This window comes from Chryseobacterium arachidis (assembly GCF_900129245.1).
Taxonomy (GTDB): domain Bacteria; phylum Bacteroidota; class Bacteroidia; order Flavobacteriales; family Weeksellaceae; genus Chryseobacterium; species Chryseobacterium arachidis.
This window is the reverse complement of record NZ_FQUT01000003.1, coordinates 460,807-518,477: the sequence shown is the minus strand read 5'-3', so window position 1 is coordinate 518,477 and position 57,671 is coordinate 460,807. Positions and strand designations below refer to the sequence as shown.

Sequence of the window (57,671 nt, the reverse complement as noted above, 5' to 3'; positions counted from 1 at the left end):
GGTTCATTCACAACACAAAGGAGGGTTATTTTCCGCTTTTCACCGAAATCAACTGAAGTTTCCTCTAAAGTTTTATTGCTGGCAAAAAATAACGAAATTCAGGCTCCTGCGATACTTTGTCAAAGTAAAAGAAAAATTGTATAAAATACACCTTAGAATCTTAAATAAGAAAGGTACACATTATTGTGTACCTTTTCTTATGAATGAGTGAATTTTAGTTAGATGATAAACATAAAAAAAGCATCCTATTTCAGATGCTTGTGTTTTATAGAAAATTATTTTAAACTTCGTCGTCAGAATCGATCGTGTAAGATCTGCTCTTGAAGTCTTTATCATGCTTTTCTGATATTACATCCTCACCCTTTTCGTTAATGATGAAATCTGTGGATTCATTAAACATCTCCTGAAAACTCTTAAAATCTTCTTTGTAAAGATAGATTTTGTGCTTCTCAAATGTAGCTTCTCCATTCTCTCCGAAGTTCTTTTTACTTTCGGTAATCGTAAGATAATAATCTCCTGCTTTCGTCTCACGCACATCAAAGAAATAAGTTCTTCTCCCTGCTTTTAACACCTTCGTGAAAATTTCATTTTCATGGCGTTCCTTGTATTCACTCATTGTTAGATATTTTTTAATCTTGTTAAGAACAAATATAAAAGTTTTCTTTTAATCACAAAATTTTTTTTATGATTTATTTAACATTTGTGAACGAATCTGCTATGCGGTTACGGAATTGTTAATTTCAGTCAGGTTAAGAATTTTATCGGCTCTCTGAGCGCTAGACTCTCTGTGTGTGATAATTATGGATGTCGCGTTATGAATCTTTCTGTCGATATTTTCAAGAATATTCTGCTCAGTTTCGGTATCTAAAGCGGATAAAGAATCATCAAAAATAATAATATTAGGAGCTTTAATTAAGGCTCTGGCAATACATATCCTTTGTTTCTGTCCCCCCGAAAGCATCACTCCACGTTCTCCAACCATGGTTTTGTATTGTTCTTTAAATTCAACAATATTTTTATCCACATCGGCAATTTTAGCATATTCTACCACTTTTTCGTGGGTAGGTTTATCGATGGCGAAACCAATATTATTTTCAATGGAATCTGAGAAAAGGTAGCTTTCCTGAGGGATGTATCCGATATAATTTCTGTAATTTTCTAAATTATGGTCTTTAAGATTTTTACCGTCAACTAAAATTTCTCCCTCCGTAGGGTCAATCAAACGGCATAATAACAGAGCAACCGTAGATTTTCCGCTTCCGGTTTTACCCATAATGGCTAAAGATTCTCCGGCATTCAGTTTAAAACTGAGATTTTCTAAGGCCTTAATTCCTGTATTCGGATAGACGTAAGAAACATTTCTGAATTCTATGTTTCCTGTAATTTCGTAAGTATCAAAATTTTTATTAACAATCTCAGATTTTTTATCCATGAACTCATTAATTCTCTGCATGGAAGCTTCCGCTCTCTGATTAACCGAAGTTACCCAGCCAACCATGGAGAAAGGGAAAATTAAGGTATTAATATACATGAAGAAATCGGCAATTTTACCGATGCTTAATTCTCCGGCAATATATTTTTGCCCGCCAATCCAGATGATGGCAACATTTAACAGACCGATTACGAATAAGATAATCGTAAAGAAATATGCTTCCGTTTTTGCTAAATCTAATGCTTTGTTCTGATAATCGGTAACTTTTGTCCCGTAATTTTTCTTGATATAATTTTCTCTTGCAAAGAATTTCACCACACGAATCCCCGAAAAGCTGTCCTGCACAAAAGTGGAAATTGCAGACTGGCTTTTCTGCATGATCTTTGACTTTTGATTGATAATCGAACTTACTTTATAAATAGCAAACGACAGAATAGGAAGGGGAAGTAAAGTCCAAAGTGTCATTGAAACATCTGTAGTCAACATATAAATCGCTGTGATAACTACCAAAACAATCAAATTGGCAACATACATCACTCCGGGACCGAGATACATTCTTACCGCAACAACATCTTCACTTAATCTGTTCATTAAGTCTCCTATGGTGGTTTGCTTATAATCTGTTAAAGATAAATCCTGATAATGTCTGTAGATTTTATTTTTCAGCTCGTATTCAATTCTTCTGGATGCTACAATGATGGTCTGCCGCATCATAAAGGTAAAAAATCCGGTGAGTAAAGAACAGCCGACAATAATAGCAACATAGATCAAGACCTGTCTGTTGAAACCTAAATTTCCGTTCTTTGTAAGCTCATCTACTGATTTTCCTACAAACTGAACTTTATATATGTTGAAAAAATTACTTGCAATGATGAATAATACTCCCCAAAACAACAATATTTTGTGCTTCCAGAAATAGGGGTTTAATGTTTTTAGCGCTTTCATAAAGTTTCACAAAATTACAAAAATGTCATCAGACTACGAATTTCATAAATTTTAAATTTTGTATCTTTGCACCCATAAAAAAGCTCTTTGAATGTTAGGAAGACGACAAATCCGTGAAAAAGTGGTACAGACTGTGTATTCATACTACCAGAATCCTGTAAAATTTGATGTTTTAGAGAAAAACATGTTTGCCGGAATAGAGAAAATCTATCACCTCTATATCTATCAGCTTAATTTTTTGGTTTCTCTGAAAGAATTGGCAGAAAATCAGATCGAGATCGGTAAAAATAAGTACATCAAGACTGATGCTGACATTAATCCTAACCAAAAATTCATCAACAATCAAGTTTTAATTAAATTGGAAGAAAATCCTGAGAGATTATTTTTCACAGGACAGCACAAGCAATTGAAATGGGATCTGCATGATGATTTGTTGGTAAAAACTTTCCAGAGGATTACTGCAGGAAAGCGTTATCAGGATTTCATGAAAGAAGAAGGATATTCTTTTGAAGAAGATCAGAAATTCATCGGTAAGTTATTTTTAAGATATATTGCTGAAAATGATGATTTCCATGATTATCTTGGTGATAAAGAACTTTCCTGGTACGACGATATCCACATCGCGAATTCTATGGTTCAAAAAACAATCGGTTTCCTGAAAGAAGAGGAAGAAAGCCGCACTTTAATTAAAATGATTAAAGATGAGGAGGACAAAACTTTCGCCATGAAACTTCTGAGAAATACATTGGACAGCTGGGAAGCCAACGAAAAGAAACTGGAAGAAAGACTGGAAAACTGGGATCTGGAAAGAGTTTCTCTAATGGATAAAGTCATTTTATCAACGGCGATGGCGGAGCTTGACAATTTTCCTTTTACACCTTCAAGAGTTATTATCAACGAATATATTGAGATTGCAAAAGTATTTGCTACGGACCGTTCAAATATCTTTATCAACGGAATCTTGGATAAATATTGTAAAGATTTAAACAGAATATAAATTGTAAATATGAAAAAGACGTTATCAATTATCGCTTTATCTATCATAGGTTTTGGTTTGGTTTCTTGTAAAAAAGAAAACAAAGAGGCTGCTGTGGAAGCAGAAGTTGCCAGTACTGCAGATTCAACTGCGGGAGTAACAAATCTGGCTCCGAGCACTACCGAAGTAACTCCTTCAGACACTACGGCTCCGGCTTCTAAAGAGCCATTAACTACCATTGCTCTTGCTGAAAGCAACTTCGATTTCGGAAAAATCAAAAAAGGAGATAAAGTAGAGCACGTTTATGAGGTAACCAATACGGGAACTAATCCATTGGTAATTTCTGCCGTTACTCCGGGATGTGGATGTACAGCAGGTGATTTCACGAAAGAGCCAATCTTACCTGGAAAAAAAGGGTCAATCACTCTACATTTTGATTCTACCAACTTCGACGGAAATGTAAACAAATATGCTGATGTTTTTGCCAACGTAGAAAAGGCGCCTATTAAATTAACTTTCACAGCGAACATTCAACCATAATATTATGAATTTACTATCAATATTTTTACAGGCACCGGCTGCAGGAGGAAATTCTTCCATGATGCTGATCATGATGGGGGTAATGTTTGTAGGGTTTTATTTTTTAATGATAAGACCTCAGCAGAAAAAAGCTAAACAAGAGAAAAATTTTCAGGAAACATTAAAAGTAGGAACCAGAGTTGTGCTTACTTCAGGTCTTCACGGGAGAATTGCTCAGGTTCAGGATGATGGGTTCGTCATTGAAACATTATCAGGAAAACTAAAGTTTGAAAAGGCTGCTGTTTCAAGAGAATTTACAGAAGCGCGTTTCGGAGATAAATCAAAAACTGCTGATAAATCTTCTGACAAAAAAGAAATTGAAACTGAGAATAAATAATTTTTAGTTTTTAAAATATTTCGTTTCGGCGGGGTGAGCTTTGCTCACCCCGCCGAAACTTTTTTATTCCATTAAGAAATATGCACAAAGTTTACATCCGGATATTGGGTTTCAACTTCGCTCAGCCTGAAAAAGGTTAATACTATCTGTAACAATCCGGTTCCCGCTGTCTTTCTGAACGGAGCAAAGCGGAGTGAAGAATCTATCTTGACTAAAATCTTAATAATTAAAAAATAGATTTCACCTTCGTAGAAATGACATTATAACCAAACAATAACAATATCTGTGTTCATTTGTGAAAACATTAGTGAAATTTGTGTTTAAAAAAAATATCTTTGTCTCATGAATCAAAACACAAACAAAACCGTTCTCATTTTAGGTGCCAATTCGGATGTTGCAAAACAGGCGATCAGGCAATACATTCAAAAAGGCTTTTCAGTTATTGCTGCTTCCCGAAATACACAATCTTTAGAAGAATTTATTCAGAAAAATAGTCTTCATTCAAAAGTTACGGTTTTATCTTTCGACGCTGTTGATTTTGATTCTCATCAGAAATTTTATAATGAACTTTCTGTAAAACCTCATATTGTAGTTTATGCCGCAGGTTTTTTAGTGGATAATGAAAAAGCATTAAGTGATTTTAAAGGAACTCAGCAAATGATGTTAGTCAATTATATGGGAGCGGTGTCCATTTTAAATATTATTGCCACAGATGAAAGCAATAAAAATTTGGAAAGAATTATCGGTTTATCTTCGCTTTCAGGCGTCCGTGGAAGAAAAAGTAATTTCGTATATGGAAGCACAAAGGCTGCTTTTACAACGTATTTAGCCGGTTTACGACAGGAATTGACTTCAAGAAACATCCAGGTCAACGCTTTGGTGATTGGTTATATCCGTACAAAAATCAATGAGGGGTTACAATTGAATGAATCTTTGATTATGGAACCGGATTATGTGGCAAAATTCATTGTAAATGCAGGCAATTCTTTTACCATTGTGCCGAATTTCAAATGGAAAATGATTTATTTTATTTTGAAAATGTTACCGGAAAGTTTGGTGGCGAAATTGCCTTAAATAGGAGCTTTTGTAAATATTTGTTCAAATATTCACACAAATATTTGTACGTTTATCCAAAATAATATAATTTTAACCTAAGAAAAGTAATAAAAAAACCACCTGCTCCGGCAGATGGTTCTTTAGAAATTACTTTACTTCTACCCAAAAGGCATAGACTCCATTACTTTTACAGATTCTTGTACCATTTCTAGTTATACATTTTCTGTAAATTTTGATATAAGTCTTACCATTGATTTTTTTTAATTCATCCATGAGTATGTAGGATTAAAAAAAGGTTAGTCTTAAATAATTCTCGAGTTACCGCTCGAGAATTTTCGTAATCAATCTGAGAGATTAACTCCTCAACTTATTCCGGAGCATAAGCCTCTTACAAATCTAATTGTTTAAAGCATTGCCTTAACAATTAGTGTAAAATTAGTGAATCAGAAATGTAAATTCAAGCTTATATGTAAAAACACATCAGGAAAATACGAAAAAGTTATCCACATTTGCAGGGAACTCCCTTAGAATGGGGAGTTCAAGAGATTTGGAATGAAAATTAACATGATTTTTAATAAATAATTAAACAAATGTTATAGATCTTTTTGTTTATAGTTGATTTGAGTTAAACAAATTTATTTTAACAACTTCAACCCCTTCATCATATCAATTCCCTTTCCCAAAACAGGTTTAAACAAATCTCCTTTTTCCTTAATTCTGTCTAAAGCATTATGAATATTAAAATCAGTTGGTTTTAAGCCGGGTTTCAATTCATTCCATTCCAAAGGCATGGAAACTGAAGCGCCCTGTTTTGGTCTTAGGCTGTAAGCGCTTGCTAAAGTCTGTCCGGTTCTGTTTTGAAGATAATCAAGGTAGATTTTTTTATCGTCGCGTTTCTGTAGGCTTCTTTCTAAAGTGGTGATTTTAGGAAGCTGTTCATGAACCTGCTTCATCAGAATATGGGCAAAATCTTTCACCTGGTCAAAATCATATTTTCCACCCATCGGAATATACACATGAATTCCCGTGCTTCCTGAAGTTTTGCAGTAACCTTCAATTTTAATCGATTTCAACACTTCATTTACCTGCAAAGCGGTTTCAATAACCTCATCAAACGTATTTTTCTTAGAAGGATCGAGATCTAAAACAAGGAAATCGGGGTGATCAAGATCGGGAAGTGAAGAATTCCACGGATTCATGTCGATACAGCCCAAATTGTTGAGATAAGCCAATGTTGCTTTGTCGTTACAGTAAATATAATCGATGTCTTTATCATTCGATTCCGAATACACCTGTGTCGTTTTTACCCAATCCGGAATATTGTCACTGGCGTCTTTCTGATAAAAATTCTGCTCCTCAATTCCGTTTGGAAAGCGGTTCAGAGAGAGCGGACGATTTTTAAGGTGGGGCAAAATATAACTGGCAACCGACTGATAATATTCAATCACATCACCTTTGGTAATATTATCTTTCGGAAAATAAATTTTGTCCTGATTGGTCAGCTTTACCGTATGTTTATTCAGGGTGATTTCTTTCTCATTTTCAGAAGATTTTGTCTTTCTGGTTGCAGGAGTTTTCATATTTTTTGATTTTGATGTATTAATGATTTCGTTCGATGAATTTCTGACTTCTTCAGGTTCTTTGTCTTCACGGATGGCAACAAAAACAGGATGTCTGAAAATTCCGTCTTTGGTAATTTCGGAATATTTTATTTCGCAGACCAACTCCGGTTTTGTCCATGTTACGGGCATGTTTGTTTTTGGCTTATATTCAAAAGGTGAACTTTTAATGATGATTTTTTGTAATCTTTCAAGAACTTCCCGAATTAATTCCTGATTAAATCCTGTTCCGGTATGTCCGCTGTAGGTAAGCTTTCCGTCGATATATTTTCCTAAAATCAATGCGCCGAAACCTTCCCTTGAACCTCGCGGCTCCGTAAATCCACAAATGATGGCTTCTTCGGTATTGGTAAATTTTACTTTCAGCCAATCGGAAGTCCGGTGGTTTTCTACGTAAGGACTGTCTGCTTTTTTGGCGATCATGCCTTCAAGCTTCATTTTTTTCATCTGATTGAAGAAGTCGATTCCTTTTTCAGTAATATGATCGCAGTACTTGATAACGTCGGTTTCAACTAGAGCATCTTTTAACAGTTCTTTCCGTTGAATTAAAGGCAGTTCTTCCGTAGAATGACCATTCAGCCATAAAATATCAAAAACCTGATAAACTAAGGCTAAATCGGGATTATCTCCAATCTGCTGTAATAATTGAAAATTGGGTCTTCCTGTTTCGTCATACGCTACAATTTCACCGTCCAGAATCATTGTATGGATCTGATTGTCGAAATCACGCGAAACTTTTTCAAATTTTGATAAAAAAGAAATCCCGTTTCTGGAATAGAAGAGAGGCTGTTTTTTGCTGAGATCGGCTACGGCGCGGTAACCGTCCCATTTTATTTCGAAAACCCAGTCCGGATCATCGAATGCTTCACCGGATAACTTGGCAAGCATCGGTTTAATGTAATTCTCGATTTTTTTCTCGTCAACCAAAGAATTAAAACGCTGAAATCTTGGCTTTATTTCTGAGGTTATGACTTTTTTTTGCTGCTTTTTAGGTTTTTTTTTTCCTCTAAAAATTTTGTAACCTGAGAATTTTTTGCAGTATTTTCTTCTGCATCATAATTATTTTCGACGAAATCATCTTTATGTTTAATCAGAAGCCATGAATTTTCTTCGGTATTTTTCATTTTAACCAAAGCAAATTCACCTTTCAGCTTTTTGCCGTGTAAGATAAACTTTAAAGAGCCTGCATGAAGCTCTTTTAATAATTCTTTTTCGTCCGAAAGCTTTGAATCTTTGTCCAACGGTTCATACGTTCCGCTGTCCCAGATTTCAACCTGTCCGGCTCCGTAATTTCCTTCAGGAATATTTCCTTCAAAATCTTTATAATCGTAAGGGTGATCTTCCACCATCATCGCAAGACGTTTGTCTTTGGGATCCAATGACGGACCTTTCGGAACCGCCCAACTTTTAAGAACACCATCCATTTCGAGACGGAAATCATAATGCAATCTCGAAGCCGCATGTCTTTGAATCACAAAAATCAGCTTGTCCTTACTTTTTTTAGATTTACCCTTCGGTTCGCTTGTTTCGTCGAATTTTCGCTTTTCGTTGTAATCTTTAAGAGCCATTATGATGCGTTTTTAGATTTGGTATTCTGTAGACTGGCTTTCAGCTGCGCCATCAGATCAATTACTTTACCTTCTTTTGCAGGTTCTGCTTTTTTAGCTTTTATATTTTTACCTTTTGCTTTTTGCTTAATGATCTTCATTAAAGCTTCAGAATAGGTGTCTTTGTACATTTCAGGATCGAATTCCTGTGAAAGCTGTTCAATAAGATTAATGGCCATTTTCAGTTCTGCAGGTTTAGGAGCCTTTGCAGCCGGAATTTTCAGATCGCCGTAATCTCTTATTTCCTGGGCAAATCTTAACCGGTTTAAGACCAAAACTTCGTCATTGTAAGGACGAATCATTCCGATGGCTTCACTTTCGCGCAGGACAAAAGTTCCGACACCGACCATTTCTGTTTTAGCCAAAGCCTTCAGCAACAGCCGATAGGCATTTTCCCCATTTTTCTGAGGTTCGAGGTAATATGGATTTTCGAAGTAAACGGAATCTACTTCGCTTTCCTTAACAAACTGATCAATAGAAAGTATTTTGGATTTTTCAGGACTTGCCGCTTCATAATCTTCTTCATCAAGAATGATGTATTTGTCGTCCATGAGATAACCTTTCACAATATTTTCCCATTTCACTTCTTTGCCTGTATTTTCGTTAACTCTTTTAAACCGAATATTCGAAAAATCGGACTTGTCGAGCATATCCAAATCCAGTTTTGTGGTTTCGGTAGCGGAATAAATTTTTACAGGAATATTGACTAAACCAAAGCCAATGGCGCCGTTCCAGATTGCTTTCATTGTACTTTTATTTTCTGTAAAATGTACAATGATTGTGCCGTTAAAATTTTATTTGTTAAATATGCTATTTCTATTAATAGTATCAGGTTATTTATCTTAAAGTATCATTAATAGATCTAATTAAATTGTTTTTGTCGAAAAAATTATAACCTAAATCTAGAGTTTTAATTGTCTTATCTCTTAATTGAATATTAAAAATTTGTCCGTTTGTATAAATATGTCTTTCATATAAATGCATCTTGTCATACTCATAATCTTCAGGAAGATCAATTAAATATTTACCTGAGAATGCAAGCTTTTCCAGATTTTTATTTATTATTTTAGCTTTTAATAGTTCATTGAATAAGTAAAAACGTTCAGATTCTTTTTCCAAAGAGACTCGTTTTGTTTTTGATGTGAAGTTATAAATTAATGAGGGGTCTTTTACACTTATCGGTTGTAAAGGAATAGTTTGATATAAATAACTAATGTTTCTGATTAATCTTTTTAATTCAAAAGGTGACTCTCCTCCGTAATCATAAATTGTTTTGATGATTTTTCCCTTTGATATAAATGTAATGGTTGAAGAAGGTAAATCAGTTGCAGAAACAGAGTATTCAGGCTTTAGAGATTTTATATCAATGTTTTTTATCTCATTGAATATTCCTTGAGTTATGTTGCTTGAAACTTCGGACTTAAAAAATCCGTTTTTCAGATTGTATCTTTCACCATAAAACAAAAAATCTCCGTTTACGTCTATGATTGTAGAATTGATTGGGCATGAACCGTAGCAGGCAGATTTTGAAACAACAATTTTGTCAATTGGAGTGTTTTTATATTGCTTACTTTTTGTAGAGATTAATGTTATTAAGGATTTATCTTTTAATTCTAAAACAATCTTACTCTTAGTGATTTGCAGAATTTTATTTGATTCGAATTTATTTTCTATCAGATTAAAAATAAGTAAAGAATCATCTTTTATTTTATATTGAGTTTTTTCTCCAAGATAAAGTGTTTTGTTTTCATCCCATTTTGCATTTTCAATACGTTTAAAATAACCATTCTTGTTTATATATGTTCCGTCTTGATTAAAAATGAAAATTTGAGGATCACGTGCAAACGGCATTGGAGGTTCATCTGTCTCTTGGTCTTTTTTTTCTTCAAGAATCCATTCACCAACTATATTTTGTTTTTTGGATGAATTACAAGAAACCGTAAATAAAATAAGCAGAAGCAATAGATTTAGTTTTTTCATAATAAAAAAGCGGAGAAAAATTTCCCCGCTTCTAATTTATGCTTTTAAATTCAATTTCAGTTCCAGTTCATCGAGCTGTTCATCAGCAATCAAAGAAGGTGCATCGATCATCACATCACGTCCTGAATTATTTTTAGGGAATGCAATATAATCTCTGATCACTTCATTTCCGTCAAGAATTGCCACCAAACGGTCAAATCCGAAAGCCAAACCACCATGAGGCGGAGCTCCGTATTTGAAGGCGTTCATTAAGAAACCAAACTGTGCTTCTGCTTCTTCTTTTGAGAATCCTAACAAATCAAACATTTTAGATTGAAGATCTTTATCAAAAATTCTGATAGAACCTCCGCCGATTTCGTTTCCGTTCAACACCATGTCATAAGCGTTGGCTCTTGCTTTTCCGGGATCTGTTTCCAATAAATGAATATCTTCAGGTTTTGGAGACGTGAAAGGGTGGTGCATCGCATGATAACGTCCGCTTTCTTCATCAAATTCCAAAAGAGGGAAATCAACTACCCAAAGTGGCGCGAATACGTCTCCTTTTCTTAATCCTAAACGGTTTCCAAGCTCCATTCTCAAAGCGGAAAGCTGAGTTCTTACTTTATGCTCATTTCCGGAAAGAATTAACATTAAATCGCCTTCTTTTGCACCGAATTTTTCGATGATTTTTGCTAAATCTTCCTCGTTATAGAATTTATTCACAGAAGAAGTTTTCACACCGTCATTCTGGAATTTAACCCATACCATTCCTGACGCTCCGATTTGTGGTCTTTTCACCCAATCAACAAGCTCGTCGATTTGTTTTCTTGTATAGTCTGCACATCCTTCCACATTGATTCCGACAACCAGTTCTGCATCATCAAATATTTTGAAATCTTTTCCTTTTACTAAATCGTTCAGTTCCACGAATTCCATTCCGAAACGGATATCCGGTTTGTCGTTTCCGTATTTCTGCATGGCATCTGCAAAAGTCATTCTTGGGAAATCTCCGAATTCCTGACCAGTGATGTCTTTTAATAAAGTTTTCGTCATCCCTTCAAAAACATTCATCACGTCTTCCTGTTCCACGAAAGCCATTTCGCAATCGATCTGTGTGAATTCCGGCTGTCTGTCGGCTCTCAAATCCTCATCACGGAAACATTTCACGATCTGGAAATATTTATCCATTCCACCCACCATTAATAATTGCTTGAAAGTTTGCGGAGATTGTGGCAATGCGTAAAACTGTCCCGGATTCATTCTGCTTGGAACCACGAAATCTCTCGCTCCTTCCGGTGTAGATTTGATCAAAACAGGAGTTTCAACCTCAATAAATCCATTGTCTGAAAGATAATTTCTTACTTTCTGCGCCATTTTGTGACGGAAGATCAATTTATCTTTCACCGGATTTCTTCTGATATCAAGGTAACGGTATTTCATTCTTAATTCTTCACCTCCGTCTGTTTCGTCTTCAATCGTGAAAGGCGGAAGCTGAGATTCATTAAGAACCGTTAATTTCTCCACTAAAATTTCAATTTCTCCTGTTGGAATGTTTGGGTTTTTGCTTACCCTTTCGATTACTTTTCCTGTAACCTGAATAACAAATTCACGTCCCAATTTTTTTGCATTTTCCATCAGTTCCGCTGTAGAACGGTCCTGGTCGAAAACCAACTGAGTAATTCCGTAACGATCTCGAAGATCTATCCAAATCATAAACCCTTTATCACGGATAGTTTGTACCCATCCTGAAAGTGTAACTTCTTCATTAAGATTTTTTAGAGATAATTCTCCGTTTGTGTGCGATCGAAACATTATTATTTAAAGTTTAAAGTTTATGGTTCAAGGTTTTGAACCGTTGATAATTTCCGTTGGCAAAGATAAGATTTTTGAAGGTTTTAGAAACAAAAAAACTCCCCGAAGGAAGTTTTAAATATTTATTTTTTCAAAAGGATTATTTCTTGATAAATTTAGAAGAGAATCTTCCGTCTTTATTATCTATCGTAAGAATATAATTTCCTTTGATAAGTGATGAAACATTTACTCCTTTGCTTCCATCTACATTGTCTTTGGATATTACTAATCTTCCTTCAGACGAATAGATATTCATCTTACCGGTTATATTGAAATTAATAATATCATCGGCAGGATTTGGATAACAAACTATATTTTTTGTTAGTTTAACTTCATTTGTTCCTAAAAGAGAGGTTTCAATATAAACAACATTTTTAAAAGCTGGTCCCCAAACTCCTTGGTTATCTTTTACTCTTACATTAAAGATATGGAAACCCATTGGCTGTGCAATTGGGATGTTGTTTTGTAAAATGTTTTCAATAGTACTATCAAAGTTACCATCTGCGGCTGTTAATGCAGTTCCATTTCCTTCTCCTGGATCTGTATCCCAAAAATATTCTGCGTTGGTAAGATTAATTGCTCCCGTTGCAGGAACGGTTCCTGTGTGAACTATATTTTTAAAAACCGGTCCCCAAACTCCCTGACTGTCTTTTACTCTTACGTTAAGAACATGAAAGCCTGCAGATGCTGGAATCGCAATGTTATTTTGCAAGATATCTTCAATAGCATTATCAAAATTACCATCTGAAGCCGGTAGTGCAGTAGCATTTCCTTCTCCAGGATCTGTATCCCAGAAATATTCTGCACTATTTACTTTTACCTGTGCCTGAATTAAAAATACAAATAATGAAAAGACACCGATAAATATTTTTTTGTTTATTGTTTTCATATTTTATTATTTGGATATTCCTGTTGCTTCAGCCTGTATAGTAGTAGTACCTAAGTAGACTCTTCTTGGTGTGTTTAGGAATGTCACTCTAGGTTTATTTCCTGAGTTGCTTGGCCAGTAATTCATCCATGAGTTTGAACCTCCTAAAGGACCTATATCGTTTCTGGTAAGATCTAAATCCTGATACTCTTCATCCTGTAATCCAGCATTAATAACAGCACCTGTTGCTATTCCTGTGCTTAAATTTATTGAATAAACATTGTCATAGAAGTTGTTATTTGAAATATCTACTCCGTTAGAATTAAATGGATTTGCAGGACACAAGTTATTGTTTGCAATAACAGTTGGGGTAGGAGAGGCATTAATCTCGTAATAATTATGGTTCGGGCTTCTGATAATATTGTTAGAGATATTAATAATGCCTGTTGATGATGCCGATATATTTATTGTATGACGAGCATAGTTTGGGTCATTATGATTCGAAGAAAAACGATTGTTAAAGATAAGATTTGTTGATCCAGTTTTAATAGAGCTTATTTCAAGAACTGGTAAGATTGTAGTATAATTCAAATAGTAAATAGTACAATCATTGTTGTATATTTTTAATGGATAGCTAGTAGTAGCAATAGCTATGGAGTTTAAAGATGCTCCATTATAATATAAAGAATTTGCAATAATTTGGACATCGGTTGTAGCTAAAGGTGCCGCATCGTCAGTTAATTTAACAGTTTCTATTGTATTTGCTGTAATTTTTCCATGTACAAAATATAAATTTGCACAACTGCTTTGGGATACATTGGCGGTGACATTTTTAGAATTGTCTAAATCAATGTTCTCATCTACAGTACAATTAATTATATTTACAGTAGCTCTTCCCCCAGATAAGGTTACACTTGATGTAGCAATTGAACTTTGTAAAGCATACATGTTGTTGATCGTAACTATTCTGTTTACCGCAGGAACGATAGCAATAGTCCCCTGAACATAATACTTATTAAAATTAATTTCAGATGCAAAAGTAAGTGATTTATTAATAGTAAGATTCTCTAAATAAGGAACATTTCCAGTTTTAGGTCTGATAATAATGCGGTCACCGTCATTAGCAGCAGTGATAGCATCAGAGATTGTTGCATAAGCTCCTCCGGCTCCTAAATCACGTACATATAGGTCGGCTGCTTTAATTGTTCCAAGACTCATCATGCATATCAATGCACAAAAAAGGTACTTTGTTTTCATGGTTATTGTTTATTTTTTAAATTTAGGTGGCAAAACTACATAAATATTTTTCATTTCGGAAATTAATTTATTTTAACTCTACTAATTAGAACGGAATTTCTGATGTCAGTAATAGGATTTATTGTTTTGATATTTAGTTGTTTAGTTATTTTTTTAATTGGCAAATGATTTTAATTGATGAGTTTTTAATAATTGGCTTTTAATCCAATTCACTGCTTTTTCAAAACTTCGTATTTGTTATTTTAATACTCCTCTTGAAGGGTTTAAAAACAAAAAAACTCCCCGAAGGAAGTTTTAAATATTTATTTTTTCAAAAATTATAAAATCATAGCAATTGCAGTCTGTTTATTTTCTGCAGCATAATTTTTTGCTGTTTTGCCTTTGCTGTCTTTTAGATCTTTATTCGCTCCGAATTTAAGTAAGCCTTTTGCTGCATTCATATTTCCGGTTGATGCTGCCTGCATTAACGGAGTGACACCGTTACAAGCCTGGTTTACATCAGTTTTGCTTGCCAGATAGTTAAATATGTTTTTCTTATCATTCTTTACACTCAGAGAAAGCAAAGTGTAAGATTTTCCTTTTACCTGAAAACATTTTGTAAAATCATTTTCATTAAAGGTCTTTTGAAAGTTTTCCAGATTATCGGATTGGAAAATATTCAGTTGCCCGGCAGATAATTCCTGCGCAAATAATCCGTTTGCTAAAATAGAAAACAAAAATAGCAGAGTACTTGTAATTATTTTTTTCATAAATCTTAGTTTAATTTAAAGAATATACAAAGCTAAATAATTTTTTTTGATAGATGTTGCTAATTTTTAATCCAATTCACTGCTTTTTCCAAAACTTCATCTTTTCCATTTTTAATTCCGTCTATTGTAGGTTTTACTTCCACGTCTGGAATAATGCCTATTCTCTGGGTTTCTGATTCATCCGGATTGTACACCCCAACTCCGGTAATCGTTGTTGGGATTTTCCCTGGAAACATAAAGTAAGAAACATCTCCGTCGGCACCGGCAGTCTGAGAGCCGAAAACTTTTGCTTTGGGAGCTTTTCTGAAAGCCATGGTATGGTATTCTGCGCTGCTCTGTGAGTATTCATTAACCAAAATTGCAATTTTCCCCTTGTAAAAATCTTTATTATTGCTTCCTACAGACGCACCTTCTCTCATCACATAATTTCCGGGTGATGTTGTATTGGTCGTGGTGAATTTTGCAAACTGTTCAGGTTTCGGCATTAAAAAATTCCCGATATCAAAGACGACAAATTGAGTAGGATAGGTTCGTAAATCTATTACTAAGCCTTTTGTATCTTTTATCTTTTTAAAAATATCAGAAAGCTTTTCCTTATCAATATTATTCATGTACAGATAAGCCGTCTGGTTATCCAGCATTGTAAACATTTCGGGTTGCTTTTGGGTGTATTTTATCTCTGTATTTTTATAGGTTTTGGCAGAAACATTTTTAATAACGTCATTGCTTGAAAATTTAAGGTTGATGTAATCATTGTTGGTTGCCATCAGTTCACGGGCTAAGTTTCTCAGTCTTGCAGAATGGTTGGAGGCTGGTAGATATTTTGATTTTTCCTCAAGAATTTTCTCGATCGTTTTTCCGTCAACTTCCAAAATAATATCTCCTATTTTTACTCCTGTTTCTTTGCCTAGGGTCTCATCAAAATAATTCTTAACAACGGCTTTATTTTCTATGAAAGCAATTTCTAATGGAGAGAATTTCTGTCCGAAATAGTTGCGGACTGTACTGTTACGAACGGATGCGTGCGTATCATTTATTTTTGTGGCAAGCTCCAAACACGCCAGCGGATATTTCGTTTGATCATCAGCCTCAATAAATTTTGGAATAAACTCTTGTAAAACGTTTTTCCAGTCTTCCCCAATAGCATATTTGTAAGGGAAATAATATTGAATAATGTTCCAGTAACGATATAAGCTAAGCAATCTGAAGCCGACATCTGGAGAGCTCATTTCAGCATATGGATTTTCTTTCTCAAAATTGGGATTTCCAACGTTCGGAATCATTGTAACGTAATAATTTGATTCTTCTCGTTTGGCTGTTTTTATTTTTAATAATATCTCCGTAAGATCTTTTGAAAATCCTGAATCGGTGATCCATGCCAGATCAGCCTTCATTTTAATATTTTTTTGTTCCGGATAGTTTATGGTTTTAAAATCTCCCAGGCTCTTAATCCATTCCGTTAAAATCTGGTCTCTTTGCTCTGCTGAAGCGTTGGCAATTTTCGGGTAAATTCTGAAGAGTTCATAGTCCCAGTTAAAGTTTCCTGCGGCAACATTCGGATGATAATATTTTAAATACCCCCAAATCAGTCCAAGGTTTTTAATGTTTTCTATATTATTTTTATCAAGATTGGTGGTTGTAATTTTCGAGCCGCCGTCGAATTCATGATCAAGATCTGCCCGGGTTAATTGTTTCTCAAAAACTTTTGCCTCTTCAATTTCTTTTCCGTCAACAGTTATTGTAAGATTATCCACCCACATTTTTCCTTTTCCGGAAAGTAAGGCTCCTATAACGATCTGTTTGGTATTTTCGGGAGATAAATTCAGCGTTATTTCGTACTTTTTCCAATCATTAGTTCCTTTCAGACCTACTTTTTGCATATTGTCAAAAGCAATTTCAGGATCAATTCTCATCCAAAGTCCTGCAAATCCGTCTGAAATATTTTCAGTTTTGATATAACCGGAAAGTGTGATTTTTTTACCTAAATAATTATCAGGTAACTTATATATTAATCCACTGAAACCCGAAACTTCACTGGATTCTATGGCTACAGAAGATTGGCCTTCCTGCTTTTCCTGATGGTCTGTTGCTATTTTTCCGGAACTGCTTCCGATGGTTTTCCAAACAGCCGGAAAGTTGTTTTCTACAGTTTCAAAGTTGAGGTTTTGTACTTTTTTTTGGCCGAATACTGCCATGCCCCAAAGCATAACGAGGAGAGCGAAATATTTTTTCATGATTGATTAATTTTTTGCCTAAAACTAATGACTAATAATAGTTTGAAATATTATGTGATATAAATTTTAAGGTACTTTATAATGGATGTTAGGTTTTTAACGAATTATTCGGAAGCGAAATCTTAAAAAATCTTAATCTTTCACGTACTCCAAAACGTCTCCCGGCTGGCAATCCAGTGCTTTGCAGATGGCTTCCAGTGTTGAAAGTTTTAAGGCCTTTGCCTTTCCCGTTTTCAGAATAGAGAGATTGGCCTGCGTAATGCCAATTTTCTCGGCAAGTTCCTGTGACTTCATTTTGCGCTTGGCAAGCATCACGTCTACGTTGATGATAATTGGCATAGTTTAAATTGTTAGATCTACCTGTTCCTGAAGCTCCAGTCCTTTTTTGAAAAATTCGACAACAAATAATATCAAACCGCCAAAAAATAAAAATACCACAACAGAATAGGTGACTGCAAATATACTCTTTGTTGCAAAAGGAATGGTAGCTAATGTCGCCACCGTGTAAATAATATTCAACCAGCCGAATCTTTTTAACCAGAGTAAAGCTTTGACATTAAAAACGTTATCTCTGCTGATTTCTCTTAAAAATTTGTAACTAATGTATAAAAATAAGGTCACAAAAATTTGTCCGAAAATATGATTGACGACGCTCACAAGATTAAACATTCCTGTTAAAAGATTTTGCTCGGTGAAAGGAACAAAAAATTTGAATTTCATCAGATGATCTGCAGGCTGTGTCCACTGATTTTTAGCCCAGCCAACATCTGTTCCGATGATAAATAAATCTGAAAGTATATTATTTCCTGTTTTAAAATTATAAAAAGAAACAACAAAACCAATTACGGTATAAACAAGCTGAATGGCAAAAAGAACCGCCAGCAATAAAAGCAAATAACTGATGTATTGTGAAAGAGAGTTTTTTCCGATGATTTTCATGGTTATTAATTTTTTATTATTGCAAATATATAATTAATTATTGTTTTGCGATAAATAATTATTGAAATTTATAATTTTTAACATTTTAAAATAGAAGGAACGATTTTTTGCAAAACTTTTCATAAGCCAAGTGATAATTCTTCCCGAATCGATACTTTTGTTGAAAACAAACTGAAAACGATGTCTAAGTATATCAGCTTTCTGAAGAAAGCATTAAGCGGCGAAGAAGTCGACTACACCAAAGCGACGATAAGAAGTGCGGTTCTTTTGCTGGCCATTCCGATGATGCTGGAAATGGCCATGGAATCTGTATTTGCATTGGTGGATCTGTATTTTGTAGGTCATTTAAAAGAAAGTGGCTATGCGATCCAAACCGTTGGTTTGACAGAATCTGTACTTTCTGTCATGTACTCAATAGCCATCGGGATGAGTATGGCGGCAACGGCGATGGTGGCAAGAAGAATCGGAGAGAAAAATCCTGAACAGGCTTCCAGAAGTGCAGCACAGGTGATATTGGTTTCGTTTATAGTGACTTTTATTTTAAGTTTATTTGGAGTGATCTACGCGGAAGAAATTTTAATTCTGATGGGTTCAAAGCCTGATGCAGCAGCTTACGGAAAAGAATTCACAAGAATAATGATGGGTAGCAGTGTTATTATCATGCTTTTATTTTTGATCAACGGGATTTTTCGAGGGGCCGGAAATGCTGCCATTGCCATGAAATCTCTCTGGATTGCCAATATTGCCAATATTATTTTGTGTCCGGTTCTCATTAAAGGTTTCGGACCTATTCCTGCACTTGGGTTAACGGGAGCGGCCTTAGCCACAACTATTGGGAGAAGTATTGGGGTAATATATCAATTGTATCATTTATTGGTTGCGGATACACAGATCAGGATTCTACTGCATTATTTTAAACCTAATTTTAGTGTGATACAATCTGTGGTGAAAATTGCCACTCCCGGAATATTTCAGTTCGTTATTGCTTCATGCAGCTGGATTTTCCTGGCTCAACTGGTTGCAACAACGGGAGGTGAGAATGCATCAGCAGGCTATCAGACGGCGTTACGGTTAATGATGTTTTTCATGCTTCCGGCTTGGGGATTGAGTAATGCAGCATCCACTTTAGTCGGACAAAACATGGGAGCTAATGAAATGTTGAGAGCAGAACAATCTGTTATGAAAACGGTGAAATATAATGTCATTTTTATGGTAGCCGTAAGTTTAATATTTTTTCTGTTGGGAGATTTTCTGGTAGGATTTTTTACTCAGGAAACGGAAATTAAAGATTTTGCTAAAAACGCTTTACACATTATGAGTATAGGATTTATTTTCTACGGAATAGGAATGGTGATGATCAACGCATTCAATGGGGCGGGGGATACCTGGACACCAACCTGGGTAAATCTTTGCGGATTTTGGCTGTTTCAGATTCCGCTCGCGTATTTTCTTTCAAAGCATTTCGGGATGGGACCAAAAGGTGTATTTATTTCTATTCCTGCCGCAGAAACTTTAATTACAATTGTTGCCTTTATTTTGTTTAAAAACGGAAAATGGAAGACTGTAAAAGTATAGAAAAAGAAAATTGGAGATATATTATTAAAATGTGAATTTTCTTTGATTAAAAAAACTTCCAGCCTCCATCAATCAGTTTACAGCAAAATATTATAATAATTTTAACAGCTTAAACCTTTGATTTTAAAAGGGTATTTTCTAAATTCGTAATCAATCAACCAAATTTATTACTATGGGAAAAGGAGACAAAAAATCAAAAAGAGGAAAAATTAACAACGGAAGTTATGGAAAAAGAAGACCGAGAAGAGATTCGAAATCTGCAGTAGCTTCTGAAGACAAATCTAAAAAATAACAGAAAATAAAAAGACCGGAGAAATTGATCTCCGGTCTTTTTGTTATGATAAATTAAATTTAAATTATTTCCCTCCTAAAAAGCTTCCCAGGATATCTCCTAAGCCGCCTCCGCCTTGCTGTTTTTGTTGGCTTCCTCCTCCAAGAACGCTTCCTAAAATGTCGTTCAACGGGCTTCCTGAAGATTGTCCACCACCCAAGACACTTCCTAAAATATCATTCAAAGGGCTGGATTGCTGTTGCTGAGCCTGATTGGAAGCATTGCCTAAAATTCCTCCTAAAAGATCTCCTAGACCGCCCGCTCCCACATTGTTCTGTTGTTTTTCTCTACCAATATATCCCATGATAACCGGAGCAAGCATGGATAAAATCGGTCCGATCTTGTCAATAGAAATCCCTGTATTCTGAGAGAGCTGATTTTCTACGTTTTGTTTTTCTCCACCAAAAATATGATTAAGAATAGAGCCTCCTTCAGCCTGTCTTGCATCTGCCTGAGAAACATCGTCCAGGATACTTCCGTCGTGGTCCTTATCTAAAGCATTATTCAGCGCTTCTGCTTCGTTGGAATCCTGAGATTTTTTTCTAAGGTAAGAAATAATAAGTGGTGCAGCTACTGCCAATAAAGCAATTACCTGGTTTCTGCTGATGCCGAATTTGCTCTCAGCCTGATCCGCAACCTGGTTGCCTGTGTTTCCTGTAAGTAGGTCGATTAAACTCATAGTTTGTGTTTATTTATTGTTAAGTTACCAAAGTTATCAAAAAAAATAGCGAAAAAATATTCCGCTATTAATAATTATTGTTAAAGTTTTTTTATTTCTTCTTCCGTGTAACCCTTTTCTTTTAATTTTTGAATAAAGACTTCAGCACTGCTGGTCATCCAGTTTATGGGTTCAGGTGCTGTCTTTTTATCGATTACAAATTCCAGAATACCTTTATTATCATACATCCACGGAAGCATATAGTAGCTGAGACCTCCTTTGTAGCTTTTAAAATCACCGAAATTTTTTCCTTTGGAGGTTAATGAAACGATGCTAAAGCATGTATAATAAAAAGCAGGAATAAGTGGACAGATCCATGAAAATTTTTTGAAAAAATTATATTTGCCGGATGTCAGTCCATAGCCTATCGCCAATGCAAAGATAATATTGAAAGGAAGGAAGAAAATATAATTATCCGACACGGCATAAAATGTAGCAAAACCATACATACAAACGGCAGCAACGAAGAATGTATAAAACATTTTTTTGTTCTCCTGGTAAAGCATGACCATACCAATTATTCCGACAATGACGAAAACATTAAAATTATAAATCAGGTATACTACAGATTTTATCAGGTCTAATGTATATTGGCTAATCGATTTTTTGAAAGAATCTTCTACCCAATTTCCCTGGTTACTGCTGAAGGGCGATGAAAGTGGATATCCCTGAGAATAATTAAGAATAAATAGGAGAGAAAAAATAACTGCAAATGATATAAAAGAATATGCAACATTTGCTTTTTCAGTTCTGAAATAATATAAAAATAAAAGATAGGCCGGAATGAATAGAAAATTCTGAATATGAAGCCAGATGCTTATTCCCAGAAAAACTCCTGATAAAATGATAGAAGCTTTCTGTTTTTCAAATACAAAACTATTGATGATGCATAAATAGAATAAAGTAATCCAAAATGCATTATAAGTGTAAACTTCCACAATCTCAGCATTCTTCCAAAAAGTAAAACTGAAACCAAAAACAATGGCTGCTACAACGGCTGCCCAATTTACTTTTGTTACATTTCTTACAATTAAATAGATAAACGACACTGTAAAAGCTGCAGAGAATACAACTAGAAATTTATTCGAATTAATAGAACCTAGTCCTGTAAGTTTATTGATTAGAATCGCTGTATTACTGTACAGAATATGTGTAGTGGAGGTTGCTACGGTCTCAAATTGATCAAGCTCGGTTGTAAGAACAAATCCGACACAATCTGCAAAGGGAATTTTAGAGAAACTCCCGATGTAATAGATTACTAAGAATAAGAAAAACAATAAACCCGCAGTAAAATATTTACTCATGGATTAATTTTTCAGAATAGGAACATTAGAGCATGCCTCGCCGAACATCAGCGACTTTACAATCGGCTGTAGTTTTTCCACCAATTCGATGTAAGCGTTTTCCGGAATTTCTTTATCCGAGCAGCCTTTTACAAGCACTCTTTTTCCGATCATCGGATCAAAATCATAAGTGTCGACTGCGTTGTGCATTAATATTACTTCCAGATCTTCACGGTTTCCGAAAACAATTTTTTTGGTAATACCGGTAAGTTTTGCCGTAATTAAAAAATAAGCCCACAGCGGAACAATGGCATCGGCAGAGTTGTAGATATAGACATAAGCATCACGGTATTCTTCAATATCAATAGCCGATACTTTTTCACGGAAATCTTTCTCTTTTAAAATCATTTCCATAAAAAGAAAATCTTTAAGGTCAATTCCTTTTCTGGCACCTTTCGGAACAAGGTCCGTAAGATCAAAATTGATTAAACCGCTTTCTGCAACTTTATTTCGGATTTCAAATTCTTCTGACATTTTTATCATTATCTTTGAACAAATTTACAAATTAAGATCGTATTTCGTCTTATTTGTTCTCTATTCCTGTCATAGAAACCTCCCATAACTTATTTAAGTAAAATAAAAGTTTTAAGTGAGGGTATTTGGCGGTATAAAAAATAAAAGATTTCAGAAGAAATGAAATATTATATTATCGCAGGAGAAGCTTCCGGAGATTTGCATGGAAGTAATTTAATGAAAGCTTTAAAACAAAAAGATCCCCACGCAGATTTCAGGTTTTGGGGTGGTGATCTCATGGCAAAAGAGGGCGGAACATTGGTGAAGCATTACCGTGACTTGGCGTTCATGGGCTTTTTGGAAGTGGCTATGAATCTGCGGACTATTCTGAATAATATTAAATTCTGTAAAGAAGATATTAAAAATAACAAACCAGATGTTTTGATTTTGGTGGATTATCCGGGGTTCAATTTAAGAATAGCAAAATTCGCAAAAGAGCTTGGGATAAAAGTAGTTTATTATATTTCTCCACAACTTTGGGCCTGGAAAGAGGGGAGAGTAGAGATCATCAAAAAATATGTAGATGAAATGATGGTGATTCTTCCTTTCGAAGAAGATTTTTATAAAAAACACAGTGTCCATTCACATTTTGTAGGGCACCCGTTGTTAGATGCTATTTCGACTCTGGAAGATATCAGTATTGAAAAGTTTAAAAAAGACAATGGTCTAAACGAGAAAGAGATCATCGCATTATTGCCGGGTTCCAGAAAACAGGAAGTGGAGAAAATGCTGGAAATGATGCTTTCCGTAAGACCTTATTTTAAAGAATATCAATTTGTTATTGCCGGAGCACCGAGTTTGCCAAAAGAATTTTACGAAACGTATGTGGATGATAATGTGCATTTTGTTTCGAATAAAACCTACGATCTGTTGAGGTGTTCAAAAGCGGCTTTGGTTACTTCAGGAACGGCAACACTGGAAACGGCTTTACTGAATGTTCCGGAGGTTGTCTGTTATCGAGGAAGTAAAATTTCCTACGCCATTGCGAAAAGATTGGTTAAAAATATTAAGTATATTTCTTTGGTGAATTTAATTATGGATCGGGAAGTAGTGAAAGAACTAATCCAAAATGATCTGAATACAAATAATTTGGTTGAAGAGCTTAAAAAGATAATAGAAGGGCAGAAAAGATCTAAGGTTTTAAATGACTATGAATTGCTCAGAGAGAAATTAGGAGGAAGCGGAGCGAGTGATCATGCTGCCGAAGTTATTCTGAAAGTTTAAAATATTAATTAAAATTTAGAAATCGTAGAAGTTTTTTCTGCGATTTTTCTTTTTTACGAAGTTTTAAAGCTGTTTTTGAAATTTTAAAATATTGATTTGTAAATATTTATATAAATTGATATTTTTGAGTAACACAAATTTTGAAATTGAATAAACAGCCACTTCTCATATTGGTCATTTCTTTTATCCTTGGGATTTTCTTTCAGGATTACTTCTCTTGGGCTGATAATTTTATTTATCCGATTATTGGCATTTGTATACTTATTTTAGTTTCAACATTTTTCAGATATTATTTTCTGCACATCACAAAGCCTTATTTATTGGGTCTGATGTTCTTTGGGATCGGTGTGGTTCTGCATTTTTTCAATTCTTTTTCTGCTCAGGATATTTCTTTTTCTAAAAATGAAGCCATTGTTTTTAAGATTTCCAAAAAACTGAATTCTAATGACAAAAAAAGAAAGTATGAAGCTTTTGCACAAATCGGTAAAGAAAACATCAATACCATATTATACATTCCGAAAAGTGAAAATGAACTCGACTTTAAGCATTATTACAAAGCCGAAGCTTATATTTCAAAACCAAAAACTCCGCAGTATGATTTCCAGTTTGATTATGCTAAATATTTGAAACGGAAGAATATCGGTTATCAATGTTACATAAACGGGAAAATAATTACAGCTGAAAGAAATGACTTAAGCAGAAGTGAAAAATTGTCCCAGACAAGATTACAGGTCCTCCGGAATATTGATAAAACAGATATGTCATCAAAATCTAAAGAATTTCTAAAAGGAATTATCCTCGCAGACCGTACGGAGATAGATGTACAGACGGTTCAGGATTTTAACCGCTCGGGTCTGGTGCATTTTCTTGCAATTTCAGGGACACATATTGTCGTGATTTTTGGCTTATTCTATTTTTTGCTGATTAAGATTTTACCTTTGAAGCTTAGGAAATACGCAATAATTTCAAGTTTGGTGTTGATCTGGCTTTTCACAGCTTTTATAGGATTCGGGAGTTCGGTTGTCCGCTCGAGCATTATGCTGAGTGTATATTTTATTTATGTACTGCTGCAAAGAAAACCAGATTTGCTGCATTCTCTGGCATTGTCGGCTTTCATCATCCTGATTTTTGATACCCAGCAGATTTTTGATGTAGGTTTTCAGTTGAGCTTTCTGGCGGTTCTCGGTATTTTCTGGCTCAATCAGCCGATTGTAAGCAGATTTCCCATACAGGATAATTGGTTTAAGAAACTCATTTTTAATACGATTTCAATTTCGGTTGCTGCGCAGTTGGCCACGCTTCCGTTAGTTTTGTACTATTTCCATCAGTTTTCCTTTATTTCAATTATTGCTAATTTTTTCATTGTTCCGTTCTCGGAAATTATTATTGTCTTTTCGTTTGTTATGACGGCTTTAATCGGTTTCAATCTTGATTTAAACATCTTAAACAAACTTTATGATTTTATCATTGAGGTACTATTAAAAGTAATTCATTGGTTTGCAGATTTTGACATCTTGTTTTTCGAAAATATTTCTATGAACCTGCTGGAGGTTTTTGTACTCTTTTTGATAATTTATCTGATGAGATTTGCAATTTTAAAGCTAAACATCAGGAATTTTTCAAGATTAATAATGATTGTTTTTGTATTTTTAATAATAAGGACAGGTTTTAATATTTATGAAAACTCACGATCCGAAATTCTTCTTCACGATTTTTCTAAAAATAAGGTCTTATCTGTTAAAAAAAAGAATCAGGTATGTTTCTGGGTTAATGAAAATTCAGATAAACAGAAGATTATACGGTTTATTATCAATCCTTACTGCTCGGCAAAACGGCTACATCGCTATAAATTGAAAGTTTTTCCTAAGACTACGCAAAAAGTTGTTTATAAAGGTAAAATTTATGAGATAAACTAATTGTGAGATTTTCATTCTTTTTCCTTTATTTATAACATTTTAAACCTTATTTAGAAAGATTACAAACTGTCTAATTGTGAGATTTCTCACTTTTTGATATAGTTAACATTTCTTAATTTTGTGGAAAATCAAATTTAAACTTATATGGCAGGTTTAACAAGTTCTACGATAGGTAGAAAATATGCTATGGCACTTTCAGCGATGTTCTTGCTGAGTTTCTTGGTGATCCACGTGTCATCGAATATGACCTCGGTTTTCAGTGAAGACGTTTACAACGTTGTTGCTCATTTTATGGGGTATAATCCTCTAGTGCAGTATGTTCTGCAGCCTGTTCTGGCAATAGGCGTTATTTTCCACTTTGTGATGGGTTTTATTCTTGAAATTAAGAATAACAAAGCACGTCCTATAAAGTATGCAAACAATAATGGGGCAGCAAATTCTACTTGGGTATCAAGAAATATGATTATTTCCGGAGCTGTAATCCTTGCATTCTTTGCACTTCACTTTTACGATTTCTGGTTTCCTGAATTAGACTATAAATTTATAGCGCATAATGCGATTGATGAAACAAGATATTATGGAGAACTTCATCATAAATTTCATGACATTTGGAGAGTGGCAATTTATGTAATAGCATTTGTGTTATTAGGTTTACACTTGGCTCACGGTTTCCAGTCATCATTCCAGTCAGTAGGAGCGAGACACCCAAAATATACTCCGGTCATTAAAGCGGTAGGATTTTGGTTTTCTGTTCTGGTTCCGCTAGGATTTATCATCATTGCAATTTTTCATTACGTAACTCAATAATATCAATATACCAATATGAGTAAATTAGATTCAAAAATTCCAGCAGGTCCTCTAAAGGATAAATGGAAAAATCATAAAGACCATATGAACCTTGTTGCACCCAACAACAGAGATAAGATTGATATTATTGTTGTAGGTACAGGTTTAGCAGGTGGTTCTGCTGCGGCTACTTTGGCTGAGCAGGGATATAATGTAAAAGCATTCTGCTATCAGGATTCTCCGAGAAGAGCACACTCAATTGCTGCTCAAGGGGGGATTAACGCAGCTAAAAATTATCAGGGAGACGGTGACTCTACGTACAGATTGTTCTACGATACCATCAAAGGTGGTGACTACAGAGCTAGGGAGGCAAACGTTTACCGTTTAGCAGAAGTTTCTGCAAATATTATCGACCAATGTGTTGCTCAGGGAGTTCCTTTTGGACGTGAGTACGGAGGTCAGCTGGATAACCGTTCATTTGGTGGGGTTCAGGTAAAAAGAACTTTTTATGCAAAAGGACAGACAGGTCAGCAGTTGTTATTAGGTGCCTATTCTGCAATGAGCCGTCAGATCGGTAAAGGTAGAATTAAAATGTACAACCGTCACGAAATGATGGAATTGGTCATTGTAGACGGAAAAGCAAGAGGGATCATCGCAAGAAACTTAGTTACAGGTGAAATCGAAAGACATTCTGCTCACGCTGTAGTTATTGCTTCAGGAGGTTATGGAAACGTATATTTCCTTTCTACCAACGCAATGGGTTCAAACGTTTCTGCAGCTTGGAAAATCCATAAAAAAGGAGCGTATTTCGCAAACCCTTGCTACGTACAGATTCACCCGACTTGTATTCCGGTTCACGGAACTCAGCAGTCTAAACTGACTTTGATGTCTGAATCATTAAGAAACTCAGGAAGAATCTGGGTTCCTAAGAAAATTGAAGATTCAGTAGCAATCAGAGAAGGTAGATTGAGACCTGAAAATATTAAAGAAGAAGACAGAGATTATTATTTGGAGAGAAGATATCCTGCATTCGGAAACTTAGTGCCTAGAGACGTTGCGTCTAGAGCGGGTAAAGAAAGATGTGATGCCGGTTACGGAATCGAAAATAATGATACTAAAGAAGGTGTTTACCTGGATTTCTCAACAGAGATCATGAAAAAAGGTAAAGAAGCCGCTATCGAAAAACATATTCACAATCCTACAGAACAGCAGATTTATGATTTAGGAAAAGCTTGGGTTGAGGAAAAGTACGGTAACTTATTTGTAATGTACGAAAAAATTACGGCTGATGATCCTTACAAAACTCCAATGAAGATCTATCCTGCAGTACACTACACAATGGGTGGTGTTTGGGTAGATTACAACCTACAATCTACAATTCCTGGATGTTTCGTAATTGGTGAAGCTAACTTCTCAGATCACGGAGCTAACCGTTTAGGAGCTTCTGCTTTGATGCAAGGTTTGGCAGACGGATATTTCGTACTTCCTTATACAATTGCAGATTACCTATCAGCAGATATCAGAACGGGAGCAATTCCTACAAATTCTGGTGAATTTGATCAGGCTGAGAAAGACATTAAAGATAAAATACAATTCTTCTTAAATAATAAAGGAACGCATTCAGTAGATTATTTCCATAAAAAATTAGGACACATTATGTGGAATAAGGTAGGAATGGGAAGAACTCCTGAAGGTTTAAAAGAAGCGATTGCTGAAATTGCTCAGGTGAAAAAAGAATTCTGGGCAGATGTAAAAGTTCCGGGTGATGCTGACGGAATGAACACTGAGCTTGAAAAAGCATTCAGAGTGGCAGATTTCATTGAGCTTGGACAACTGATGGCGATTGATGCTTTACACAGAAACGAATCTTGTGGAGGACACTTCAGAGAAGATCATGCAACCCCTGAAGGTGAAGCAGAAAGAGATGATGTGAACTTTAAGTATGTTGGAGCTTGGGAATATCAGACCGATGATATTACAACAGAAGTTCTGCATAAAGAAGACTTGATCTACGAAAATATTGAAGTTAAAGCAAGAAGTTACAAATAATCTCCAACCTATAAATAAATAATTATGAGTGCAAAAAAAGGCCTTCATCTTACCCTGAAAATTTGGAGACAAAAAAATAGCAAAACTAAAGGTCAGTTTGAGACCTATAAAATATCAGATGTTTCTACAGACTCTTCATTTCTGGAGATGTTGGATATTCTGAACGAAAATCTTATTAACGAAGGAAAAGAGCCCATCGCTTTCGACCACGACTGTCGTGAAGGAATCTGTGGTATGTGTTCTCTTTACATCAACGGTAGAGCGCACGGTCCGGATACAGGAATTACAACGTGTCAGCTTCACATGAGAATGTTCAAAGACGGTGAAACCATCGTTATCGAACCTTGGAGAAGTGCAGCGTTCCCAGTAATCAAAGATTTGATGGTAGACAGAAGCGCATTCGACAGAGTAATGGCTGCAGGTGGTTTCATTTCGGTGAACACTTCAGGTAATACTTTGGATGCTAATGCAATTCCGGTTCCTAAAGAAGATGCAGACAAAGCAATGGATGCTGCAGCTTGTATCGGATGTGGAGCTTGTGTGGCGACTTGTAAAAACGGTTCTGCAATGCTATTCGTTGGCGCTAAAGTTTCTCAGTACGCTCTTTTACCACAAGGTAGAGTAGAAGCGAAGAGAAGAGTTCTGAACATGGTGAAAGCTATGGATGAAGAAGGATTCGGAAACTGTTCAAATACCGGTGCTTGTGAAGTAGAATGTCCGAAAGGAATTTCTCTTGAAAACATCGCGAGAATGAACAGAGAATACATGGCGGCTTTTGCTGACAGAGGATAAAAATTTATCATACGTACATAAAAAATCGTCACCTTTACAGGATGGCGATTTTTTTATACAATAATTTCTTCAAACACCTTTACCACATGAATGTGAGAATTTCACAAATGAGCAAAACTAACTATCCAAAACTTTTGTTATTTATTTTTTTAATCTGTTCTTTAGTCTGTACCGCGCAAAATTTTCAGCTAAAGAAAGATTCAGAATTCATCAAAAATTATCAGATAGAAGTGTATGGTAAAGCCAATCAGTTGTTTATATCAGACAATGGTTTTGCTGATATTCCTTTGGAAAGCATCAATAATGCAGAAAAATTTATAATTATTGATTTAGACAGAAAGATTGATTATCAAATTTATAAAGAAGAATTAAAAGTAAGAGACTCTGTTTTGTATTTTTCTTCAGGAATAATTATTGAACCCGTTATTATTGCTAATAAAAAAAGGGGAATGTGGATTGGCATAGAGGATAAGGGTTGGTCAATAAAACATTTTATGCAACCGGATGTCTCAAAAATTGTAGAAATTCCTGTAGATTCTTCTTATTTACATAAAAAAATAAAGAAAATCAGATATTATTTCACTGGGGGTAAGCATCCGTTATCCAAGCAGAAGATTAATAAAAATGATACAGGCATCATCGCTTTTATGTATGCTTGTGAATCGGCGGATTGTAAAGATCCACAATATCTTCTTCCGAGGATGGAGGTTAATTTTACGGATAATGGTAAATATCTGGAAATAGATGTCAGCCATAGAAATATAAAAATCGACGAAAATTTTAAAAATGTATATGTAGGATTTGTTTCATTAGGCAATTTTGTAGTTAAAATGAAAAGAACTCATAAAATAGGTGAAAACAAATGTTATAGGTCAGAAGAGAAATACCATTGGATGAAACAAGATACTTACCATTGCCCAATAATTTTTCTGTCCATTGAATAAGGGTTATCGCATTGTTTTCCTGAATAACTGAAATATTAGTTAAATCTTTCATAAAATACTTTAAATAATTGTTTTCAGTTGATAGGAAAAACCTATTTTTGCTACATTATTAAAATCAAAAATGAAAAAATATCTTTTATTGTTTATCATCGCGGTTTTTGCGATGTCTTGCTCTAAAAAAGTTGAAGTAAAAGGAAAAATCTCAGGGGGTTCTCCATTGGAGAGAATCGAATTAATAGAGGCTTCAGGAGTTGCCACTTTGCCGTTGGTAAATATCGGGGTAAATAAGGACGGAAGCTTTACAGGAAGTTTTGATGCTCCGAAAAGCGGAATGTATATGATTTCTTACGGAGGAAAAAGAAACCTTATTTATCTGAAAGGAGGCCAGAAGCTTGATATCTCAGGTAATGCAATGACTTTCCCAACGGAATATGTAATTACAGGTGATGCTAAAAATAATAATGATTTCTTCTTGGCAACACAGAAATATCTTGCAAACTATGCTCAGACCGTTAATATGAATGAGCTATTAATGAAAGATGAAAAAACGTTCCTAAAAGGAATTGAAAAAGTTCAGACAGACATCAATAAAAATATTGAAGAAAACGTTAAGAAATTCAATCCTGATAATGAAATTGTAACCTGGAAAAAGAATGATCTGTCAACAACATTGCTTACCATTCTTAATCAGTACGAGATGAGCCACAAGCAAATGGGGAATCCGTCTTTCAAAGTAACAAAAGCATTTACGGATTTTGCTAATAAGCTTGAAGAAAACAAAGATGTTTTGGTAAAAGAGCATCCTTTATACAGAGAGTATCTTTTAACAAAGATGAGCCCGGATTTCCAGAAATATGCTCAGGCGAGCAGCGCAGGAAAAACAGACGTTACCACTTCAGAATTATTTACAGAATATTTAAAGAAAAATCAGAAAGATCTTTCACAGACGGCTAAAGATTATTTATTAGCATTTGTAATGGCTCAGTCGGATATTCATCCGGGAGCTCCTGAAAAGACAATAGAAAAAATCAAAAAGATTATCGATACGGATATCAAAGATGCTACGATTAAAGAAGATCTAAAGAAAATTCAGTTTGCAATCAACGGATTCAAAGTAGGTGAGCAAGCTCCTGAAGGATCTTTGGTAAAAGCTGACGGAAAAGTATATAACCTTTCTGAAAATAAAGGAAAACCTTACCTTCTTACTTTCTACGCTTCTTGGAACCCATATATCGGAGAATCTACAATTCCGGTATTGAAAGAAGTTGTGAATTTTTACAAATCTAAAATGAACTTCGTTTTTGTGAACGTAGATGATACAAAAGATCAGTTCGTAAAGACAAGCAGTTCTTTATTAAAAGGAATTACAGGAACTAATGTTTACGGTGAAGGAGGATTAAATTCTGATATTGCTAAAAAATATGGAGTTTATGGATTTAAGTTGCCTTGTTTCATTGTTGTAGATAAAGACGGTAAAATTGCCAGCAAGCCGTTCTTCAACTTAGGAGATCAGGAATTGGTAACCGTGTTGGATAAGCAAACTGGACTTTCTGCTCCTAAAGTAGCTCCAAATGTACAGTTGCAGCAGGGTGCAGGGATGGATCCGGCAGTAGTTGCTGCTCAGCAGGCGGCGGCTCAACAGGCAGCACAGCAGGCGCAATCTCAGCAACCGGCTCAGGCAAAATAATTTAAAATCAATACATATAAAAACCTTGTCTTCGGATAAGGTTTTTTTTTATTGTATTTTTGCAGACTGAAACCGAAAGGTTTCTATTAGAAAAAATAGAAAAATTTAGAATGGGAAGGAAGAATAATAAGAAAAATTTGATTCTTGAAAATATAAAACTGTTAACGGCTGGTGCAAAAGGTGTTGCCATTGGAAAAACAGAGGAAGGAAAAGCGGTAATGGTTACAGGTGCTATTCCCGGAGATGTTGTGAATGTAAGAGTGAAGAAGGCAAAATCTAAGTACTATGAAGGGGAAGCAGCTGAAATTCTTGAAAAATCTCCTTACAGAGTAGAGGCAAAATGTATTCACTTCGGCGTTTGTGGCGGTTGCAAATGGCAGAATATGAGCTATGAGAAACAATTGGCCTTTAAACAGGAGGAAGTTTATAATAATATCAAAAGAATCGGAGGTATCGAAAACTTTGAAACGATTCCTATTTTAGGTTCTCAGGAGCAGTATTTTTACAGAAATAAAATGGAATTTTCGTTCTCGAATGCAAGATGGCTGACTCAATACGAGATCAGTTCGGAAGAGAATTTCGGAAGCAAAGATGCACTTGGCTTTCATATTCCGGGGATGTGGAGCAAAATTTTGGATCTTAAAGAATGTTTCCTGCAGGAAGATCCTTCAAATGCCATCAGATTAGCGGTAAAACAATATGCTGTAAACGAAGGTCTGGACTTTTTTGATGTGAAAAATCATGAAGGGTTCTTAAGAACTTTGATGATGAGACAAAACTCAAAAGGTGAGTGGATGGTACTTTTCCAGCTTTACAGAGAAGAAAAGGAAAACAGAGAAAAACTTTTTGAATTCTTATTGGAGAAATTCCCTCAGATTAAAACCTTGGTGTATGCGATAAATCCTAAACCAAATGATTCTATCTACGATTTGGATATTAATGTATATTTCGGCGATGGATATTTAATGGAAGAAATGGACGGCTTAAAGTTTAAAATAGGACCAAAATCATTCTTTCAGACCAATTACAAACAGGCTTTGGAATTATACAGAAAAACGCTTGAATTTGCTGATTTAAAAGGTGATGAAGTCGTTTATGATTTATATACGGGAACAGGAACAATAGCTCAGTACGTTGCCAGAAATGCAAAACAGGTAATTGGTATAGAATCGGTACAGGAAGCAATAGATGCGGCTATTGAGCACGCGGAACTAAATGGCTTAACAAACACGACGTTTTATTGTGGAGACATGAAAAATGTCTTTAATGATGAATTTCTTGAAAATCACCCGAAAGCAGACGTTTTAATTACCGACCCTCCAAGAGACGGGATGCATCAGAAAGTGGTCGAGCAGATTCTAAAGTTATCTCCTGAAAAAGTAGTGTATGTAAGCTGTAATTCTGCAACTCAGGCGAGAGATTTAGCTTTAATGAAAGATCATTACGATGTGGCGAAAATTTTGCCGGTAGATATGTTCCCGCAAACGCATCACGTAGAAAATATTGCGTTGCTGATTAAGAAATAATTTATTTAAATTTGGCCATCAAATCTTAATATGAATGTCAGTTTACTGACCAATAAAAATATACGGATGAAATATTTAAAGTTTCTCATAACCATTTGTTTTTTAGGCTTGCTGTTTTCATGCGGCGGCGATGATGATATCTGTGAAAGCGGTGAGGGAACTCCAAGAATGAAAGTGTCTTTCAGAAATGCTGAAACCGGTAAAGAGAAAACTATAGATTCTCTGTATGTTGCGGTAGATTACGGTTCGGGAAAAGTAGAATTGGGAAAACAGACAGCCATCACTTCTAGGGTTATTCCTCTAAGGGTAGACAGCTCTCCTTACACGGATATTTATTTCAGATTAACCCTTAAAGGTGCAGAATCTAAAGTGAGGGTAAACTATACGACGAGATCAACTTACGTGTCACCCGGATGTGGAATAAAACTCAACTACGAAAACCTGAATTCGGTATTGGACCCTGCAACAACAACCCCGGTGAAAAGCATAGAAGCCGGACAAAACTTTATAGAGAATGAAGACAAGACTAATCTATACCTTCTTTTTTAGTATAATCAGTATTCTGGCTTTGGCTCAGGAGAAAAAAGAAGATAAAAGAGAAAAATGGAACTATAAACCCAATTTTATGGTGGGTTTTGATGTTTTGAATACCGGAGCTTCATTCTTTTCAGACAGACAGCTGTTTCAGGGCTTTATTTCATCCAAGGTAAAAGACAATGTTCATGTAGTTATTGAAGCCGGTTTTGAATCCAATATTTATCAGAAAAACGGCTATGATGCCAAAGCAAATGGCCCATTTTTAAAATTGGGAGCATTCTATATGCTGATAAAAGATCCCGAAAATGAATTCAACGGTTTTTTTGCGGGTGGAAAAATAGGTGGATCTTTTTATACGCAGGAATATATGGCGGTGCCGGTTCGTGGTTATGGAGGAAGCAGTTCTTCTATCGCTTTTCCGTCCTCCACTCAGTCCTCTTACTGGTTGGAAGGAACATTGGGAGGACGCGTTCAGCTGTTTGAGTCTAATTTTTATATTGATGTCAATCTACAGCCAAGATATATGGTGTATACTACCAAGCAAGACGATATACAACCGATGATTGTTCCTGGCTTTGGAAGAAGTTCTTCGAAGTTTAATATGGGATTCGCATGGAATCTGGCGTATAAGTTTTAACGGAATTTTGGTTTAGCTTTTTTTATTATTCCGGCTTTACCATGTAATAATTGATATAATCCATCCAATTCTTTTGGGGGGATTCCTGCATCAAAAGCAGAAGATTCATACGTATTTCCGTTGGAAGTAATAATTATGGTTGAAGACAATGCTCTGTCAGAAAATCTGCCTGTTGTAGGAGAGTTATAAGAAGACATCTTTAAAAGATCAATTAGGCTTGCCTGATTTACCATATTTTCCCAATCTGAAGATGATAATTCTGATTTTGAAATATTTTCGTTCAAAGAAGTGATTATCGAGCCGGAGCTGAATGTAATTATTCGGTTGGTACCTCTGGTCTGTTCCCTCAATTCTATTTTATCGATTTTTTGTTTTTTTATTGATATAGTTGAATTATTTGTTTGGTTATTTGTTGTTTTTTGAGAATTGCAACTAATAATAGTTAGAATTAATAATATTAATAAGATACGTGATTGTTTCATTTTATCTATTTTTATGTAAATCTATATAAATTATTGTAGTAAAAGCTAAAAAATACACCAAAAACTAATATATTTGCAAAAAATAATTTAAAAATATACTCTTTTATGAATTGTAAAATTACTTTTAAATTACCTTTATTATTTTTTGTGATGCTTTTCTGTTCTGTTTTCTCACAGAAGAAAGGTGCTGAGGAAAAAATTGTCTTCGGTAAAAAATATACGATAGAGGATTTAAGAAAGATGAACGGGATTATCAGATGTGCTTCTACAGAATATGAAGCAATGTTGCAGAAACAAGACCCGAAGAGAATGACAGATGCTCAGTTTGAAGCATGGATTACACCTTTAATAGAAAGCGCAAGGATAAATAAATCACAGAATGGTGGTGTTATTACTATTCCTGTAGTTGTGCATGTTATCCATAGTGGTCAGGCTTTGGGAAGTGCACCTAACATTACGGATGCTCAGGTACAGTCACAGATTACTGTCATGAACAATGATTTCAGAAGAATGGCTTCAACACCAGGATTTAATAATAACCCTGTAGGTGCGGATACAATGATTCAGTTTGCATTAGCAAAAGTGGATCCTAACGGAAATCCAACTGATGGTATAGATCGTGTAAATCTTTGTCAATTATCGTGGGCTACGACAGCGATTGATGATTATGTAAAACCTCTAACAATTTGGGATCCTACCAAATATATGAATATGTGGAGTGTAAATTTTTCCGATAGTTCATTGTTAGGATATGCCCAGTTTCCATCAAACTCTGCTTTACCAGGTTTAGATGTCAATGGAGGATATGCTAACACTGATGGGGTTGTAGCTAATTTTTCGACTTTTGGAAGTAGCGATTATGGTACGGGATTCTTTTTAGGTGCACCTTATGATAAAGGAAGAACAATGACTCACGAAGTTGGTCACTTCTTAGGATTAAGACATATTTGGGGTGATGACACTTGTGGTACAGATTATTGCGCTGATACTCCGACTGCACATGATGCTAATGGCGGATGTCCTACAACGATTGAAAGTTGCGATGATCCGGCAATTTATGAAATGGTTCAAAATTATATGGATTATACGAATGATGCATGTATGAACATTTTCACTATTAATCAGAAAGAAAGAATTACAGCTGTAATGAATAATTCTCCAAGAAGAATGGAATTGAAGACTTCAATTGCTGATCAGCCAATACCTTTATTTTCTAATGATGCAGAATTAAAGCCAGAAAGAAGTTGCAGTCAATCATCTTGTGGGAATGTATCAAATATTACTGTACAATATATGTTATACAATAGAGGGACGAGTGCACTAACATCAGCAGTTATTTCATATTCTACTAATGGAGGTGCGGCCCAGACAATAAATTGGACAGGGAATTTAGCTCAAAATAAATATGCTATGATTAATATTCCTACAGGTGCTTCTCAAGGGAGCATTACTGCCCAGATTACATCTGTAAATGGTGGTGCTGATCAAAGAGCAGGAAATAATTCAGCTACTGTTATTATTGGAAATACCATTCCTTCATCAAATACTAACTTTACATTTGAATTACAAAGAGATTATTGGGGCTCAGAAACTACTTGGACTCTAAAAAATAGTGTGGGAACAACATTATATAGTGGAGGTCCTTACACAGATACTTTACCTAATTTTCCTCCTTTAATTACACAAAACTGGACACTTCCGATTGATGACTGTTATACATTTACAATTAATGACAGTGAAGATGATGGCATTTACGAATATGGAGGTGGATATACTATTAAAAACTCAACAGGTAATGTTGTTGTATCTGGAAACGAATTTACGACAACCCAGACAAGAACTTTCAAAGTTATTCCTGCAATTGTATTGGCAACAACTGAAGTAAAAAATAAACAAACATTTAGTCTTTATCCTAATCCGGCTAATGATGTTTTGAATATTACTAAAGTTTCAAACAAAGCTAAATTTGAAATTCACAATGCTGTTGGACAAATTGTAAAAGCGGGAACAATTGATAACAACCAAGTAAGAGTTGCTGATTTAGTGAAAGGTACTTATATTATTACTATTAAGGATAATAATATTTCTGAAAGTATTAAATTCATCAAAAAATAATATTAAATTCATCGAATTTTAAATGATAAAATAATCCTCAGTTTAACTGAGGATTATTTGTTTTTTATAGGTATGTAGTAAAAAATAATTTTATTTTTATTAAATACTATGAAAATGTGATATTTCGTCAATGAAAATTCCTATATTTGGCGCGTAAATTAATTGAAAGCATGAAGAAACTTATTACTCTTTTGATGTGTGGGGTTATGGGGGGAACTGCATTTGCGCAGTGGACGCCAACCGCACCAAAGAGAAGTTCTAAAATGGAACTTTCTCTCGAGCGGAATTATTACAAGTTGGATATTAATCAGATTAGAAGCCAGCTTAAAAACGCTCAAGAAATGGGGCAAAATGCTAAACCTGTTGAAATCTCATTACCTACTCTAAGTGGGAAAATAGAACGATTTGCAGTGTATAGCTTCCCTGTAATGGCAAAAGACCTTGCAGACAAGTATGAACTTGGTTCGTATGCGGGAGTAGGAATAGATGATCCTACAAAATATCTTAGATTTTCGGTGGCTCCTAATGATTTCCAGTCTATGATTATGAATAATGGTCAATACGAATTCATAGAACCATCAAAGGCAGATAAAACAATCTATGCTGTACATCCGAAGACTGTAAAAAATGAAAATGGATTTTTCTGCTCTACAGAAGAAGGTCCCGCTGCACAACAGCAGATCAATCAAATGTTGAAGGCTGGTAGCTCTTTTACTAATCAACCTACAGATTTTTCTAAGAATTCTGATAAAAAGTACAGAACTTTAAGATTGGTTCTTTCTACTACCGGAGAATATACACAATTTTTTGGAGGAGTTCCAGGGGCTCTAGCTCAGATTAATGCAACAATTACAAGAGTAAATGCAGTTTTTGAGAAAGATTTTGCACTACATTTAAATGTATTAAGCTATCCGGATCTTGTTTATCCAGATGCGGCATCGGATCCTTATGATACTGTAACAAACCCTTCGCAGCCACCAGGTACATGGAATACGTCTCTTAGAGATATATTAGCGGCAAATGTTGGTCAGGCTAATTATGATATTGGTCACTTATTCGGAGCTTCTGGAGGAGGTGGAAATGCAGGATGTATCGGTTGTGTATGTATGAGTCCGGTTGGAACAGGTTATGATCCAGTAGTAGGTTATGGTAAAGGCTCAGGAATCACTTCTCCGGCTACTGGAACTGTGAATCCATCTGCAGCCAATCCTCCTTCAGGAGATAATTTTGATATCGATTATGTAGCTCACGAATTAGGTCACCAATTGGGAGCGAATCATACTTTTGCTCACACGATGCAGGGAAGTCCTGTTCAAATGGAACCGGGGTCAGGTTCTACGATCATGGCTTATGCCGGAATTACAGGATCTACGACAGATGTCCAGCCTCATTCAGATCCTTATTTCTTTAAAGGAAGTATTGATCAGGTACAGACTAACTTAATCAGTAAAACTTGTGATACAGAGGTTTCTGTAAATAACAATCCACCAGTGATTGCAGATTTACCGACATATAATATTCCTAAAGGAACTGCGTTTGTGTTAACAGCTTCTGCAACGGATCCAGAAAATGATCCGATGACTTATACTTGGGAAGAGGTAGATAATACCAATGTTGTTATTAATAAAACTAATATAGGAACAACGGCAACTGGGGCAACGTTTAGATCTTTAAGTCCAACTTCAAGCCCAACTCGTTATTTTCCTAAATTAGAATCTGTGTTAAACGGATTTTTAGATAACAGTAATAATACTTGGGAGTCAGTTTCTCAAGTTGCGAGAACTACAAACTTTGCTGTTACAGTAAGAGATAATAATTCTGATATTACTCAACAACAGACAAGTTCTAAAGTGCAGCAGATTGTTGTTGGAAACAATGGTCCTTTTAAAATAAATACTCAGTTTGCAGATAGTACTGCTCCTACAGTATTCTCATGGGATGTTGCTAGTACTAACGCTGCTCCTTATAATGTAGCTAATGTTAAAATTGATTATACAACGGATAACGGGACTTCTTGGACGATTTTAGCAGCATCAACACCTAATGATGGTTCTGAAAGTGTTACAATTCCTTCTTCGTTAAACGGCCAGACTATTAAAGTTAGAATTTCTGCAATAGGTAACGTATTTTATGCTGTTAAAGCTGTAAATGTTACTGTTTTTGCTCCATGTAACGGTAATGCACCGACTTCAATAACGGCTAATGGTATAACAACAAGTTCAGCAAATATTAGCTGGGCACCTGTTGCTAACGCTACATATGTTGTAAGATACAAAAAGGTATCAGAAACAGTTTGGACGACTATTAATACAAGTGCTTTAAATGTTACGCTGTCTAACCTTCCGGATGGAACAGCTTACGAGGTTCAAGTTGCAACAGTTTGTTCTGGGACGACTGGTACTTTCTCATCTTCTGTTAATTTCACTACGCTAGCATTGGGTGCTTATTGTGCGGTTGCTACAACAAATGCTACAGATGATCATATTGCAAGCGTATCTTTAGGTACAATGACTAATGCTTCGGGACCAAGTACATATACTAGCTATGTAGCCAACCCTGCGCTTCAGGTAAATTTGGTTAAAGGTTCTCAATATACTTTATCTGTTACAAAAGGATGGTCTAGTACTGCGGTTCCAGAAATGATCACGGCTTGGATTGATTTTAACAGAAACGGAACATTTGAAGATTCTGAAAGAATTATGCAAAGTGCAAACACGGTAACAGCTAATCCTGTAACATCATCTTTCACTGTACCTTCAACTGCTGTGTCAGGGCTGGGGCTTAGAATGAGAATTGGATTGCTGTATTATCAACAATCTGGTTATATTCATAATTCATCTTGTGGAACAGTTAATACTTATGGAGAATACGAAGATTATAACGTTGTAGTTTCTGAAATTCAATTAGCGACTAATGATGTAACAGGTCCTAAGAATAATGGTATCCAAATCTATCCAAACCCAGTATCAGATATTTTAAATGTAACTAAAGTTTCTGAAAAAGCGGCTTACAAGATTTACAGCGCTGCTGGACAGTTAGTAAGACAAGGAAATATTAATGACGGAAAAATTAACGTTTCTGAATTAATTAAAGGTGGATACGTAATTACAATTGAAGATAAAGGAAGAGAAGCATTCACTTCTAAATTCATCAAGAAATAATATATACAACATTATTATATAAAAAGATCCTCAGGTTTACCTGGGGATTTTTTTTTGCCCATGAATTAAAAGTACAATTCGAGACAATAGATCTTTCTTAAAAGATAATTTCACTTTTTAGCAGGCTTTATAAAACAAAAAATACTGTTAAGATTTATAAAAACTGATATTTTATCTTTTATTTACTTATTTTAAACACTTGATTGATTTTGTTATGAAATTGGTATGAAAAAAATATTTATATTTATAATTTAATAATAAAAAATGATTAGATTTGTATAATTAATATAATATATTGAGAAAGTTATGAAGAAAAATTTTACTTCTTTCTTTTTCCTCTTTCTGTTTGCGATAACCAGTGCACAATGGAGTCCGACAACATTCAGGGGAGAAAAAACCAGAGTAAGTTCTGACATTAAGAACTATTACTCTTTGGACATTTCTTTACTAAAGTCTCAATTGGCTAATGCTCAGGAAACGGGAAAAAACGCAAAACCCGTAACGATAGCTTTGCCAACTTTAGATGGGAAAATTGAAAAATTTGCAGTCTATAGCCTCCCTGTGGTGGTTAAAGAACTGGCAAATCAATATCAGTTAGGATCTTATGTAGGTCGCGGGATTGATGATCCTGGGAAATACCTGAGATTCAGTTTGGCTCCGGGTGATTTCCAGTCGATGATTATCAAAGACGGGAAATATGAATTTGTTGAGCCGGCTGACAAAGACAAAACGGTTTATGGTGTGCACCCTAAAACTGATAAGAGCAATGAAGGATTTCTTTGCTCTATGAATGAAGACAGGCTGTCTAAGCAGGAAATTGCTGAACTTTACAAAGCAGGTAAGAATTTTGCGAATCAAACAACGGATTTTGCAAAGTCTTCAGACAAAAAGTTCAGAACGATGAGACTGGCAATGTCAGTTACCGGGGAGTATACACAATACTTCGGGGGAACTGTTGCCGGTGCGTTAACTGCTATCAATGCTACGTTGACAAGAGTAAATGGAGTATTTGAGAAAGATTTCGCTCTGCGACTTCTTTTGCAGAACTATCCGGGAGTAATCTATTCAGATCCTGCTACGGATCCTTATTCTCCTGCTGCCCAGATGAACAACTGGAATCTTCAGCTTCAGCAGACTCTTACGACCAATGTTGGAAATGCGAACTATGATATCGGACATCTATTCGGAGCGTCCGGCGGAGGCGGAAATGCAGGCTGTATTGGTTGCGTTTGTGTAAATCCTGCAAACTCCACAGCGACTCAAAAAGGGTCAGGATACACTTCTCCTGCGGATGGGATTCCTCAGGGAGATAATTTTGATATCGATTATGTAGCTCATGAAATAGGTCACCAATTAGGAGCTAACCACACATTCTCTCACGGTCTGGAATCGGCGGGAGTAAACGTAGAGCCGGGATCCGGATCTACTATTATGGGATATGCTGGAATTACTGGGGCGAATACTGATGTTCAGCCTCATTCTGATGCTTATTTCCATGCAGTAAGCATTAATCAGGTTCAGAATAATTTGGTGAGTAAAACTTGTGACATCGAAACAACGATTAACAATAATCCACCTGTAATTGCGGCACTGTCTACTTATAATATACCTAAGGGAACGGCATTTGTGCTGACAGCTTCGGCAACAGATCCTGAAAATGATCCTTTAACATACTGTTGGGAACAGGTAGATAACGCTACGGTCACAATTAATAAAAATAATTTAGGATCTACAGCCAGTGGGGCAACATTTAGATCCTTCAGCCCTACCACAAGCCCTACCAGATACTTTCCTAAATTGTCATCTGTATTGGCAGGGGTTCTAAATAACTCCAATAACGGATGGGAAGCTGTTTCTACGGTAGCCAGAAATACAAACTTCAGAGTTACGGTAAGAGACAATAACCCTGCAGCAGACCAACAGCAAACTCAGTTTGCAAATCAGCAGATTGTTGTCGGAAACGACGGACCATTTAAGGTAACTACAACGGCAGCATATAATAACGGGCCAACCAATATTACGTGGGATGTAGTGAATACAACTGCTGCACCTTATAATGTTGCCAATGTTAAAATAGACTACACTGCAGATAATGGGGTAACATGGACAGTACTTTCTGCTTCTACACCAAACGATGGGAATGAGTCTATAAATATTACAGGTCTTACAGTAGGTGCTACTATTAAAATTAGAGTAAGTGCTATCGGGAACGTATTTTATGCGATTGGTACTGCCACGGTTGCTTCTCTTTTAAACTGTACAGGCGTTGCACCAACAGGTATTGTGGTGTCTGCTATTACGCAAACTACAGCTACTGTAACCTGGACAGCAACTGCAAACTCTACTTATGTAATCCGTTATCGTCCGGTAGGAAGTGCAACTTGGATTACGGTTAACTCTACAGGAAACTCTGTAAATCTTACCGGTTTATCAGACGGTATTCAGTATGAAGTGCAGGTGTCTACCGTATGTTCAGGAGTTCAGGGACCTTTCTCTGCTTCTACGAACTTTACGACATTAGGCTTAACTTACTGTACGCAGACATCCAGTAACTTCTCTTCAGAGTATATTTCTAACGTTACAGTAACTCCAGTTGGGGCTCCGGTAATGAGTAATAACTCTGCAGGTTCTACGTATACAGATTACACCAATACACCAAGTGCTTTGGTAAATTTAGTGATCGGATCTACAGGTAATACTGTTTCTGTAACTAAGTTTTTCCCATTCTCTATATGGAGTGAAGCAGTAAGTGTTTGGATTGACTTTAACAGAAACGGAGTATTTGAGGCTTCTGAGCGTGTGATGAACTCACCATCTAGTACTACAACTCCTGTATCTGCTACTTTTGATGTTCCGGCAACGGCATACAACGGACCTGCCACTACAAGAATGAGAGTGGTGATGCAGTACAATGCAACTCCGGTAATATGTACAAGCTTCAGTGACGGGGAAGTTGAGGACTACGCTGTTAAATTAATTCAGCCTATTCCTTGTACAAGTAATGCTCCTTTAAACCTTTCAGTTTCTAATATCACCGCAACTTCTGCTTACGTGATGTGGGATCCTGCAATTGGAGCAACTTATATTTTACAGTATAGACCACTTGGTTCTACTACTTGGACTACAGTCCCATTAACTACCAGTGCTTATACTATTAATGGATTAACAGAATCTACTCAGTATGAGGTTCAGGTAGCGTATGTTTGCTCAGGAACTACAGGTACATTCACTGCACCTTATCCGTTTACAACGCCTGCTGTTACGTATTGTAATATCACAGCAACGACTAATAACAACGGCTATATTTCTAATGTGACGATTGCCCCTACGAATTCTTACATAATGAGTAATAATTCATTGGCAAACTCTTATACAAATTACTCTCCGGATCCGGCTAAGCTGGTTACGTTGGTTCGTAATTCTACAAACAACAGTATTTCAATTGCGAAGTCATGGTTAACAACTACTCAGTCTTCATTGGCAGTGGGTGCTTGGATTGATTTTAACCGAAACGGTATTTTCGAAACAGGTGAAAGAGTGGTAAGTACTACAGCAAGTACTACGACGCCAATTACAGCAACGTTTACTGTTCCTGCAACTTCTTACAACGGTCCGTTAACTCTTAGAATGAGAGTGATTGTTTCTACAAGTACAATTACAGACCCTTGTGCTACTGTTGCTAATGGTGAGATTGAGGATTATGCTGTTAGAATTATTGATTTGGCTCCTTGTACAACAGCTGCACCATCTCCAATTGTTGTTTCAAATGTTACGGCATCTACCGCATCGGTTTCTTGGATTAATGCAACAGGAGCAACTTATACTTTAAGATACAGAACAGGGACAGGAGCATGGATAGTAATTGCGAATGCTACTAACCCTTATACGATCATTAATTTAAATGCATCTACAACGTATGAAGTACAGGTTGCTACAATTTGTGGAGGAACTACAGGACCTTGGTCGAGCTCTGTGAACTTTACAACTCCTACAAGTACATATTGTACTCCTACGACGACAAGTGTTACCAATGGATATATCAATAATATTACTGTAACAGGTACTGCTACTCCAATGATGACTAACAACTCGGGGCCTAGTACATATACAGATTATTCAAATGATAATACGAAAATCATTACACTAGCTCGTAACTCTACAGGTAATGTATTGTCTGTGGGTAGAACTATTACATCGGGTACATATTCTACTTATGCATGGCTGGATTTAAATGGTGATGGCGTATTTAATAATAACCCTATCGGTACAGGAGCAGGAGAAAGAGTAATGGCATTAGGTTATTCTTCAACTACACCTGTTACGGCTACTTTTGCAGTTCCTGCTAGTGCGTACTCTGGAACAAATAAAGTAAAAATGAGAATTATTGTATATTATTATACTCCAACTGATGCATGTTCGCCACTTACAAGTGATGGAGAGGTGGAAGATTATCAGGTAAGATTTATAGATATACAGCCATGTACTACTGCAGCTCCTTCAGGTATTACCTTAACAAACGTTGGTGCTACGACAGCTACAGTTTCTTGGATTTCTTCTACAGGTGCTACTTATCTGGTAAGATGGAGAACAACAAACCCTGTGGGTACGTGGATAACTTCACCGGTAGTGAACGGAAATACGTATAATATTACCGGTCTTACTGAGCAGACTGCTTATGAAGTACAGGTGGCAACTATCTGTGGCGGAACTCAGGGACCTTGGTCTACGTCTACGCCATTTACTACGACACCTATTACTTACTGTTCAATGACAGGTACAGGAACCACTGATTTCATTTCGAATGTTACAATGACATCAGTGAACCCAGGAATTCCGCCAATGAGTAATACTTCTGTTCAGACTAATTATATAAGCTATACTACACCGGCTACTTTAGTTAACTTGGAAATTGGTTCTGTAGGAAATAAGATTTCTGTAGCTAAAGGTTGGTCCGGAACGGCTCAAAGTGATGCTGTTTCTGCTTGGATCGACTTCAACAGAAATGGTGTATTCGAAACTTCAGAGCAGATTATGGCTTCTGCAGCAAGTGCAACAAGCCCTGTGACTGCCTTATTCAATGTACCGAACAATGCTTATAACGGACCATTGACAACTACAATGAGAGTTGTTCTGAAACGTTCAAGTGCTCCGGTAATGTGTCAGAATGCAGTAAACGGTGAGGTTGAAGATTACGCAGTAAGATTGAGACCTTGTTCTACAGCGGTACCAACAAACTTAGCGTTTAATACAATTACTCATACTTCTGCAAACGTTACCTGGACAGTGCCTACAGGTGCACTTACATTTATCGTAAGATACAGAGTGGCAGGTACAACTGCTTGGACTGATGTAGTGGCTTCAACATTAACAGCTAATCCTCCGTTGGCGTTAACAGGTTTAACTCCTGCAACTACCTACGAAGTTCAGATTGCTACAAGTTGTGGTACTGCAGCCGGAACATATACAGCAACTCAGACGTTCACAACAAGATGTGATCCTACGCCACCGAATGTAACCATTGGTACGGTAACAACAAACTCTGCTGTTATCAATTGGGCTCCGGTAGCTGCAAGTTCTACTTATGTAATCAGATACAGAATTGTAGGAAGTGGAGCAGGTGGATGGATTACAATTAATGTTACAACACCGCCGTTAAATACTTATACAATTACAGGATTAAGTCCATATACAACGTATGAAGTTCAGGTAGCGAATAAGTGTAATGGTGAAACTACGGTAAACCCGTGGTCTAATCCTAAAGTATTTACAACGGAAAGAACGTGTGAATTACCTCCTCCGGGACTAACGATCACAAACCTTACTCCAACTACGGCTGTTGTGACATGGACTCCGTTCCCAGGTGCAACTTATATCCTGAGATATAGAAAAGTAGGTATTCCAAGCTGGACAACAGTTACTTCAAATACGAATACGATTACATTAACAGGTTTGATAGAATTGACTCAGTATGAAATGCAGGTAGCAAACGTATGTAGCGGAACTCCTGGTAATTATACATTGCCATATTTCTTCACAACCCCTACTATTGTATATTGCCAGATGCATTCTACAACAGGAACTTCTGAATATATTTCAAAAGTTACGGTAACGCCAAATGGTAAGGCTGAGATGACAAATCCTTCATTAGCTTCAAACTATACGGATTATACAGGTGTTACTAATAAGTTTATCGAATTGATCCAGGGTTCTGCGAACAATAAGATCACAATCGATAAAAAGCTGACAGGTAACGCCAAGGCTGGAGTGGCTGTTTGGATCGACTTCAACAGAAACGGATATTTCGATATCGATGAAAGAATTCTTGTAGCATCACCAAGTGCAGATGCTACTGCGACTGGAACATTCACAGTACCTGCAGATGCTTTTGTAAGCTTAACAGACTACAAATATGTAGTAATGAGAGTAGCAATGTCAAAAGATGCTATCCCTGTGAACTGTACAAACTTTGCTAATGGTGAAGTTGAAGATTATACAGTAAGAATTTCTAAACTTCCTGTGCCTAACCCTATCAACCAGACGGATATCTTAATTTATCCTAACCCGGTTAGTACAGTATTGTATGTTAAAAATATCAGCAAAAAAGCGAGTTATAAAATATACAGTGCTTCAGGACAGTTGGTTTCAAACGGTATTATCCTGAATAATAAAATTGATGTACACGCCTTAATAAACGGAGTTTATGTAATAGACATTATGGACGGAGATACAATATCTGTTCAGAAGAAATTTATCAAAGAATAACATTTAATCATTAATCCACTTAAATAGGCTCTCAGAAATGGGAGCCTATTTTTATTTTAGAAAAGCAGATTCAGCTAAAGTTGATTATAAAAAAGAATCAGTTTATATTTAAAATCGGAGCGATACAATTAGATAAAGACATCAAAAAAACTCGCTGGAACAAATCCAACGAGTTTAATTTTGTTATTCAATATCGAAGACGATCTTTTCGGTTTGATCCTTTAAATCTTCTAAATTTGTATTGTTATAAATGATGCAGTCTGCTAGTTTTATCTTGTCTTTTTCGGGCATCTGCTTCTCCATGACGGCTTCTACTTCCCGGTAGGTTTTCCCGTCTCTGTCCATCACTCTTTTCGCTCTGATATTATCTTCGGCAGTAACGAGAACCGATTTGTAACATTGCCTGTTGAGTTTTAATTCAAACAACAAAGCCGTTTCTTTAAAAACCAGATACTTTGTTTGTCTTTTCACCCAATCTTCAAAATCAATCCGGACAGCAGGATGAATAATTTCATTTAGGCTTTGCAATAGATCTTTGTTGTTAAAAACCTTTTCAGCTACGAATTTTCTGTTGTAAAGTCCATTTTCATCATAAGCCTCGTCGCCTAAAAGTTCTTTGATTTTTAGCTTTAAATCATCGTTATCATTTACAATATCCTTTGCTCTGTCATCCGAATAATAAACCGGAAATCCGAATTCTTCGATAAATTTAGCAACAGTAGTTTTTCCGGAACCGATTCCGCCTGTTAAACCAATGATTTTAGGACCTGATAATGGGTCAGGTTCTAATTTCTGAGTTTCTGAATGTAATTCTTCCATAGTTAAAAATTAATATCCAAAAACATCATTAAAGCTAAACGTCTCATCCAGTCTCACTCCTTTTTCGGTCATTTTAAGACTTGCCAGTTCGTTGTGAGCATCATGCTCGAAGAACAGTAAATATTCGTTATCCACACATTGCTTCAAAAATTTTCCTTTTTCTTCCAGCGTTAAAAGCGGTCGGGTATCATACCCCATTACATAAACCTGAGGAATATGTCCGACTGTCGGAATCAAATCGGCTGCAAAAACAATTGTTTTTTCCTGATATTGAATGACCGGAAGCATCTGTTTTTCGGTATGCCCGTCAACGAAAATGACATCCATTTTCAGATCCGGAGCAAAACCATAATTTCCAGTTGTCGGGAGTGGCAAAAAGTTTAATTGTCCGCTTTCCTCAATAGGAAGAATATTTTCCTTTAAGAAACTTGCTTTTTCTCTTGCGTTTGGCTCTGTTGCCCATTGCCAGTGGTTTTCATTTGTCCAGAACTGTGCATTTTTGAATGCCGGTCTGTAACCTGTTTTGTCATCATTCCATTCAATGGCACCACCGCAGTGATCGAAGTGAAGGTGCGTTAAGAAAACATCAGTGATATCTTCTCTTACAAAACCATATTTTTTTAAGTTTTTGTCTAAATTATCGTCTCCCCAAAGCGAGTAGTGACCGAAAAATTTATCATCCTGTTTGTTTCCAAGACCGCAATCAATCAGGATTAATTTTTTTCCATCCTCCACAAGAAGGGAGCGTGTTCCCAGTTCAATTAGATTTTTTTCGTCTGCAGGATTGGTTTTTTCCCACAGACTCTTTGGGACGACTCCGAACATGGCGCCGCCATCCAGTTTAAATTTTCCACATTGTATTGGATATAATTTCATATAATATTAAGTTTTTTATAATGTATTTATTTGTTCTTAATTTTCTTAATCTAAATAAACAAAGTTTATTTTTTATTTAAACATTAAGGATTTAAGATTTTTTTATTGTTTGAATTTAAGAATCAATAAATTGATTTTAATAAGTTTTTTTAAGTATAGAACTTTAAATCTTAATTTCTTAATGTTAAAAGACACAAGGCAAGAGAATTTTAAAATAAAATTTTGCTTTTATGACCTTTTGAAGAACTGGTTTTTCAAAACTAACATCTTTTGTAACTTTTGCGGTAAAAAATAATACTATTTTTTCAATAGTTTCATTTTTTCAGCAATTCGTTTTCCGTTTTCATCGCCATTTTCAAGATTTGAAATAATGTTTTGAAAATCATTTTCTTTTCTGTTTTGAGATAATTTCTGTTTAATAAAAATCTCAGTCGGAATAATTTTCAGTCCAAAAGCACCTTTCATTTCTTTTTCCACAAATTCCTTTCCCATATCTTTCATCATCATCGGACATTGTTGAAAGCTTTCGTATTTCGAAGTTAATTTATCTAAATGATTGTACAATTCATCATCATTCATCAACTCAACTTTTCCGTAGATCTGAACAGCTTCATAATTCCATGTTGAAACATTGATGTGATCGTACCAACTGCTGGAAATATAGGTGTGCGCTCCTAAAAAATCACAAAGAACTTCATCCCCATTTTTCAAGGTCTTCGCTTGCGGATTGGCTCTTGAAATATGAGTTTCAATATAAACATTTTCCGGATCATCTTCATTCAGCATAATCATAGAATGCGTCGCCCGAATTTTATCCACAGAAGAAATTAATAAAGCAAAAGAATTCTCCCGGATGATTTCTTTCATCAGATTGTAATCTTCGCTTTTATATAATTTAGGTATAAACATAAATTTTTTACGTCTTATTTTACCACAAAAGTCACAAAAGATCAATTTAGCTTAAAATCTTAAAACAGAAAGTTCACAAAAACGAAAATCAAAGAGTTTCAAAACTTGTGTGTTCTTTTATTCACTTTTATTTAAACTTAAAGAACTAAAGTGTTAAAATCTTTTGTGACTTTTGCGGTTAAAAAAACTTTAAGCATCAAACTTAAAACCCTAAACTAAAATAGTTCTCCCGGATTTCTAGGAATTGCAATATTCAAATGTTTATACGCTTTTTCCGTCACCTCACGACCTCTTGGTGTTCTGATGATAAACCCTTCCTGAATTAGAAACGGCTCATAAACTTCTTCCAATGTTTCAGGATTTTCTGCAATCGATGTTGCCAAAGCAGAAATTCCGACTGGTTTTCCTTTAAAGTTTTCAATCATTACTCGCATAATCTTGTTGTCCATTTCGTCCAAACCAAATTCGTCTACATTTAATGAATCAAGCGCATATTTTGTAATGTTGATTTCAATTTCTCCATTTCCTTTGATCTCAGCAAAATCACGAACTCTTCTCAAAAGCGCATTCGCAATTCTTGGCGTTCCACGGCTTCTTCTCGCAATTTCAATCGCTGCGTCTTCATAGATTTTCACACCTAAAACTCTTGCACTTCGGATGATGATCATCGATAGTAATTCAATCGTATAATATTCCAGTCTGCTTTGAATTCCGAACCTTGCCAACATTGGTTTTGTTAGCATTCCGCTTCGTGTTGTAGCTCCCACCAAAGTAAAAGGATTCAGACCAATCTGAACACTTCTCGCATTCGGACCTGTTTCCAGCATAATATCGATTTTATAATCTTCCATAGCCGAATAAAGATATTCTTCCACAACGGGAGAAAGTCGGTGAATTTCATCAATGAAAAGCACATCGTTTTCCTCAAGGTTGGTCAATAAACCGGCTAAACTTCCGGGCTTATCCAAAACGGGACCGGATGTAATTTTACAATTTACACCCAATTCATTGGCAATGATATTAGCTAATGTGGTTTTTCCAAGACCTGGAGGACCGTGCAAAAGAACATGATCGAGTGCGCCGCCACGTCTTTTGGCAGCCGTTACGAAAACCTCAAGATTTTCCAGCGTTTTTCTTTGTCCCGCAAAATCTTTAAAACTCTGGGGACGAATCTGTTCTTCCTGCGCAAGCTCTTCGCGGGAATAATTGTCTTTGTCTGGATGTAAAAAATCGGGCATTAATTCAATTTCATTTACGGTAAAGATAGGAAAATTGAGGTTAAGAGTAAGGTTGATTTGATGAAAAATTAAGATTTGAGAACAACGGATATTTTAAGTATTTTTGAGAGAAGAAATTTTAAAGATAAAAGTTACTTAGCTTAGAACCACGCTGAAATTCCTATGAACGATAAAAAGAATATACATTTTATCATTCTGAAGGAATCTGGATGAAGTAAATTTATCTAAATTTTAGCTTTAAACTGAATAAATGAAATTAATTGGACCTTTTAAACAAGTCGTAACACTTGCTAATCTTCCGTTAAGAGGAAAACTTTCCGACGAACAACTTGAAATTATTATTGATGGTGGAATTTTAATCGAAAATGATAAGATCCAGCAAGTCGGAAATTTTGAAACATTAAAATCTGAAAATCAAAATATAGAAATTGAAACAATTGAAGGAGAACAAATCGTTCTTCCGGCTTTCGTGGATTCTCACACGCATATTTGTTTTGGTGGAAACCGTGCGAATGATTTTGCGATGCGTAATGCAGGAAAAACTTATCTTGAAATTGCAGAAAGTGGAGGAGGGATTTGGAGTTCGGTTCAGCATACAAGAAATGCTTCGGAAAATGAATTGTTGAAAACTTTATTAGAAAGAATTGATTTTTTAATTTCTTTAGGAATTACTACAATTGAAGTAAAAAGCGGCTACGGATTAGATGTGGAAAATGAATTGAAAATGCTTCGAATCATCAAAAAAGCTCAGAAACAAACCAAGGCAACTTTAGTTCCGACCTGTCTTTCTGCACACCTGAAACCAAGAGATTTTGATGGAAACAATGAGGAGTATTTACAATATATTTTAAATGAGATTTTGCCAAAAGTAAAAGAAGAAAATCTGGCAAAACGTGTTGATGTTTTTATTGAAAAATCAGCTTTTCAACCGGTAGAAAGTAAAGAATTCTTACTTAAAACTAAAGATTTAGGTTTTGAAATTACGGTTCATGCAGATCAATTTACACCGGGAAGTTCAAGAATTGCCGTTGAGGTTGGCGCAAAATCTGCTGACCATTTAGAAGCTACGATTGATGAAGATATTGAGTTTCTAGCAAAATCGGATACTGTGGCAACAGCTTTGCCAGGCGCAAGCTTAGGATTGGGTGAAAAATTTACTCCGGCAAGAAAATTATTAGACGCAGGAGCTATTGTAGCCATTGCAAGCGATTGGAATCCGGGATCTGCACCGATGGGAAATTTAATCACACAAGCTTCAATTTTAGCAACATTTGAAAAACTGACAACAGCAGAAGTTTTAGCGGGAATGACTTTCCGTTCAGCCTTTGCACTTGGTTTGGAAGATAGAGGAAGATTAGCTGAAGGATTAAAAGCAGATTTTATTACCTTTAAAACGAATAATTTCCAGAATGTTCTTTATAACCAGGGAAGCTTGAAAGCGGAGAATATTTATATTGACGGTTTTAAGATGTAATGAAAAAAATAGTCATCTATTTTCTTTCTGTTGTAATATCAGTAATATTAATTTTTTTTCTGTCATTCGTTGTTTTTTTTGTAATTATGACAGAGAAAGGAGAAGATAAACCCAATGACATTTTAACCATAATAATTTTAATAATCTGGTTAGTTATATTTATTCTAATAATTTATTTTATCATTAAGTTTCTTGTAAGTATTTATAAATATAAAGAATAACAAAATCATAAAAACATAAATTTAGTATGAACAAAATTTGGCAGGGAAGGTTAGATGGAGAAGAGCTCCTTTTTCATAGAATATTTCAGAGAGTTCGTGAAGAAAATAATTATGATTCGATTTCACCTAAAGATTTCGTTTTGCATGGATTTTCAGTAGATGAGGGAGTTAGGCGGAATAAAGGAAGGCAGGGTGCAAAAGATGCTCCGGATATCATCAGGAAAAACATGTCCAATTTTCCTGTTATTCTTCCTGATTTTTCTTTGCTTGATTTTGGGAATATTACCTGCGAAGACAAAAATTTAGAAAATACTCAGAATCATCTTGCCAAAAATGTTTCCAAGGTTTTATTGAAAGGAGGTAAGTCCATGGTGTTAGGTGGCGGACATGAAGTTACCTATGCTCATTATTTGGGTGTAAAAACGGCTTTTCCTGAGCAAAAAATCGGGATCATTAATATCGATGCTCATTTTGATAACAGACAGCCAGAAAAAGGGGTAGGGCCAAGTTCGGGTACCGGATTCTGGCAGATTGCTCAGGAAGGTGAAATTCACTCACTGCATATTGGCATCCAGAGAAACTCCAATACCCTAAAACTATTCGATACGGCTCATCAGTACGGCATGAAATATATTTTGGCGGACGAACTCTTCTTTGAAAACCTTCCGTCAATTTATGAAAGAATTAATGAGTTATTAAATAATGTAGATTATGTTTATTTAACGATCTGTATGGATGTTTTTAATGCTTCAATAGCTCCGGGAGTATCGGCGTCGGCTTATAACGGAATTTTTGCGGATACCACATTTATGCATTTTTACAGACATATTCTGAAAAGTGAAAAACTATTGGCACTTGATGTTGCTGAGGTAAATCCCACATATGATCTACAGGACAGAACTGCCAGATTAGCCGCAACATTGATGAATGAATGGTTTATGGCTTAAGAAAGAAAGCCGTAACTTTGCAATAGAGAAAATCATTATTTTATTTCACGTAAAGAAACTAATTTTGTAGTTCTCAAGATGCTTTACACAAAAGCATTCATAAATTCAATTTTTTTGAATTTAAAACAGAAATTACAGTATGGAACAATTAATTGAAAATAAACTTATCAAAGCAGATAAGGCATTTTCAGAATGGAGAAAAGTACCATTCGAAGACAGGCAAAAACTCATTGCGAAAGCAGCCGAAATTCTAAAAACGCAATCTGAAAAGTTTGGAACAATCATTACCACAGAAATGAACAAGCCAATTTCAGAATCAATTGCTGAAGTAGAAAAGTGCGCTTTAATGATGAATTATTATGCAGATGCTGAAAATATTTTAAAACCGGAAAAAGTAGAATCTGAGTTTGCTTATTCTGAAGTTCATTATGTTCCTAAGGGAGTCATTTTAGGGGTAATGCCTTGGAATTTTCCTTTCTGGCAGGTTTTGAGATTTGCGGTTCCTGCAATGTTGGCAGGAAATACAGTTGTTTTGAAACATGCTTCTATATGTTTCGGAAGTGGAAATGCTATTGAGAGAGTCCTTTTAGAGGCTGGTTTTCCGGAAGGAGTTTTTCAAAATCTTGAAGTAGGACATAAAGCCGTAAAAGAAATTCTTGAGCACGATGCTGTAAAAGGAGTAAGCCTTACAGGTAGCGGAAAAGCAGGTGGAGAAGTGGCTTCTATAGCCGGTCTGAATATCAAGAAGTCTTTGCTTGAATTGGGAGGAAGCGATGCCTTTATTATTTTTGATGATGCTGACTTGGATGAAGCGGCAAAAGCAGGAGCAAAATCCAGACTGCAAAACTGTGGACAAACCTGTACGGCAGCTAAAAGATTTATCATTGATGAGAAGGTCGAAGATGTTTTTCTTCCGAAATTCATTGAAGAATATAAAAAATATATTCCTGCCGATCCGATGGATAAAGGAACTAAAATTACAGGAATGGCAAGACCTGATTTGGCGGATGAGCTGGAAAATCAGTTTAAAAAAGCTCTGGAAAATGGAGCTGAAATCATTATACCTTTAGAAAGAATTTCTGATCTTGAGTTCAATCCGGGGTTGATTCGTGTTAAAGAAGGAAATCCTATTCTGCAGGAAGAACTTTTCGGGCCTCTTGGAATGGTAATGATTGCCAAAAACGACGAAGAAGCATTAAAAATGGCGAATAATATTCCTTTCGGGCTATCCAATTCTGTTTGGACTAAGGATAAAGACCGGCAATTATTCTTTATCGAAAACCTTGAATCGGGAACGGTAAATATCAACAGAATGACGAGTTCTGATCCACGTTTTCCATTTGGAGGATCAAAGGCCTCTGGATACGGAACAGAGCTTTCTTTATTGGCTTTAAAAGAGTTTGTGACGGCAAGGACAATTGTTGGAAATTTTTAATAGAAAATGATGCTGGAGAAGGGGATGGAAGTGTTTATATTTTACTCCTTTTCATAGATTAATTAAAGTAAGTAAATTCTAAACATAAAACTCCCGAAATTTTCGGGAGTTTTGCTTTATCATAACGTTTAACTTTAAATTAAACCGTCGTTAATCTTAATGTATTTGTTTTACCGCCTTCGTAAGATGGAGTCGCATTGATGTTGATCACGAAATCACCAGCCTCAATGTAACCGTAGTTGTGAGTCAGCATATTCACCTGGATAATCGTTTCATCAGTAGATTTCTTCATATCGTAATAATACGCGTGGACTCCCCAAAGTAGGTTCAACATGGTGATTACTCTCTTGTTTCCACTGTAAACAATAATATGGGAATTCGGTCTGTGAGCAGAAAGCTGGAATGCTGTATATCCTGAACTCGTTAATGTAACAATAGCAGAAACGTTAGTTGTTTTTGCAATTCTTACCGCTGCAAGACAAACTCTGTTTGTGATGAATCTTTCGTCGATACAGTTGAAATCTTTTTCAATAGGTTCATTTTTGTGCTGGTAAAAATGTGTCATTTCAATGTTTTTCACAATTTTGGCCATATTTTCAACTACCTGTACCGGATATCTACCTACAGAAGTTTCTCCTGAAAGCATTACCGCATCAGCTCCGTCCAATACAGAGTTGGCAACGTCGTTTACTTCCGCTCTTGTCGGTGTTAAACTGTTGATCATCGTTTCCATCATCTGAGTAGCGATAATTACAGGCTTGGAGTAGAATCTTGCTTTTTCAACCAAAGTTTTCTGGATGGCAGGAACTTCTTCCATCGGAACTTCAACCCCTAAATCTCCACGGGCAACCATCAATCCGTCGCATTCTAATAAAATTTCGTCGATATTTTTTACCCCTTCAGGCTTTTCGATTTTTGCGATAATCGGCGTTTTGAATTTTCCGTTCGGGTGCTTTGCAATTAATTCTTTCAGATCAATAATATCCTGAGCGTGACGAACAAAAGAAAGTGCGATCCAGTCAACCTCTTGGTCTAACATGAAGTTAGCGTCCTGAATATCTTTTTCAGTTAAAGCTGGAAGAGAAACATTCGTATTGGGAAGATTTACCCCTTTTTTAGAGCTTAAAGGTCCCCCCTGAATTGTTTTTGCTTTCACTGTATCTGTAAGGTTGGTTTCAGTTACTTCTAAAACCAGTTTACCGTCGTCAATAAGGATTCTTTCCCCAACTTTTACGTCTTGTGGAAACTGTTGGTAAGTCATATAAACTTTTGTAGAATCTCCCTCTATTTTTTCGTTAGTAAAGGTAAGAATGTCTCCAGGATTAAGGTAAGAACCTTCTTTTACAACCCCAACTCTTAGCTTGGGGCCTTGTAAATCTCCTAAAATTCCTACAGAGAAACCATATTCTTTATTGAGCTCTCTGATGATTTCGATATTTGAACGAACTAAATCGTAATCAGCGTGTGAAAAATTGATTCTAAAAACGTCAACACCCGCTCTCATAAGTCCCAACATTACCTCCTTCGAAGATGAAGCAGGCCCAAGTGTTGCGATAATTTTTGTCTTCTTTAAATACTTATTCATAATACTGGATAATTTGATAAAGTTCTTCTTCAGAACCTAATGTATAATCTTGAATTGGAAAAACAAGATTTTCAGGGAGCAAAATTACGGAAAAATCAGGAAACTGTTCCGAACTATGCAAAATATATTGCACATCTACCTGATTATTTAATAAAAATTTAATGTTTTCTTCTTCTGAGAAGAGTTCAGTCTGCAATTTTTTTTGTTTACTTTCAGAAGATCTGTTTGAAATGAAAGTAAAACAAGTTTTGGTAAACTTGTGGTACGCTTCAAATCTTGGAAAAAAATAATCATAATAAGACCCGTGAATAACGACATCGTCGATTCTTTTAAACTTCAGGTCATTGATTCGATTTGTGTGGTAGAAAAACTCATGATCGGGTATATTCTTTGCTAATCTTACCAATCCTATGGCAATATCTTCAAATTCTATATCATCAAGGTCATAAAGTTTTTGGATTTCCAAGTATATTTTCTTTTTTGTTTAAAATATAAAATGCTCGTTGTGCAGCCTTTTCTTCTGCTTTTTTCTTGGACGTCTCGGTGGCATTCGCAATTTTTTCTTCTCCCAGCCATACATGACAGCGGAAAACAATCGACTTATTCACCTGGATTTCTTCGCAAGTTTCGTACTTTATATTCAGTTTTTTCTTCTGGCTCC

The 57,671-nt window shown here is 35.7% G+C and carries 46 protein-coding genes (1 of these 46 running past the window's edge); 22 read left to right on the top strand and 24 right to left on the bottom strand.

Annotated elements, in window-relative coordinates; all coding sequences use genetic code 11:
- Positions 1-280 precede the first annotated feature (280 nt).
- The gene (locus tag BUA89_RS08570) at positions 281-616 is read right to left on the bottom strand and encodes a DUF3276 family protein (protein ID WP_002976288.1); all 336 of its coding nucleotides are present in this window, start codon (positions 614-616) and stop codon (positions 281-283) included.
- A 99-nt stretch (positions 617-715) separates the two neighbouring features.
- Positions 716-2,377: an ABC transporter ATP-binding protein gene (locus BUA89_RS08565; RefSeq protein WP_072955730.1), complete on the bottom strand. Its 1,662-nt coding sequence runs from the start codon at positions 2,375-2,377 to the stop codon at positions 716-718.
- Positions 2,378-2,468: 91 nt separating this feature from the next.
- On the opposite strand from BUA89_RS08565, the gene nusB reads away from it, so the two are divergent.
- From nusB to BUA89_RS08545, 4 genes are all read left to right on the top strand, one after another.
- Entirely contained in the window at positions 2,469-3,374 is a 906-nt protein-coding gene (nusB, locus tag BUA89_RS08560) for a transcription antitermination factor NusB (RefSeq protein ID WP_072955727.1), read from the top strand.
- A 9-nt stretch (positions 3,375-3,383) separates the two neighbouring features.
- A complete protein-coding gene (locus BUA89_RS08555; RefSeq protein ID WP_072955725.1) occupies positions 3,384-3,893 on the top strand; it encodes a DUF1573 domain-containing protein in 510 nt (169 codons plus the stop codon).
- A 4-nt stretch (positions 3,894-3,897) separates the two neighbouring features.
- A complete protein-coding gene (yajC, locus tag BUA89_RS08550) occupies positions 3,898-4,269 on the top strand; it encodes a preprotein translocase subunit YajC (RefSeq protein WP_072955722.1) in 372 nt (123 codons plus the stop codon).
- Positions 4,270-4,611: 342 nt separating this feature from the next.
- A complete protein-coding gene (locus BUA89_RS08545; protein ID WP_072955719.1) occupies positions 4,612-5,343 on the top strand; it encodes an SDR family NAD(P)-dependent oxidoreductase in 732 nt (243 codons plus the stop codon).
- 617 nt (positions 5,344-5,960) lie between these two features.
- Here BUA89_RS08545 and ligD read toward each other — a convergent pair.
- The 11 genes from ligD to BUA89_RS08490 all read right to left on the bottom strand — a co-directional run bounded on the left by ligD (position 5,961) and on the right by BUA89_RS08490 (position 18,408).
- Positions 5,961-7,832, bottom strand: coding sequence for a DNA ligase D (gene ligD, locus BUA89_RS08540; RefSeq protein WP_072955810.1), 1,872 nt, complete (start codon positions 7,830-7,832; stop codon positions 5,961-5,963).
- A gap of 77 nt (positions 7,833-7,909) precedes the next feature.
- Positions 7,910-8,512: a DNA polymerase ligase N-terminal domain-containing protein gene (locus BUA89_RS08535; protein ID WP_072955716.1), complete on the bottom strand. Its 603-nt coding sequence runs from the start codon at positions 8,510-8,512 to the stop codon at positions 7,910-7,912.
- On the bottom strand, positions 8,512-9,297 hold the full coding sequence (ku, locus tag BUA89_RS08530) for a non-homologous end joining protein Ku (RefSeq protein ID WP_072955713.1): 786 nt from the start codon (positions 9,295-9,297) through the stop codon (positions 8,512-8,514). Before ku ends, BUA89_RS08535 begins: the two co-directional genes overlap by 1 nt.
- 91 nt (positions 9,298-9,388) lie before the next feature.
- Positions 9,389-10,531: a DUF6438 domain-containing protein gene (locus BUA89_RS08525; protein ID WP_072955710.1), complete on the bottom strand. Its 1,143-nt coding sequence runs from the start codon at positions 10,529-10,531 to the stop codon at positions 9,389-9,391.
- 36 nt (positions 10,532-10,567) lie between these two features.
- On the bottom strand, positions 10,568-12,322 hold the full coding sequence (gene aspS / locus BUA89_RS08520; protein WP_072955707.1) for an aspartate--tRNA ligase: 1,755 nt from the start codon (positions 12,320-12,322) through the stop codon (positions 10,568-10,570).
- A gap of 139 nt (positions 12,323-12,461) precedes the next feature.
- Positions 12,462-13,250, bottom strand: a complete 789-nt coding sequence (locus BUA89_RS08515; protein ID WP_072955704.1) for a T9SS type A sorting domain-containing protein — start codon at positions 13,248-13,250, stop codon at positions 12,462-12,464.
- A gap of 6 nt (positions 13,251-13,256) precedes the next feature.
- On the bottom strand, positions 13,257-14,486 hold the full coding sequence (locus BUA89_RS08510) for a right-handed parallel beta-helix repeat-containing protein (protein ID WP_143152294.1): 1,230 nt from the start codon (positions 14,484-14,486) through the stop codon (positions 13,257-13,259).
- Between the two features lie 317 nt (positions 14,487-14,803).
- Positions 14,804-15,235 carry an ankyrin repeat domain-containing protein gene (locus BUA89_RS08505; RefSeq protein WP_072955698.1) on the bottom strand — a complete coding sequence of 144 codons (432 nt, stop codon included), beginning with the start codon at positions 15,233-15,235 and terminating at the stop codon, positions 14,804-14,806.
- Between the two features lie 59 nt (positions 15,236-15,294).
- Entirely contained in the window at positions 15,295-17,469 is a 2,175-nt protein-coding gene (locus BUA89_RS08500; protein ID WP_072955695.1) for a S41 family peptidase, read from the bottom strand.
- 132 nt (positions 17,470-17,601) lie between these two features.
- On the bottom strand, positions 17,602-17,808 hold the full coding sequence (locus BUA89_RS08495; RefSeq protein WP_072955691.1) for a helix-turn-helix domain-containing protein: 207 nt from the start codon (positions 17,806-17,808) through the stop codon (positions 17,602-17,604).
- A 3-nt stretch (positions 17,809-17,811) separates the two neighbouring features.
- Entirely contained in the window at positions 17,812-18,408 is a 597-nt protein-coding gene (locus BUA89_RS08490; RefSeq protein ID WP_072955687.1) for a DUF2975 domain-containing protein, read from the bottom strand.
- A 180-nt stretch (positions 18,409-18,588) separates the two neighbouring features.
- Here BUA89_RS08490 and BUA89_RS08485 point away from each other — a divergent pair, with 180 nt between their 5' ends.
- On the top strand, positions 18,589-19,983 hold the full coding sequence (locus BUA89_RS08485; protein ID WP_072955684.1) for an MATE family efflux transporter: 1,395 nt from the start codon (positions 18,589-18,591) through the stop codon (positions 19,981-19,983).
- A gap of 172 nt (positions 19,984-20,155) precedes the next feature.
- A complete protein-coding gene (locus BUA89_RS08480) occupies positions 20,156-20,275 on the top strand; it encodes a 30S ribosomal protein THX (protein ID WP_072955681.1) in 120 nt (39 codons plus the stop codon).
- 64 nt (positions 20,276-20,339) lie between these two features.
- On the opposite strand, the gene BUA89_RS08475 is transcribed toward BUA89_RS08480, so the two are convergent.
- The 3 genes from BUA89_RS08475 to BUA89_RS08465 form a co-directional block, all read right to left on the bottom strand.
- On the bottom strand, positions 20,340-20,993 hold the full coding sequence (locus BUA89_RS08475; RefSeq protein WP_072955678.1) for a DUF937 domain-containing protein: 654 nt from the start codon (positions 20,991-20,993) through the stop codon (positions 20,340-20,342).
- 80 nt (positions 20,994-21,073) lie between these two features.
- Positions 21,074-22,336 (bottom strand): protein O-mannosyl-transferase family, encoded by a 1,263-nt coding sequence (locus BUA89_RS08470; protein ID WP_072955675.1) that lies wholly within the window; start codon positions 22,334-22,336, stop codon positions 21,074-21,076.
- Positions 22,337-22,339: 3 nt separating this feature from the next.
- Positions 22,340-22,849, bottom strand: a complete 510-nt coding sequence (locus BUA89_RS08465; protein WP_072955673.1) for a DUF2480 family protein — start codon at positions 22,847-22,849, stop codon at positions 22,340-22,342.
- A 159-nt stretch (positions 22,850-23,008) separates the two neighbouring features.
- Between BUA89_RS08465 and lpxB the strand changes: the two genes are divergently transcribed.
- The 10 genes from lpxB (at position 23,009) to BUA89_RS08415 (ending at position 34,986) form a co-directional block, all read left to right on the top strand.
- Entirely contained in the window at positions 23,009-24,112 is a 1,104-nt protein-coding gene (gene lpxB / locus BUA89_RS08460) for a lipid-A-disaccharide synthase (protein ID WP_072955671.1), read from the top strand.
- 146 nt (positions 24,113-24,258) lie between these two features.
- Positions 24,259-26,028: a ComEC/Rec2 family competence protein gene (locus BUA89_RS08455; RefSeq protein ID WP_072955807.1), complete on the top strand. Its 1,770-nt coding sequence runs from the start codon at positions 24,259-24,261 to the stop codon at positions 26,026-26,028.
- A 144-nt stretch (positions 26,029-26,172) separates the two neighbouring features.
- A complete protein-coding gene (locus BUA89_RS08450) occupies positions 26,173-26,835 on the top strand; it encodes a succinate dehydrogenase cytochrome b subunit (RefSeq protein ID WP_072955668.1) in 663 nt (220 codons plus the stop codon).
- A 15-nt stretch (positions 26,836-26,850) separates the two neighbouring features.
- Positions 26,851-28,863 (top strand): fumarate reductase/succinate dehydrogenase flavoprotein subunit, encoded by a 2,013-nt coding sequence (locus tag BUA89_RS08445; RefSeq protein ID WP_072955666.1) that lies wholly within the window; start codon positions 26,851-26,853, stop codon positions 28,861-28,863.
- Positions 28,864-28,887: 24 nt separating this feature from the next.
- The gene (locus BUA89_RS08440) at positions 28,888-29,655 is read left to right on the top strand and encodes a succinate dehydrogenase/fumarate reductase iron-sulfur subunit (protein WP_072955663.1); all 768 of its coding nucleotides are present in this window, start codon (positions 28,888-28,890) and stop codon (positions 29,653-29,655) included.
- 107 nt (positions 29,656-29,762) lie between these two features.
- Positions 29,763-30,599, top strand: a complete 837-nt coding sequence (locus BUA89_RS08435) for a hypothetical protein (protein ID WP_143152293.1) — start codon at positions 29,763-29,765, stop codon at positions 30,597-30,599.
- Between the two features lie 121 nt (positions 30,600-30,720).
- Complete coding sequence (locus BUA89_RS08430) at positions 30,721-32,286, top strand: TlpA family protein disulfide reductase (RefSeq protein WP_072955659.1); 1,566 nt, start codon at positions 30,721-30,723, stop codon at positions 32,284-32,286.
- Between the two features lie 110 nt (positions 32,287-32,396).
- Positions 32,397-33,812, top strand: a complete 1,416-nt coding sequence (gene rlmD, locus BUA89_RS08425) for a 23S rRNA (uracil(1939)-C(5))-methyltransferase RlmD (RefSeq protein ID WP_072955805.1) — start codon at positions 32,397-32,399, stop codon at positions 33,810-33,812.
- 66 nt (positions 33,813-33,878) lie between these two features.
- Positions 33,879-34,361, top strand: a complete 483-nt coding sequence (locus tag BUA89_RS08420) for a DUF6452 family protein (RefSeq protein ID WP_072955657.1) — start codon at positions 33,879-33,881, stop codon at positions 34,359-34,361.
- Positions 34,327-34,986: a DUF6048 family protein gene (locus tag BUA89_RS08415; RefSeq protein WP_072955653.1), complete on the top strand. Its 660-nt coding sequence runs from the start codon at positions 34,327-34,329 to the stop codon at positions 34,984-34,986. The genes BUA89_RS08420 and BUA89_RS08415 overlap by 35 nt, the downstream gene beginning before the upstream one ends.
- On the opposite strand, the gene BUA89_RS08410 is transcribed toward BUA89_RS08415, so the two are convergent.
- Positions 34,983-35,336: a hypothetical protein gene (locus BUA89_RS08410; protein WP_143152292.1), complete on the bottom strand. Its 354-nt coding sequence runs from the start codon at positions 35,334-35,336 to the stop codon at positions 34,983-34,985. The two genes, BUA89_RS08415 and BUA89_RS08410, sit on opposite strands and share 4 nt — an antisense overlap.
- Positions 35,337-35,573: 237 nt before the next feature.
- Between BUA89_RS08410 and BUA89_RS08405 the strand changes: the two genes are divergently transcribed.
- The 3 genes from BUA89_RS08405 to BUA89_RS08395 all read left to right on the top strand — a co-directional run bounded on the left by BUA89_RS08405 (position 35,574) and on the right by BUA89_RS08395 (position 47,506).
- On the top strand, positions 35,574-37,583 hold the full coding sequence (locus BUA89_RS08405) for a M43 family zinc metalloprotease (protein ID WP_072955647.1): 2,010 nt from the start codon (positions 35,574-35,576) through the stop codon (positions 37,581-37,583).
- A 170-nt stretch (positions 37,584-37,753) separates the two neighbouring features.
- Positions 37,754-40,744, top strand: a complete 2,991-nt coding sequence (locus tag BUA89_RS08400) for a reprolysin-like metallopeptidase (RefSeq protein WP_072955644.1) — start codon at positions 37,754-37,756, stop codon at positions 40,742-40,744.
- A 306-nt stretch (positions 40,745-41,050) separates the two neighbouring features.
- Positions 41,051-47,506: a GEVED domain-containing protein gene (locus tag BUA89_RS08395; protein ID WP_072955641.1), complete on the top strand. Its 6,456-nt coding sequence runs from the start codon at positions 41,051-41,053 to the stop codon at positions 47,504-47,506.
- 183 nt (positions 47,507-47,689) lie between these two features.
- On the opposite strand, the gene coaE is transcribed toward BUA89_RS08395, so the two are convergent.
- From coaE to ruvB, 4 genes are all read right to left on the bottom strand, one after another.
- Positions 47,690-48,325, bottom strand: a complete 636-nt coding sequence (gene coaE / locus BUA89_RS08390) for a dephospho-CoA kinase (RefSeq protein WP_072955637.1) — start codon at positions 48,323-48,325, stop codon at positions 47,690-47,692.
- 9 nt (positions 48,326-48,334) lie between these two features.
- Positions 48,335-49,201, bottom strand: coding sequence for an MBL fold metallo-hydrolase (locus BUA89_RS08385; protein ID WP_072955635.1), 867 nt, complete (start codon positions 49,199-49,201; stop codon positions 48,335-48,337).
- A gap of 297 nt (positions 49,202-49,498) precedes the next feature.
- Positions 49,499-50,110, bottom strand: a complete 612-nt coding sequence (locus BUA89_RS08380; RefSeq protein WP_072955633.1) for an FMN-binding negative transcriptional regulator — start codon at positions 50,108-50,110, stop codon at positions 49,499-49,501.
- Between the two features lie 215 nt (positions 50,111-50,325).
- Positions 50,326-51,348: a Holliday junction branch migration DNA helicase RuvB gene (gene ruvB, locus BUA89_RS08375; RefSeq protein ID WP_072955631.1), complete on the bottom strand. Its 1,023-nt coding sequence runs from the start codon at positions 51,346-51,348 to the stop codon at positions 50,326-50,328.
- Positions 51,349-51,598: 250 nt separating this feature from the next.
- On the opposite strand from ruvB, the gene hutI reads away from it, so the two are divergent.
- From hutI to BUA89_RS08355, 3 genes are all read left to right on the top strand, one after another.
- The gene (hutI, locus tag BUA89_RS08370; RefSeq protein ID WP_072955628.1) at positions 51,599-52,822 is read left to right on the top strand and encodes an imidazolonepropionase; all 1,224 of its coding nucleotides are present in this window, start codon (positions 51,599-51,601) and stop codon (positions 52,820-52,822) included.
- Positions 52,823-53,069: 247 nt separating this feature from the next.
- Positions 53,070-53,990 carry a formimidoylglutamase gene (gene hutG / locus BUA89_RS08360; protein WP_072955624.1) on the top strand — a complete coding sequence of 307 codons (921 nt, stop codon included), beginning with the start codon at positions 53,070-53,072 and terminating at the stop codon, positions 53,988-53,990.
- A gap of 139 nt (positions 53,991-54,129) precedes the next feature.
- Positions 54,130-55,425, top strand: a complete 1,296-nt coding sequence (locus BUA89_RS08355; protein WP_072955622.1) for an aldehyde dehydrogenase family protein — start codon at positions 54,130-54,132, stop codon at positions 55,423-55,425.
- Positions 55,426-55,564: 139 nt separating this feature from the next.
- Here BUA89_RS08355 and pyk read toward each other — a convergent pair whose 3' ends face one another.
- The 3 genes in view from pyk to rnc are tightly spaced (each overlapping or abutting the next) and all read right to left on the bottom strand, a layout consistent with a single transcriptional unit that may run on beyond the window.
- Entirely contained in the window at positions 55,565-57,010 is a 1,446-nt protein-coding gene (gene pyk / locus BUA89_RS08350) for a pyruvate kinase (protein WP_072955619.1), read from the bottom strand.
- Positions 57,003-57,476 carry an IPExxxVDY family protein gene (locus tag BUA89_RS08345; protein WP_072955616.1) on the bottom strand — a complete coding sequence of 158 codons (474 nt, stop codon included), beginning with the start codon at positions 57,474-57,476 and terminating at the stop codon, positions 57,003-57,005. Before BUA89_RS08345 ends, pyk begins: the two co-directional genes overlap by 8 nt.
- A protein-coding gene (gene rnc / locus BUA89_RS08340; protein ID WP_072955614.1) for a ribonuclease III crosses the window boundary here: on the bottom strand, positions 57,454-57,671 show its final stretch. Its footprint extends 544 nt past the window's final position; the window shows 218 of its 762 coding nt (coding positions 545-762); its start codon lies beyond the right edge, outside the window — the gene reads right to left on this strand; the stop codon is at positions 57,454-57,456. The genes BUA89_RS08345 and rnc overlap by 23 nt, the downstream gene beginning before the upstream one ends.

What these genes read in the sequence shown, in the direction of transcription:
- BUA89_RS08570 (WP_002976288.1), bottom strand. Translation starts at nt 616, where the DNA reads ATGAGTGAATACAAGGAACGCCATGAAAATGAAATTTTCACGAAGGTG.
- BUA89_RS08565 (WP_072955730.1), bottom strand. Translation starts at nt 2,377, where the DNA reads ATGAAAGCGCTAAAAACATTAAACCCCTATTTCTGGAAGCACAAAATA.
- nusB (WP_072955727.1), top strand. Translation starts at nt 2,469, where the DNA reads ATGTTAGGAAGACGACAAATCCGTGAAAAAGTGGTACAGACTGTGTAT.
- BUA89_RS08555 (WP_072955725.1), top strand. Translation starts at nt 3,384, where the DNA reads ATGAAAAAGACGTTATCAATTATCGCTTTATCTATCATAGGTTTTGGT.
- yajC (WP_072955722.1), top strand. Translation starts at nt 3,898, where the DNA reads ATGAATTTACTATCAATATTTTTACAGGCACCGGCTGCAGGAGGAAAT.
- BUA89_RS08545 (WP_072955719.1), top strand. Translation starts at nt 4,612, where the DNA reads ATGAATCAAAACACAAACAAAACCGTTCTCATTTTAGGTGCCAATTCG.
- ligD (WP_072955810.1), bottom strand. Translation starts at nt 7,832, where the DNA reads ATGCTTGCCAAGTTATCCGGTGAAGCATTCGATGATCCGGACTGGGTT.
- BUA89_RS08535 (WP_072955716.1), bottom strand. Translation starts at nt 8,512, where the DNA reads ATGGCTCTTAAAGATTACAACGAAAAGCGAAAATTCGACGAAACAAGC.
- ku (WP_072955713.1), bottom strand. Translation starts at nt 9,297, where the DNA reads ATGAAAGCAATCTGGAACGGCGCCATTGGCTTTGGTTTAGTCAATATT.
- BUA89_RS08525 (WP_072955710.1), bottom strand. Translation starts at nt 10,531, where the DNA reads ATGAAAAAACTAAATCTATTGCTTCTGCTTATTTTATTTACGGTTTCT.
- aspS (WP_072955707.1), bottom strand. Translation starts at nt 12,322, where the DNA reads ATGTTTCGATCGCACACAAACGGAGAATTATCTCTAAAAAATCTTAAT.
- BUA89_RS08515 (WP_072955704.1), bottom strand. Translation starts at nt 13,250, where the DNA reads ATGAAAACAATAAACAAAAAAATATTTATCGGTGTCTTTTCATTATTT.
- BUA89_RS08510 (WP_143152294.1), bottom strand. Translation starts at nt 14,486, where the DNA reads ATGAAAACAAAGTACCTTTTTTGTGCATTGATATGCATGATGAGTCTT.
- BUA89_RS08505 (WP_072955698.1), bottom strand. Translation starts at nt 15,235, where the DNA reads ATGAAAAAAATAATTACAAGTACTCTGCTATTTTTGTTTTCTATTTTA.
- BUA89_RS08500 (WP_072955695.1), bottom strand. Translation starts at nt 17,469, where the DNA reads ATGAAAAAATATTTCGCTCTCCTCGTTATGCTTTGGGGCATGGCAGTA.
- BUA89_RS08495 (WP_072955691.1), bottom strand. Translation starts at nt 17,808, where the DNA reads ATGCCAATTATCATCAACGTAGACGTGATGCTTGCCAAGCGCAAAATG.
- BUA89_RS08490 (WP_072955687.1), bottom strand. Translation starts at nt 18,408, where the DNA reads ATGAAAATCATCGGAAAAAACTCTCTTTCACAATACATCAGTTATTTG.
- BUA89_RS08485 (WP_072955684.1), top strand. Translation starts at nt 18,589, where the DNA reads ATGTCTAAGTATATCAGCTTTCTGAAGAAAGCATTAAGCGGCGAAGAA.
- BUA89_RS08480 (WP_072955681.1), top strand. Translation starts at nt 20,156, where the DNA reads ATGGGAAAAGGAGACAAAAAATCAAAAAGAGGAAAAATTAACAACGGA.
- BUA89_RS08475 (WP_072955678.1), bottom strand. Translation starts at nt 20,993, where the DNA reads ATGAGTTTAATCGACCTACTTACAGGAAACACAGGCAACCAGGTTGCG.
- BUA89_RS08470 (WP_072955675.1), bottom strand. Translation starts at nt 22,336, where the DNA reads ATGAGTAAATATTTTACTGCGGGTTTATTGTTTTTCTTATTCTTAGTA.
- BUA89_RS08465 (WP_072955673.1), bottom strand. Translation starts at nt 22,849, where the DNA reads ATGTCAGAAGAATTTGAAATCCGAAATAAAGTTGCAGAAAGCGGTTTA.
- lpxB (WP_072955671.1), top strand. Translation starts at nt 23,009, where the DNA reads ATGAAATATTATATTATCGCAGGAGAAGCTTCCGGAGATTTGCATGGA.
- BUA89_RS08450 (WP_072955668.1), top strand. Translation starts at nt 26,173, where the DNA reads ATGGCAGGTTTAACAAGTTCTACGATAGGTAGAAAATATGCTATGGCA.
- BUA89_RS08445 (WP_072955666.1), top strand. Translation starts at nt 26,851, where the DNA reads ATGAGTAAATTAGATTCAAAAATTCCAGCAGGTCCTCTAAAGGATAAA.
- BUA89_RS08440 (WP_072955663.1), top strand. Translation starts at nt 28,888, where the DNA reads ATGAGTGCAAAAAAAGGCCTTCATCTTACCCTGAAAATTTGGAGACAA.
- BUA89_RS08435 (WP_143152293.1), top strand. Translation starts at nt 29,763, where the DNA reads ATGAGCAAAACTAACTATCCAAAACTTTTGTTATTTATTTTTTTAATC.
- BUA89_RS08430 (WP_072955659.1), top strand. Translation starts at nt 30,721, where the DNA reads ATGAAAAAATATCTTTTATTGTTTATCATCGCGGTTTTTGCGATGTCT.
- rlmD (WP_072955805.1), top strand. Translation starts at nt 32,397, where the DNA reads ATGGGAAGGAAGAATAATAAGAAAAATTTGATTCTTGAAAATATAAAA.
- BUA89_RS08420 (WP_072955657.1), top strand. Translation starts at nt 33,879, where the DNA reads ATGAAATATTTAAAGTTTCTCATAACCATTTGTTTTTTAGGCTTGCTG.
- BUA89_RS08415 (WP_072955653.1), top strand. Translation starts at nt 34,327, where the DNA reads ATGAAGACAAGACTAATCTATACCTTCTTTTTTAGTATAATCAGTATT.
- BUA89_RS08405 (WP_072955647.1), top strand. Translation starts at nt 35,574, where the DNA reads ATGAATTGTAAAATTACTTTTAAATTACCTTTATTATTTTTTGTGATG.
- BUA89_RS08400 (WP_072955644.1), top strand. Translation starts at nt 37,754, where the DNA reads ATGAAGAAACTTATTACTCTTTTGATGTGTGGGGTTATGGGGGGAACT.
- BUA89_RS08395 (WP_072955641.1), top strand. Translation starts at nt 41,051, where the DNA reads ATGAAGAAAAATTTTACTTCTTTCTTTTTCCTCTTTCTGTTTGCGATA.
- coaE (WP_072955637.1), bottom strand. Translation starts at nt 48,325, where the DNA reads ATGGAAGAATTACATTCAGAAACTCAGAAATTAGAACCTGACCCATTA.
- BUA89_RS08385 (WP_072955635.1), bottom strand. Translation starts at nt 49,201, where the DNA reads ATGAAATTATATCCAATACAATGTGGAAAATTTAAACTGGATGGCGGC.
- BUA89_RS08380 (WP_072955633.1), bottom strand. Translation starts at nt 50,110, where the DNA reads ATGTTTATACCTAAATTATATAAAAGCGAAGATTACAATCTGATGAAA.
- ruvB (WP_072955631.1), bottom strand. Translation starts at nt 51,348, where the DNA reads ATGCCCGATTTTTTACATCCAGACAAAGACAATTATTCCCGCGAAGAG.
- hutI (WP_072955628.1), top strand. Translation starts at nt 51,599, where the DNA reads ATGAAATTAATTGGACCTTTTAAACAAGTCGTAACACTTGCTAATCTT.
- hutG (WP_072955624.1), top strand. Translation starts at nt 53,070, where the DNA reads ATGAACAAAATTTGGCAGGGAAGGTTAGATGGAGAAGAGCTCCTTTTT.
- BUA89_RS08355 (WP_072955622.1), top strand. Translation starts at nt 54,130, where the DNA reads ATGGAACAATTAATTGAAAATAAACTTATCAAAGCAGATAAGGCATTT.
- pyk (WP_072955619.1), bottom strand. Translation starts at nt 57,010, where the DNA reads ATGAATAAGTATTTAAAGAAGACAAAAATTATCGCAACACTTGGGCCT.